This is a genomic window from Streptomyces yatensis (genome assembly GCF_018069625.1).
Classification (GTDB): Bacteria; Actinomycetota; Actinomycetes; order Streptomycetales; family Streptomycetaceae; genus Streptomyces; species Streptomyces yatensis.
Genome location: NZ_CP072941.1, coordinates 1,152,038 through 1,209,708, shown reverse-complemented (window position 1 = coordinate 1,209,708; position 57,671 = coordinate 1,152,038). Strand labels below are relative to the sequence as shown.

The following is a 57,671-nucleotide window of genomic DNA, read 5'->3' as shown; positions in this document are numbered from 1 at the left end:
CTGGTGAACTTGCGGCCCGGCAGCCGCCTCCGGCCGCGCCGCAGCGCGTCCCGCAGCAGCGCGAGCGCCGCCGTGGAGGCGCCGTCGGGGGCGCCCACGGCGCCTCCGGCCACCTCGAAGAAGGCGGCGAGATAGTCGCCGTAACGCGCCTCCGCCCGCTCCTGGAACGCGTCCAGCTCCCGCCGGATGTTGCGCCGCCCCTCCGCCAGACTCGTCATCCGCAGCTGGTGGTCCGAGGCGAGCAGACCGAGGGTCAGCCGCGGGAAGTGGGAGCGGCGGTAGCGCGGCAGCTTGCGCTCCAGCTGGCGGGCGAGCAGCGCCAGCGCGTACCGCGGCAGCAGCGACTGCTCACCGCCGAGATTGAGATACGCGAACGGCGTCTCGGGCCCGAACTTCTCCATCAGCGCGCCATGGGCCTCGCTGGCCCCACTGCCGCGCGGCCCCAGCAGCATGATCACCGGCCGCTCGTCCGTGGGCCCCAGTCTGAGACACTCCCCGACCAGACTGATGATCCCGCTGCGGCCTCTTAAGCCCACACCCATTCCGGATTCCGCCACGTGCCCCCGTCCCCCCGTCGGCCCCCCGTCGGCAACTCGGGGGGTCTTTACCCACGTTCGCCCCTTCTATAGCCGACCATTCCCAACGTACCCCGGGTACGGCCGCTGCGGACATCCCCTTTACCGGCCACGCGCCGCCGCCGGCTCAGCGGCGGAAGATCTCCAGCCGGGTGGGCGCCGGCCGGCCCGGTGCGGGCAGGGTGAGGCCGCGGCTCCCCGGGGTGATCGACCCCAGCACGCTGGCATGGCGGGCGCCGGTGCAGCTCGGTGCCGTACCGGCCAGCCCATGGGCGGTCAGAAAGGCGAGGACGGCGAAGGCGTACGCCTCCTTCGCCGCCGCCGGAAGGCCGAGTTCATCGGAGGTCCGCAGCGCGACGGTGCCCAGCGCCCGGCGCAACGCCCCCATCAGGGTGGGGTTGCGGGTGCCGCCACCCGAGGCGATCACCTCGGTGGCGTGCACCGACCGCACCGCGTCGGCGACGGTACGGGCCGTCAGCTCGGTGACGGTGGCGACCACGTCATCGTCCGGCACCGGGCCCGCGGCGGCCAGCGCCGCCCGCAGATAGGAGCCGTGGAACAGCTCCTTGCCGGTCGTCTTGGGCGCGGGCAGCGCATAGTACGGCTCGGCCAGCAGCCGCTCCAGCAGCGGCTCGTGGACGGTGCCGCGCGCCGCCATCGCGCCGTCCACGTCATGGTCGAGGCGGCCGTCCGTCAGATCGCCGACCGCCGCGTCGATGAGCGCGTTGGCCGGGCCGGTGTCGAAGGCCAGCGGATCGCCGGCGCTCGACACCACCGTGATGTTGGCGATCCCGCCCAGGTTCAGTGCGGCGCACACACCGGGCCGCCCGCGCAGCCACAGGGCGTCCACCAGGCTGACCAGGGGAGCGCCCTGGCCGCCCGCGGCCACATCGCGGGTGCGCAGATCGGAGACGACCGGGCAGCCGGTGGCCTCGGCGATCCAGGCGGGCTGGCCGAGCTGCAGCGTTCCGTGCACCCGTCCGTCCTCGGCCCAGTGGTACACCGTCTGACCGTGGGAGCCGATGAGATCCGCGCGCCCCTCGCACAGCTCCCGGTCGGCGCGGGCCGCGAGCGCGGCGAACGCCTGGCCGATACGGGTGTCGAGGGCGCACACCTCCTTCATGGTGGTGGCCGCCGGGGGCAGCGCGGCGCTCAGCGCCGACCGCAGCGCCTCCGGATACGCCTCGCCGACCATCCCCAGCGGGGCCAGCACCACGGTGTCGCCGTCGAGCACCAGATCGGCTGCCGCGGCGTCGACCGCGTCATGGGACGTGCCCGACATCAGGCCGATCACGCGCATGGTGTCTCCTCCTCGGTCTCGGCGGCCTTCTCCGCCCGCGCCGCCTCGGGCAGCGCGCCGCGGTGGTCCTCCCCGCGCAGGGTGAGCAGTGCGAGCACGCTGATGGCGCAGGTCACCGTCACGTAGTAGGCCGGGATGTCGACCTCGCCGGTGCGCTTGATCACCTCGGTGATGATGAGCCCCGCGCATCCGGAGAACACCGCGTTGGACAGCGCGTACGCCAGTCCGAGGCCCGTGTAGCGGACCCGGGTCGGGAACATCTCGGCGAGCATGGCCGGGCCCGGCCCCGCCATCAGGCCCACCACCACGCCCGCGACGAAGACCGCCGCTCCCTGGACCCATGCCGAACTGTCGGGCTCCTGCAACACGTTGAGCAGCGGGAAGGCCAGCACCGCCACCAGCGCGGCCCCGGTCAGCATCACCGGCCGCCGCCCGATCCGGTCGCTGAGCAGGCCCGCCGGGAGGATGGAGAGCGCGAAGCCCGCGTTGGCCACCACGGTGGCGACCAGCGCCTGCTGGAAGGTGGCGTTCAAGGTGGCCTGGAGATACGACGGCATGACGACCAGGAAGGTGTAACCGGCCGCCGCCCAGCCCATGATGCGCGCGGCTCCGATGACGATGGCCCCGGCCATCTCACGGGGGTCCGCCACCCGCTCCGGTGCGGCGGACGGCGCCCCGGGGCCCGGCGCGGGGCCGGTCTCCCCGTCCGCCGCCGCGCGGAAGAACGGGGTCTCCTCCAGTCTCAGCCGCAGCCACAGGGCGACCAGCCCGATCGGCAGGGTCGCCAGGAACGGCAACCGCCATCCCCAGTCGCCCAGCGACTCCTCGCTCATCACGGTGGCCAGCAGCGCCGCCACACCGGCCCCGGCCAGCAGCCCCAGCGCCACCGTGAACGACTGCCACGCCCCGTACAGCCCGCGGCGGCCCGGTGGCGCGAACTCCGTCATGATCGACACGGCGCCGCCGAACTCCCCGCCCGCGGACAGCCCCTGGAGGATCCGCAACAGGGTGAGCAGCCAGGGCGCGGCCGCACCCACCGTGTCGTAGGTGGGCAGCACTCCGATGAGCGTCGTGGCGCCGGTCATCAGCAGCAGCACCAGGATCAGCGTGGGCCGGCGGCCGATCCGGTCGCCGACCCGGCCGAAGACGGCGGCGCCGACGGGGCGGAAGAAGAACGCGATCCCGAAGGAGGCATAGGTCTTGACCAGGCCCTCGATCTCGGTGCCGCCGTGCGGGGTGAAGAAGTTCGCCGCGATGATCGTCGCGAAGAAGCCGTAGACACCGAATTCGTACCACTCGATGAAGTTGCCGACCGAACCGGCCACCAGCGCACGGCGCGGGGCCCGCCCGGCGGCACGCTCTCTGGGATCCGCTGGGGACGTCGTCACTTTCGGGCCCTTTCGCCGTCACCGCCAAGGGGAACGTGATGTGCGTACCCGTTGGCGGCGGCGGTTACCGGTGCGAGCGCGGCTCCAGTGACGCGCGAGGGCCTGGCGGCACGCCTGCCCCCGTGACGTGCGTCATCGGCACCGCGGCCGCCGACGGCCGGGCACGTCAGCCGCGCAGCACCGCGTTGCACTCCCGCTGCAGCGCGATGTCCTGCCACATCGGGTGCTGCGGCGCCGCGTTGGAGCACACCACCGCGCCCCACGCCCCCACCCGTGCCGACTCCTCGACGGCGCGGCGGCAGAACGCGGCCCCCACCGGGCCCTCCTCGAAGGTCCCGTGCAGCGGGGTGTAGCCGATCCAGCCCTCGCCGAAGACCAGCGGGACCCCGCTCCCGGCCGCCCAGTCCGCGGCCGCCTCGATCCAGGTGACCAGGCGCTGCTCCATCGCCAGACGGTGCATGGCATAGCGGTCGTACAGCCAGGCGTCCCAGCGGTCGGGGTCGCACCAGTCGTGGACGTAGATTTCCCGGGGGCCGACCGTGGTGGCCTCCAGCCGCCACAGATCGCCGGGCGGCGGAGCCCAGTCGGCCAGATCGGGGGCGCCGGGGCGCAGCAGCTCCCGGCGGACCGGCTCCTGGGCGAAGGGGCGGCCGCGGTCGCGGATGGCGAAGGTGGTCAGGAGCTCGTCCAGCACCCCGTAGACATAGGGGTGGAAGACGGCCACATCCACCTCGCGGGGGACCCCGCGCAGCGAACCGACCGGCACCTTGGCGTAGTTGACCGTGACGGGCCGGTTGGGGTGGCGCTCCTTGAAGCGCGCGATGCCCCGCTCCAGCCGTGGCCGCAGGGCGACGACCTTGTCCTGGCCGTCCAGCCCCTCGGTGAGCCGGCTGCCCTGGACCTCGTTGTGCAGCTCGGTGAAGGCGATCCGGTCGTCCAGACCGTGGATCACCAGGAAGTCGATCAGATCGGCCAGCGCGTCCGCGAGCGCCTCGGCGCGCCGCTCGGGATCGACGGCCATCAGCGCGTCGAACCAGGCGCGGTCCTCGCCGAACGACGGGCTCTGCTGGTACTCCCAGCTGGAGAGGATGACGAAGCAGTCGTGGCGCAGGGCCGCCTCGAACAGCTCGCGCAGCCAGGCCCGTCCGTCGATCTCGCCCCCGCCGCCCACGTCGTACCAGCGCATCCGCTGCCCGTAGGCGCCGCCCAGCCCCGACAGCCGCAGCTTGCCGGTGTCGAGCCGGGAGCCGAAGAGCAGGAACGGCATGGCGCAAATGCGTACGGTGTTGTAACCGCGCGCCACGGCCTCCTCGAAGGCGCGGTCGAGGTCGGCGAAGGGCTCGCCCGGGCCGGTGCGGGTGTACCAGCTGAAGTCCCACAGCGAGATGGTCAGTTTGTCCGGCAGATGCGGCGACAGCGTCACAGGGGGCTCCCCGCGGTCGGCGGCTCGGCGATGAGAGACCGGTTCATCGTCCGGGGGCGCCAAACGGACTGTCAAGATGTATTCATAAATAATGGCCAGCGCTGGCGGGGTTGAATGTCCGCACCCTTCCTCCGGCCTTCGCCGAGACCGTCGGCGCCCACCGGACCTCGCCCCCGAGGTCCGTACTACGGTCTGTCGCGTCCGGCTCCTCAGGCGATCCAGCCGTAGCCGGGCCGCGGCCTGCGCGATGCCGGGGGCGCGCCCACGCTCTCCAGGTCCCGCTCGGCGGCGTGGACCAGCTGCTGGCCCAGGTCGCTGAGCGCCCGAGCGGCGGCGAGCTCATCGCCGATCACGGGCACGTCCTCGTCGTCCGGGTTGCACCGGGCCAGCCCCCGGCCGGTGAGCGCCGCGGCCCCGGTGTCCAGCTCGACGCGCGCGGTGGTCCGCCCCTCGTCCTCGGAGAGGTAGAGATGGACCCTCCACTCCACTGTGTGCGACATGGTCTGCTCCTCATCTTCCGGCGGCCGCCTCCGGTGGCTGTGGCTGCTTTCCGGCGGCCGTGCACCCCGCGTCATGGGGCCGGAGCCGCTCAGCGGCGGTTCCTGCCGGACCACGCGGGTTCCACCTCCTTCCACTCTGCCTCCCATCGCGCGTACCGCCTGCGGTCCAGGGCCCGCCGGGCCCGGGACCGCCCCGTGCACGCGACCGCGGCCACCGCCGCGGCGGTGACACAGCCGGTGAACCAGCCCATGGTCCGCGCGGTCGCCGGGGAGGAGGGCGCCTGCGCCAGGGCGCCCTCGCGGTTCACCCAGACCCGTACCTCGCCGCCCGAGCCGCCGCCCGACACCGTGGCGGTGCCCGTATGGCGCTCACCGTCGTCGGCGACCCAGCGCACCCGGGCCTGCCGCGGCTCCCGCACATCGGTGTGGTCCGGCCGGGGCGGGGCCTCGGCGAGCCGTGCGGTGATCTGGTGCCGCGTCGAGGTCTCGGCGGCCACGACGCGCATCTGGGAGGCGTGCGCCGCGTACCCCGCGCTGATCGCGGCGGCCGGCAGCCCGACCGCGAGGATCAGCGCGAACAGCACGGTGCACCAGGTCTGGATCCGGTCCGTGCGGCGGCGCAGCGGATTGGGACCCCTGGCCGGACGCCCGGGCAGGGGCGGACGCGGCCCGAAGACGCGTCGCGGTCCGTGGGTGTTCATGGTCTGGCCTCCAGCGAGTGCTGACGACGGCGCGCTCCCGCACCGGCGTCGGGGTCAGGAGCGCGGGGCGGGCTGATAGGCGCCGGGCACCATCCGTGCGCTGATCGCCGTGCGGTTGTAGGCGTTGATCACGACGGCGGCCCAGATCACCGCCGCCACCTGCGGTTCGTCGAACACCTCGCGGGCCGCCGCGTAGACCTCGTCCGGCACCTGGCCGTCCTGGACCGAGGTCACCGCCTCGGCCAGCGCCAGCGCGGCCCGCTCGCGCTCGGTGAAGAACGGGGTCTCCCGCCAGGCGGTGAGGGTGTGGATCCGCTGCTCGGTCTCGCCCTGGGCGCGGGCGTCCTTGGTGTGCATGTCCAGGCAGAAGGCGCAGCCGTTGAGCTGCGAGGCGCGGATGCGCACCAGCTCCAGCAGCTCGGGCTCGACCCCCGCCGCCCGGGCCGCCCGCACCGCCGCCCGGTGCAGCTCGCCCATCGCGGCGGAGACCTCGGGGGCGAGGCCCTTCAGATCCAGCCGGGCGGTGGTGCGGGCCGGGGTGGTCGTCGTCATCGGTGAACTCCGTTCGTCGAAACCAGGGGATCGGCAGCCCCGTCGAGCCAGGTCTGCCAGGAGGCGGCGCGCAGCGCCGGGCCCGCCCGCAGCGGGCGGCCCAGCCACGCGGTCACCGGACGGATTCCGTGTACCGCGTTGACCAGCCACACCTCACGGCCGTCCAGCTCCTGCACGGTGCGGTTGCGGTACTCGGTGCGGACGCCCAGCTCGGCGGCCCGGTCCTGGATCAGGGCCGAGGTCACGCCAGCCAGCAGCGGAAGCCCCGGGGGCGGCAGGCACAGGACGTCGTCCTCCCACCACAGAACGCTCGCCGTCGTCCCCTCCAGCACCAGCCCGGAGGGGGTGGTGAGCATCAGCTCCTGCGCGCCCCGGGCGGCGGCCCGCTCGCGCAGATGCGCCAGCAGGGGGAGGTCGGGGCCCTTACGGCGGGGATGCGACCGCGGATCGAACTCCTCGGTGAGGCAGACGGTCACATTGACCGTCCGCGGCGGCGCCGGGCGTATCCCCAGGAACAGCCGGGCCGGTTCCGGACCGGCCAGCTCGACCCGTGGGAACCAGCGCTCGGTGCGGGGCAGGGCGGCGATCGCGTCGCGCCAGAAGCTCTCGATCCGGGCGGGGGAGTCGCCGGACGCCTCGACACACGCGGCGACGAACCGGCGGCGGTGGTGGTCGAGCCCGCGCACCCGCCCGTCGTCGACCAGCCAGGAATCGGCGGCCAGCAGGGCGGCTTCCGGCGCCGCCCGGGAGGGCATCAGCCCGCCGTCCTCGCGCCACATCAGCGTCCACTGCTTCTGGTCCGACGCGTCGGCGTGACCGATGTTCTGTGCAGCGACCATGTCCGCTTCCACGTCTCCGTCCCGATGGTGTCCGAAGCTGCTTCCGGTGTTTCCGGTATGTCCGATGTCCGATGCGTGCTGTCCCGTGTCCGTGGCCGGTGGCCGGTGTGCGGATGTCCGGCCGGATTCCTAGCCGCGCTCGCTGGATTGCCGGTCAATAGCCGCGCGCCGGTCCGCCCCGGGGGCCGTAGGGAGCGCGTTCCAGCCACTCCCCGCAGCGGGGGACCACCGGGGCCAGAGTCGCCGCCGCCCGCTGGGCCGCCCGCCTGAGCGGCCGGGGCCGCAGATGGTCCAGGGCCGCCCCGGCGGCCTCGCTGTTGTGCAGGGCCGCGCTCCGGCGGGCGGCGGCGTATCCGGCCACCGCCGCGGGTCCCCGGGACGGCTCGGAGCATGCCGCCGACACCGCCTCGGCAGCGGCGACGGCGTCCGCGATCCCGCTGTTCATCCCGCGGGCGCCGAACGGCGGGAACAGATGCGCGGCCTCACCGGCCAGCAGCACCCGGCCCGACGGATCGGCGAACGACGCGGCCACCTTGCGCAGGAAGTGGTACCGCGACACCCACAGCACCCGGTGGGCGCAGTCCTCGCCCACCAGCCGGGGCAGCCAGCGGCGGACCGCCTTCTCGGTGCCGAAGGACTCCGGCGGATCGTCCGCGCGGCACTGCAGGTCGATCTGGAAGCCCCCGGTGAAAGGCACCCGCAGCACGGTGCGGCCGCCGGTGCCCGGGTGCTCGTAGTGGAATACCCGCTCGACCGGCAGGTCCCCGCCGGCCGGATCCGCCACGTCCACGACCACGTGGTATCCCTCGGACCGGGTGCCCTCCAGCGGGATGTCCAGCGCCTCGCGCACCCCCGAACGGGGCCCGTCGGCGGCGATCACATGACCGGCCGTCCAGCTTCCGCCGTCCTTCGCGGTCACCGTCACCCCGTCGCCGTCCGAACGCACCCCGTGCACCTCGGCGTCGAAGCGGAACTCCACGCCCGCCTCCGTGCACGCCTCGAAGAGGAACCGCTCGGTGTCCACCTGACGCAGGCTGGTGAACGCGGGCAGTGCCGCGGCCGCGTCTCCCAAAACCCCGTCGGCGGAAATCCCGTCTCCGTGGCCCCCGTCTGCGCGGCCTTCGTCTGCGCGGCCCTCGTCTGCGCGGGCCCCGTCTCCGGCGGCCCGCGGAAAGGTGCGCGCGAACACCTCACGGCCGCGGTAGAGGGTCCGCCGGGTGTGCCACGTCGTCCCGTAAGCCGCGATCCGCGCGCCCAGCCCCGGGCGGGCCCGCTCCAGCAGCCGCAGCGACCGCCGGTGGACGAACAGCGCGCGGCTTCCCGGCCGCACCCGGTCCCGCGCCCCGGCCTCCAGCACCGTGACCGGCAGCCCGGCGGCGCGCAGGGCGAGCGCCGCCGTCATCCCGACCGGTCCGGCGCCCACCACCAGAACCGGCCCGCTCTCCTGCCGCGCCGTCATGTCAGCCACCGACCGGGGCGGTGGACAGGGTGGGCAGCTCACCCGCGGCGAGCAGCCGGGCGATCTCCAGCCGCTTGATCTTCCAGGTGCCGGTGCGCGGCAGATCCTCGAAGCGGCACTGCACCGGCTCGGCCAGCGCCGGAAGATCCCCGGTCGCCTCCCGCCAGCGGGCGGGGTCCAGCGGCTGGTCCCCCCGGGTGCACACCACCGGCACCGGCTGCCGCTGCGGACCGTGGACGATGACCACCTCACGGAGGTCGGCGATCCGCGACAGCAGCTCGTCCTCCACCTCCAGATTGCTGTCCACGGCGGAGATCTGGTCCACCTCGCGGTCCAGCAGATACAGCGCGCCCCAGCGGTCGCGGTAGCCCATGTCGCCCATCCGCCACCAGCCCCGGTCCACCTGCCGGGCGTAACTCTCCGGCGCGCCGAGGTAGGTGAGGATCCGGCCGCGAGTACGGGCCTCGATGGCCCCCGTCGCCCCCGGCGGACAGGTGCGGCCCCGCTCGTCCACCACCCGGATCCGGGTGAAGCCGGGGATGCCGGTGCCCACCCGCCGCGCCTGCACCCGGTCCGCGCCCCGCCGGGTGTACCAGCAAAACGCGATGGGCCCGGTCTCGCTCTGCCCGTACAACTGCATCAGCCGGGGGTCGCGGCGCCGGGAGGCGGCGAGCAGCCGCCGCACCGTACGGGGGTGGATGGCGTCGAAGGTGGAGCCGTACGCGCGGACGTTGGCCAGCGGCCCGTCCGGTGCGTCGGCCAGGTCCTCCCACAGCACATAGGTGTTGGGATGCGTTTCGACGATGCCGGGGCGGTGTGCCGCCAGCAGCGGGCCGGCGTGGGCCGGGTCGGGGTCGACGAGCAGCAGCAGCGGGCTGCCGAAGTGCAGCAGCACACCCAGCAGATGGTAGAAGCGGGAGTGGACGAACGACATGTGGAGCGCGGCCGGTTCACGGCGGGTGGCCCGGCCCAGTGCCTGCTGGGGCACCAGCCGGTTCCACATGGTGTGCGGGCAGTGCACGGCCAGCTTCGGGATGCCGGTGGTCCCCGAGCTGTGGGTGATCAGCGAGGGCTCCCCGGGATGGAGCCGGATGGCCGGGCGGCGCGGCACCCCGGCGAGCGCGGCCAGCGCGATGGTGTTCCCGGGCGCCTCGTCCACCGTCAGCACACCCCGGGCCAGGGTGGTGTCCACCGTGCTGAGCGTGGACTCCAGCGTCGCCCGGTCGGTGATCAGCCAGGGCGCGTGCAGCCGGTCCAGCAGCACCGCGGCCACGTGTCCGTCCAGCGAGGGCGACAGCAGCGCCGGGACCGCGCCGATCCGGGAGACCGCACAGGTCAGCAGCACGATGTCGACGTTGTCGCCCTTGAGGATCGCCACATGCTCACTCGGGCGGACCCCCGCCGACCACAGCCGGGCGGCCAGGTCGTCGACCAGATCGGCCAGTTCGGTGTAGCCGAGGTCGGTACCGGCGTCGGGGGCGACGTCCAGTGGCCGGTCCAGGGTCACCCTGACCCTGCCGTGGCGGGCCGCCGCGTCCTGGAACATCAGCCCCAGATAGAACCCGCGCTCGGGGAGCAGCCGCTGCAACATATCGAGGTCCTCATCGTTCGAAGTCGGTCGGGAGGCCGTGCGCCCGGGCGCGGCCGTGGGGTCCGCGGAGCGTCACCAGCGGCCCGTGCGGACGATGTGGCGCCGCAGTTTTCCCGTCGGGGTGCGCGGCAGCGAGGCCACCAGGCGCACGGTGCGCGGCGCCTTGTAGGCCGCGAGCCGCCGCCGGGCCAGCGCGATCAGATCGGCCGTCAGCGTCTCCTCGTCGGCCGCCCGGCCACCCGGGTCGGCCGCCGGTACGACATAGGCGCGCAGCCGGGTCGCGCCCCGCTCGTCGGGGACGGCCGCCACCGCCGCTTCCCGCACCGCCGGGTGCTGCCGCAGCACCTCCTCGACCTCCAGCGGCGACACGGTGATCCCGCCGACCATCTCCAGGTCGTCGACCCGGCCCAGATGGCGATAGGTCCCGTCGCGCTCGCGCCGGGCCCGGTCCCGGGTGGCGAGCCAGCCGCCGTCCCCCGGGCGGCCGGTGGCCACCGTCGGGCCCCGCACCCACAGCTCGCCCTCGGCGGTGCCGTCGGTCCCGTCCGCCACGACGGCGCCCTCGTGGTCCCGTAACTCCAGCTCGAAGCGGGGCACCGGACGTCCGAGGGTGCCGGGCGTGTTGTCCCACACCGTGTTGGCGCAGAAGGCGTGGCCCGCCTCGGTGGAGCCGATCTGCTCCAGCACCGGCGCGCCGAGCAGCTCACCGACCCGCTCGCCGAGGGCGGGCGGCAGCCCCTCGCCCGCGCTGACCGCCGCGCGGACGGAGGCGAAGCAGGCCGTATGGCCGCTGCCGCGCTCGTCCACCAGCGCGGCGTACGAGGACGGCACCGAGTACAGCAGGGTCACCCGGTACCGGGCCACGAGGTCGTCGATGAGGGCCGGTCCGGGGCGGTCCGCGGTCAGCACCGCGGCCGAGCCGGAGAAGAGGGGGAAGGCGAAGGCGTTCCCGAAGCCGTAGGCGTAGAACAGCTTGGACACCGAGAACGACACGTCCGCCGGGCCGATGTCGAGCACCTCCTGCCCGACCAGATCGTGATACGCGGCCACATCGCCATGGCGGTGGGTCACCGCCTTGGGGCGGCCGGTGGTTCCGGAGGTGTACTGGAGGTACAGCGGGGTGGCCGCCGTCACCGGCTCCGCCGCCGGGGCCGGAGCCGCCGTGCCCAGGGTGGCGGGCGGGCCGGTCAGGGCCGACAGCTGGTCGGCGCCGAGCCAGCGGACGCCGTCGAAGTGGTCCTGGAGATCGGGGCCGGAGACGGCCAGCACGGCGCGTGCGTCCTCGGTCATGAAGCGGTGGTCGTCGGCGGTGAGCGCGGGATTGACCAGCACCGCCGTCGCGCCCAGCCGGGCGGCGGCCAGGAACGTGATCACCCACATGATGCCGTCGGGTAACGCGAGCAGCACCCGGTCACCGGCCGCCACGCCCCGGCCCGCCAGCACGGTGGCGGCGCGCTCGGCGCGGTCGTGGACCTCGCCGTGGGTCCAGGCCCGGTGGCCCTCGAAGAAGGCGGCCCGGCCGGACCAGCCGCGGCGGTCCGCGAGCGCCGCGAGATGCGCGGCCACATTGGCGGAGACCGTGGGGCCGGTGGGCAGGGGCGGGGAGGACACCCAAGCGGCGGACACCGAAGCGGGGGACACCGAGAGGGCGGTCACCGGCCGGGCTCCTTCGCCGCGGGGGCCGGTGGCGCCGTGGTGGCGGCCACCAGCAGGTCGTCGATCTCCCCGGCGGACTCCGCGTCGGGCACGGGCTCCACGGCCTCGTAGGCACGCATGGTGGCAGCGGTCTTCAGCAGCATTTCCTCGTACTCCTCGACCGGATCGGAATCGAGCACGATGGCACCGCCCGCGCCGATGTGCATCCGGCCGCCGGTGAACACGGCCGTGCGGATGACGATGTTGAGGTCGGCTGCGCCGTTGCAGCTGAGGTAGCCGAGCGCCCCGGAGTAGACACCGCGGGCCTCGGTCTCCAGCGAGTCGATGATCTCCAGCGTGCGCACCTTGGGGGCGCCGGTCATGGAGCCGCCGGGGAAGCAGGCCCGGACGCAGTCGACGGCGCTCGTCTCCTGGCGCAGCCGGCCGCGCACGGTGGAGACCAGCTGGTGGACGGTGGCATAGGTCTCGGTGTTCATCAGCCGCGGCACATACACGCTGCCCGGTGCGCACACCCGCCCCAGATCGTTGCGGAGCAGGTCCACGATCATCAGGTTCTCGGCGCGGGCCTTGGGGCTGGAGGCGAGGGCGGCGAGCGCCCGCGCGTCCTGCTCCGGGTTCTGGCCACGCGGCGCGGTGCCCTTGATCGGCTTGGCCTCGGCGGTGCCGTCGGGGGTGATGCGCAGAAACCGCTCGGGGGAGGCGCAGGCCACATCGGTGCCGCCGAACCGCAGATAGGCGGCGTACGGCGCCGGGTTGAACCGCCGCAGGGCCCGGTAGAAGGCGTAGCTGTCGCTCGGGGCGGGCAGCCAGGCGGCGTTGGTCAGGCAGATCTCATAGCTCACCCCGGCGCGCAGCTCCCGCAGACACGCCTCGATCGAGGCCAGGTACCGCTCCCGGTCCCGCACCAGCCAGGGCTCCGCTGCGGCCGTGGTGGTGAGGGCGGGCGGCCGCGGGGCGGGGCCGCTGAGCGTCGGCACCCCGCTGAGCACGGTCACGGTGGTGTCCAGCCAGTCCTTCGCCTCCCGGTGGCCGTCGGGGGTGTCCTCGGTGAGGCAGCAGATGTAGGTGACGCCCTCCTGGTGGTCGACCGCGACGAACCGGTCGGCGAAGAGCCAGCAGGCGTCCGGGGTGGCGGACCGGTGGCGGCCCGGGGAGCCGCAGTCGGCCTTGAGCTCGTAGCCGAAGTAGCCCACATAGCCGCCGGTGAAGTCGAAGGGGAGACCGGGGGCGGTCACCCGGCGGCGGGTCAGTTCCCGTTCGAGGTAGTCGAAGACGCTGCCCTCGACCCGGACGGTGGGCCGTCCCGTCCGCTCGACCTCGCAGACGCCCGTATCGGTGTCGTAGCGGACGAACTCGGCGAGCGGACCGGTGCCGTCCCCGAGGAAGGAGAAGCGCGCCTCGCCGGACTCGGCGCGCGAACTGTCGAGCCAGAACGCGTGCGGCGCCTTCGCGTACAGCCGGGTGAAGGCCGCCTCGGTGTCGGTGGCATCGGCCAGCCACCGGGCGTGCAGCCGGTAGGCGGGGCCTTCCGGGGGCGACGGCGCCGGGGCGCTCGCCATGGTGTCGAGCCGCGCCAGTTCCGCCCGGGGGTCCGCCTCGGGTGCCCGCGGGGAGCCCTCCCCGGCGGAAGGCCCCGCGGCCGGTTCGGCGGAGGTGCGGGCGCGGCGCGGCTCCTCGGCGGAGGCGGGGGCCACGGTCGAGGTCACCGACTCGCCATTGGCATGCTCGACGGTCAGATCGCGGAAGTTGCTGAGCATACGGTGGCCGTATCCGGTCAGCACCGACTCCGGGTGGAACTGCACGCCCCACAGCGGACGGGCCCGGTGCCGCACCCCCATCAGCACACCGTCCTCGGACCAGGCGATGCCCTGCAGCCCCAGCGGCAGCGGCTCGGCCACACACAGCGAGTGATAGCGAACGGCCGTGAAGTCCTGTGGCAGACCGCGGAACAGCCCGCGCCCGCCGTGTTTGATCCGGGACAGATGTCCGTGTTTCGGTTCGGGCGCGGGCATCACCCGCGCCTGGGCGCCGAGCGCGATTCCCTGGTACCCCAGGCACACCCCAAGCACCGGAATGGTCGACCGCTCGATCAGCCGGGCGGTGGCGCCGAAGTCCCGCGGATCGGCCGGATGCCCGGGGCCTGGGGAGAGCACGATGTTGTCGAACGCGGCCAGATCGATGTCCGCGCATTCCGGCGCGTCATGGAGAAGCACCTCCGGTTCCTCGCCGTTGACCTCGGTCAGCAGATGAAAGAGGTTGTACGTGTACGAGTCGTGATGATCGACGAGGAGTGTCCTCAGCGATTCCATCCGGATTTGCCTCCTTGCGATGAGAAAACCGGCCGGGGAGCACCCGCCCCGGTCGTCGGGCCGTGCCGCGCCGCCCACCTACCGGCGAGCGCGCGGACCGTCGGCCACCATCCGCCTGTGACGTCCTCGTATCGACTGAAGCGGCGGGTAGAGCCACTTCTTCAGAATCCGCTGCAGCCGTGGCATGACCAGCCAGGTCACCATCGCGGTCACACCGAGACACAGAGCCAGGGTCCGCAGCAGGAAATTGGTGTCCTTGATGAACGGGATCACCAGCACATTGAAGATGAGAACCGGAGGGAAGACGGCGCTCAGATTCACCAGCCACAGCTTCCATTTGGGCGGTGGCGGCAGTGGCCGCACCGGCCCCTTGAACCAGTTCTCCAGTCCCGAGGTGCGCTGTGTTCCCTTTTCCTGGACGAAGGGCCCGGTCCGGGATGCCAAACGCGCACGGTCCAGCGAGGAATCCCATGCCCGTGCCGGGCCTTCCGCCTCGAACCGGTAGAGGACATGCCACTCCGAGGAGGCCGAACCGGATCCCATGACCCCGCCCCCGAGATATCCCGGAAGGCTTGCCGCGGCATTGAGCATCTCGATCGCCCAGGCATAGAACTCGCTTTCGCGGCCGGGGTCCACCCGGTATGCGGCAGTCACCGTGACCGGCTCACCGTCCACTCCAGCCGCAACTCCCTTCCGCACCATGACGTTTGCCTTCTCCACCGTGCCGACCTGTGGGAACTGTCAACTTCCCGTCAGGTCCACCCGGCGAGATGACACGAAGTGTTCCACACCGTGCGATCGGGAACAGTGGAATGCTCAACAACGTACATAAAAACTCGAAAAGCCCGCCGTGACCTGGGCGTTATCTGCGATCCGGAGTTCTCGCGGTACCGCGACAGGGCCGCCGAAAAAGAATCTGCGCGCGGATTGAACATGACGAAGCGCCGGGCCGTATGAAACGTAATGCGGCCCGGCGCTCCTCGTCGCTTTCGGTCAATCGCTCAGCCGAGCACCTTCTCCAGCGCGGCCAGCGCCCCCTCCAGCTCCTCACGGGTGATGGTCAGCGGCGGTGCCAGCCGGATCGTCGAGCCATGGGTGTCCTTGACCAGGATCCCCTCGGCCATCAGCCGCTCGCTCACCTCGCGCCCGGTGCCGAGGGCGGGGTCCACATCGACGCCCGCCCACAGCCCGCGGCAGCGGTAGCCCACGACGCCCTTGCCGGTCAGCGTGGCCAGCCCGGTCCGCAGCACCTCGCCCAACTCGGTGGCGCGGCGCTGGAATTCGCCGGTGCGCAGCAGGTCGACCACGGCCGAGCCGACCGCGGCGGCCAGCGGATTGCCGCCGAAGGTGGAGCCGTGCTCGCCGGGGCCCAGCACGCCGAGCACCGCACGGTCGGCCACGACCGCCGACACCGGCACGATGCCGCCGCCCAGCGCCTTGCCGAGCAGCAGCACATCCGGCATCACCGACTCGTGCTCGACGGCCAGGGTGGTGCCGGTGCGGCCCAGACCGGACTGGATCTCATCGGCGATGAACAGCGTCCCGGTGCGCCGGGTCAGCTCGCGCACCCCCCGCAGATAGCCGTCGTCGGGGATGACGACGCCCGCCTCGCCCTGGATGGGCTCGATGAGGACCGCCGCCGTGGTCTCGTCGACGGCCGCCTCCAGCGCCGCGAGGTCGTTGTACGGCACGACGCGGAAGCCCGGGGCGAACGGGCCGAAGCCGTCGCGGGCGACGGGGTCGCTGGAGAAGCCGACGATCGTCGTCGTACGGCCGTGGAAGTTGTCGGCCGCCACCACGATGGTGGCCTGGTCCGGCGCGACGCCCTTGACCTCGTACGCCCACTTGCGGGCGACCTTGATGCCGCTCTCCACCGCCTCCGCGCCGGTGTTCATCGGCAGCACCATGGAGAGCCCGGTGAGCTCCGCCACCCCCTCGGCGAACCCGGCCAGCCGGTCGTTGTGGAAGGCCCGCGAGGTCAGCGTGAGCTGGTCGAGCTGGCGGTGGGCCGCCTCGATGAGCGCCGGGTGGCGGTGGCCGAAGTTGAGCGCCGAGTAGCCGGCCAGCATGTCGAGATAGCGGCGCCCCTCGACGTCCCAAACCCAGGTGCCCTCGGCGCGGGCGACGACCACGGGCAGCGGATGGTAGTTGTGCGCGAGCGAGGACTCCTCGGCGCGGATCAGCTCCCGCGAGGTGCGGGCGGCGCGGGCACCGTCCGCCGCGGCGGCGGGGGAACCGGAGGCGGTGGGGGTGGTGGCGGTCATCAGCGGATCTCCTGTGTGCAGCACTTGATGCCCCCGCCGGCCTTGTGCAGTTCCGACAGGTCGACGGGGACGGGGACGTAACCGCGGTCGGTGAGCTGGTCGATGAGGCCGGTGGCCTGGGGCGCGACGAAGACATGGCGGCCGTCGGAGACGGAGTTGAGCCCGAAGGCCATGGCGTCGTCGCGGGTGGCGATCAGCGCGTCGGGGTAGAGCCGCTCCAGCACCTCACGGCTGCCGGGGGAGAAGGCCTCCGGGTAGTAGGCGATGTTCCGGTCGTCGAGGACGAACAGCGCGGTGTCCAGGTGGTAGAAGTACGGGTCCACCAGCAGCAGGCTGATGGTCGGCACTCCGAAGAACTCCTGCACCTCCTGGTGGGCCGCCCGGGTGGTGCGAAAGCCGGTGCCCGCCAGGACGAAGGGCCCGGCCGGCACCAAGTCGCCCTCGCCCTCGCACACCGACTCCGGCGGATGGACGTCGAAACCGTTGGCCTTGAACCACCGCTCGTAGGCGAGCTGCTCCGGCCGGCGCTGCGGGGCGTGGAATCGCGAGCCGAAGACCCGGCCCTCCAGGACGAGGGCCGAGTTCGCCGCGAACACCATGTCCGGCAGCCCCGCCACCGGCTCGATGAATTCGACTCGATGGCCGTGGTCGCGGTAGACGCCGATCAGCGTCTCCCATTGCGCCTGGGCGAGGTCGGTATCGACCTCGGTGTCCTCACGCATCCAGGGATTGATGGCATACCGCACATCGAAAAATCTGGGGGCACAGGTCAAGAAGCGCCGGGGGCGCGGCACACGCGTAAGGGACACGGAGGATTCCTCTCGCTTCCGCGGGCGACCGGGGGGATGAATCAACGGTAGAAAACGGAGGAGAGGGGAGACAAGAAAGGAAAACTGCGTGTGGGCGCACCGATGCTGCGTGCTGAGGCCGTCTGGCGGCGGTTCATTGCGTCGCGGTCGCGGGGGGCGCCGAACCGGCCTCCGGACTGCCTGTGAGCAGGTGGGACAGCACCATGTAGCTGATCGTCTGGCGGACGAACGGTTCGGCCCGGATGCGCTCCAGCACCTCCTCGAAGTGCTCCACGTCGGTGGCCATGACATGCAGCAGGGCGTCCGCGCCACCGGTCACCGTCATGGCCGCGATGATCTCCGGATAGTTGCGCACGACCTCCGCGAGGCGCCGGGGTGGTGCGGCGCTGTCGCAGTACACCTCGACATACGCCTCGGTCCGCCAGCCGAGGGCGGCCGGGCGCACGGTGGTGGTGAAGCCGGTGATCACATCGGTCTCCCGCATCCGGTCGACCCGGCGTTTGACCGCCGAGGCGGAGAGCCCGATCGCGGCGCCGATCTCGGTGAAGCTGGTTCTGGCGTTCTCCACCAGTGCCGCGACGATCTTGCGGTCCAGATCGTCGAACAAGGGGGACGGGTGCGTCATCTTTTGTCGTCCTTTACGGTTTTTGCCCCATGAGGTACCCATAAGGCAAAGGGCTCTTCCGCGCTTTCAAACCGCCCGGTACTCATTGAATGCCTGGGGCGCCTTTTCTGTACGCTCTTTCAGAAAGATTCCACAACAGGGGGGCGTGAACCGGGGCGCGAGCCCCTTCTTTCCAAGGGTCGCGCGGCACGGGCTCCGGGGGTACAACGGCGGTGCACCGGAACGGACGAATCCACCTCGGTGATGCGGATACCACCTACCGGCCCATGTCCCCGCGGGCGTAGCGTCATCTATTCCACCCGTCCTTTCCGAAAGATGAGCGACTCCCGAACGGAGACGACTCACCAGCCAACGGGGAAAGGCTTCGAGTACGCCCAACGCCGCGCCGTACGCGCCGAATTCGCCGGTGAACCGATTCCGCTCACCGACGGTGCCACCGCGCTTTCGGCGACGCACCGTACCGGCGGGTCCGTACTCCGGTGTGAGCGAAAGGGACCACCGTCATGACTCTTTCCAGATGCGGCGGGGCGTCGTGAGCCCGCGCGGCCACCCCTCCCGCCCGGCTCCGGGCGGCTCCGGGAGCGCCCGGGACACCGTCGTCACCGGCCTGGGCTTCTGCCTTCCTGGCGGCGCCGAACCCGTCTTCACCGCGGCCCAGGTGTGGGACATCGCCTCCCAGGGCCGCACCGTCCTCGGCCGGGACGGCGTCCACTTCGGCTCGGTCCACCTCAGCGCCGAGCGGTTCGAGGAACGACTTCCCGACATCCCCGAATTCTTCTCCCGCCACTACACCAACGCCCATCGGTACGGCCTGGTCTCCCTGGTCGAGGCGTGCGCCGACGCGGAACTGGAGGTGACCGCCGGTGATCTGAGCCAGGCGGCCGTACTCGTCGGCCGAGGCGGCGTGGACGCCAATGTCGACAGCTATGTCACCCTGCTCGGCGCCGACCCCGACTCCGCCACCCCACTCGACGCCGTGGAGTTGCTCGTCGCGACCGAACAGGCCGTGTCGCCCTCCGATGTCGTCCTCGTCCAGGGCGCCCTGGCCCGGACCGTCGGTCCCTGCTTCACCGTATCCTGCGGCTGCGCCTCCGCCGCCGTGCAGATCGGCAACGCCCGCCGGCTCATCGCGGCCGGCGAGATCGATCTCGCGGTGGTGACCGGCGTCGACGTCTTCAACGTCGGCCTGATCCAGAAGGGCCAGCGGCTGCTGCGTGGCGCCCAGCACGCCCACGACGCGACGAATGCGGTCGGAATGCCCGATCTGCTGCCCTCCTTCGACTCCCTGATGCGTCCCTATGACCGGCGAGCGGACTGCATCAACCACGGCGAGGGATCCGCCACCGTGGTCCTGGAGAGCCGGGAACACGCCGAACGGCGGGGCGCCCACGTCTACGGCCAGGTGCTCGCCACCGCCCTGACCCGCGACGGCCTGGCCAACCCGCTCGCCGCCGACGACTCCGGCGCCCAGCTGATCAGGGCCGTCCGCCTGTGCATGGGCGACCGCTGGCGGATCGAGCAGCTGCCGTACATCAACGGCGCGAGTGACGGCGATCCGGTCGTCACCGCCCTGGAGGCCAACACCGTTCGCGAGCTCTACGGCCCCGACTCCACGGTGCTGATGTCCTCCCAGGAAGGATGTTTCGGCCACCTCGGATCGGCCTCGGGCTGCCTCGACCTCGCCCTGACCCTGATGATGATGGAGTACGGCGAGGTGTGTCCCACCGCCAATTGCGAACAGCCCGACGACGGGCTCCCCTTCGACCCCGTCCCCGGCACCCGCACCCGCCCCCTCGACTTCGACCACGCGCTGAGCTTCAACTACCAGATCGGTGGCGTGAAGCACGCGATGCTGCTGGGCGGTCCGGACGCCACCTGAGTCCGTACCCCCACGGCGATCTCCACCCCACGGCCCCCCACGGCCCCCACCCCGGGCCGGGCACCACCCACGGAGACCCCGATGCGTCAGCACACTCCCGCCCCCGGCCGTTCCCCCGGCCGCATCGCCATCGTCGGCATGGGCTGCCGGCTCCCCGGTGACACCGACTCACCCGCCGCCCTGTGGCGGCTGCTGGCCGACGGACGCGACGCCGTCGGCGAACCGCCCGCCGAGCGCGCCGCGCTCTGGGCGGCCGACCCCGCCACGACCGTCCGGCCCGAGTCCGCACCGCCGGGCCGTGGCGGATATCTGCGTGATGTGTCCGGTTTCGACGCCGACTTCTTCGGCGTCTCCGGACGCGAGGCCGATGTCCTCGACCCCCAGCACCGGCTGCTGCTCGAAGTGTCCTGGGAGGCTCTGGAACACGCCGGAATGCCACCCGACCGGCTCGGCTCCACCGCCACCGGCGTCTTCGCCGGGATCAGCTACAACGACTACATGAACGGGCTCGACCGGCGCCCCCGGGAACGGGAGGTCGAGGGCTCCGTCCTGACCAACGGGCACTGCGTCGCCACCGGCCGGATCTCCTACCTCCTGGGCCTCCACGGCCCGTCGGTGGCCCTGGACACCGCGTGCTCCTCCTCCCTGGTCGCCGTCCACCTGGCCGCCCAGGCGCTGCGCGCCGGGGAATGCGAACTGGCCCTGGCCGGCGGGGTCACCCTGATGTTCGAGCCGCGGACCACCCGTTCGTTCGACCAGATGGGCATGCTCTCGCACACCGGCCACTGCCACGTCTTCGACGCCGCCGCCGACGGTTTCGTCCGCGGCGAGGGGTGCGGCATCGTCGTCCTCAAGCGCCTCACCGACGCCCTGCGCGACGGGGACCGGATCCTGGCCGTGCTGCGCGGCTCGGCCGTCAACCAGGACGGCCGCTCCGACGGCCTCGCCGCGCCCTCGGCCACCGCCCAGCGCGCCCTGTACGAGGAGGCGCTCGGCCGCGCCGGGGTGGACCCCGCCGAAGTCGGCATGGTGGAGGCCCACGGCACCGGCACCCCCGTCGGCGACCCGGTCGAATTCACCAGCCTCGCCCAGGTCTACGGCACCGGCCGCGACCGCTGCGCCCTGGCCTCCGTCAAGGCCAACCTGGGCCATCTGGAGCCCGCCGCCGGGGTCACCGGACTGATCAAGGCCGTGCTGTGCCTGGGCCGTGGACTCATCCCGCCCAATCTGCACTTCACCCGGTGGAACCCCGCCATCGCCGCCGAGGGAACCCGCTTCTTCATCCCCCGCGAGCTCACCCCCTGGCCGGTGCGGACCGGCCCCCGGCTGGCCGCCGTGTCCTCCTTCGGCTTCTCCGGGACCAACGCCCATGTGGTGCTGGAACAACCCCCCACCGCGCCCGCCTCCCGCACCGCACCGCGCCCCCGCACCGCCACCCGCGCCGTTCCGCAGGTGTTCCTCGTCCCCGCCGGCTCACCGGCCGCGCTGCCGTCCGCCGCACGGCGGACGGCGGACTGGCTGGAGGGCGACGGCGCGGACACCCCGCTGCGCGACATCGCCCACACCCTGGCGCTGCGCCGCGCCGCCGGCCGCGGGCGGCTCGGCGTCACCACCGCCTCCCGCGCCGAACTCGTGGCCGCCCTGCGGGCGTTCGCCGACGGTCAGGCCCACCCCGCCGTGGTGAGCGGGGCCGTGGGCGCCTCGGTCTCCCGCCGGCCGATCTGGGTGTTCTCCGGACAGGGCTCCCAGTGGCCCGGTATGGGACGGCGGCTGCTGGAGAGCGAACCGGCCTTCGCCGAGGCGCTCGCCGAGGCCGACGCGCTCATCGCCGCCGAGTCCGGATTCTCGGTGCTCGACATCGTCCGCTCCGGCGCCCCGGTGACCGGCTGCGACCGGGTGCAGCCCGTGCTGTTCGCCCTGCAGACCGCGCTCGCCGCCACCTGGCGCGCCCACGGCGTGGAGCCCGCCGGGGTCATCGGCCACTCCATGGGGGAGGTCGCCGCCGCCGTGGTGGCCGGGGCGCTCTCCCTGGCCGACGGGGCCAAGGTGATCTGCCGCCGCTCCAGGCTGCTCACCCGGGTCGCCGGGAACGGCGCCATGGCCACGGTGGGCCTGGGCGCCGACGAGGTGCAGGCCGAACTCGACACCGGCGCCGCCGCGGCAGCGGTCACCGTCGCCGTCATGGCCGCACCCGGCTCCACCGTGGTGGCCGGGGACACCGCCCAGGTCGAACGGCTCGTGGCCGGCTGGCAGGCCCGCTCCGTGCCCGCCGCGCCGATCGCCGTGGACGTCGCCTCGCACTCACCCCAGGTGGACCCGCTCCTGGCCGATCTGCGCACCGCCCTCGCCGACCTCACCCCCCGCCGCCCCGACGTGCCCTTCTACACCACCGTCCTCGACGATCCGCACACCCCGCCCGCCTTCGACGCCGACTACTGGTGCGCCAATCTGCGCCACCCGGTCCGGTTCGCCGCGGCCGTCGCCGCCGCCGCGGCCGACCGCCACCTGGTGTACGTCGAGATATCCCCCCATCCGGTCATCACCCACCCCGTCCTGCGCGGTCTCGCCGGTCTGGTGGAGGACCCCGTCGTCCTGCCCACGCTCCGCCGCGAGGAGGACGAGCCGGCCACCTTCCGGACCCAGCTGGCCGCGCTGCACTGCGCGGGCGTCCCCGTCGACTGGTCGGTGCTGTACGCGGACGCCGCCCTCGCCGACGTACCGCCCATCACCTTCGACCGCACCCGCCACTGGGCCGACGCCCCACTCCCCGCGCCCTCCGACGACCCGCCCGGCGCGGGCCCGGCCGGTGCGCTGCCCGGCGCGCACCTGGAGGTGCCCGGCGAACCCGTCCGCCACTCCTGGCGCGCCCGCACCGGCACCGCGGCCCTGCCCTGGCTCGACGACCACCGGGTGCACGACGCCCCCGTCCTGCCCGGCGCGGCCTCCTACGCCCTCGCGCTCACCGCCGCCTGCGAGGTGTTCGGCGCCACACCCGAGGAGGTCGAGGTCACCGATCTGCACTTCCGTGAACTGCTGCGGCTCGCCGAGCACACCGACCTCTCCACCACGGTGACCCTCGCCGCCGCCGACCGGGCCGAATGCGAGATCTTCGGACGCGCCGAGGACGGCGCCTGGGTGCGGCAGGCCACTGCCGTGCTCCGCAGACTCGCCGTACCACCGCGCTCCCGCCCCGCCTCCGTCCGGACCCTCGCCCTGCGCCACCCCGTGCCCATGGCGGCCGAAGCGCTGTACGCCGATCTGCGGGCCCGGGGCGTGACACACGGACCGGCGTTCCAGGGCATCACCGAGCTGTCCACCGCCCGCCACGGCAACAGCTTCTGGGCCCGGGTACGGATTCCCGAGGCCGCCCGCGAGCCCGGACACGGGCTGCGCGTCCATCCCGTCCTGGTCGACCTGTGCGCCCAACTCCTCGGCGCCGGGTTGCTCGACGAGGGCGACCGGCGGCTGATGCTGCCCGTGCGGATGCAGAGCGCACGCGTCCTCGGCGACCCCGGTACCGCCGTGTACTGCCACGCCCGCCTCGTCGAGACCACCCCGGGGGCCACCGTCGGGCACGTCCGCCTGCTCGACGCGGACGGCCGCCCGGTCCTCGCCGTCGACGGACTGCGGATCGTCCACAGCGCCGCGGACCGCACGGCCGAGGCCGACCAGTGGTTCCTCGAGGTCGGCTGGCGGCGCGCCACCCGGCCCGCGACCACCCGGCCCCCGGGGCGCTGGCTGATCGTCGGAGAGGCGGACGGCACCGCCCGCCCGGTGGCAGCCGCCCTGCGCAACGCCGGCGCCACCGCCCGGGTGTGGGAGACGCCCCTGGCCGACCAGGGGCTCGACGCCTTCCGCGACGCCCTCACCAGCCGGCTCACCCGCCCCGGAGAACGGCCGCGCGCCGTGGTGCTCCTGTGCGGCCCGCGCCCCGCCGACGGCGGAGCGGAGGACGGGCTGCGCCGCACCCGCCGGCTGCTCGCCGCCGCCCAGGCGCTCACCGCCCGCTTCCCCGAACCGCCCCGCCTCTACGCCGCCACCCGCGGCGCCCGCACCGTCACCCCCGGGGACCTGGCCGACCCCGGACAGAGCCCGCTCCGCGGACTCGTGCGGGTGCTCGCCCTGGAACACCCCGAGCTGCGGGCCACCTTGGTGGACACCGACCCGGCCGCCCCCGACGAGCTCGCGGAAACCCTCGCCGCCGAACTCCTCGCCGACGGCCCCGAGGAGGAGATCGCGCTGCGCGACAGCGCCCGCTACACCGCCGAGCTGGACTACGCGCCCCTCACCGACACCGAGCGCACCACCGCCTGTGCCCGCACCGTGCGCTGCGGCACCGACGGCTTCCGGCTGCGCGCCGGCCGCCTCGGCGACCTCGGCAGCCTGGAGCTCACCACCACCCCCCGCCGCCGGCCCGGGCCCGGAGAGGTGGAGCTGCGGGTGCTCGCCGCGGGCCTGAACTTCCGCGACGTCCTCACCGCCATGGGCCTGCTCCCCGGCGACGAGAACATCCGCTACCGGCTCGGCTTCGAATGCGCGGGCGAGGTGAGCGCGGTGGGGCCCGGTGTCGACCATCTCCGCGCCGGTGACCGGGTGGTGGCGGCCGATGTGCACGGCGGCGCCTTCGGATCGTTCACCGTCGTCCCCGCCGACCGCACCGCACCCCTCCCCGAGGGCCTCGCCCCGGACACCGCCGCCGGGCTGCCGATCGCGTTCCTCACCGCCTGGTACGCGCTGCGCCACATCGGCCAGGTGACCGCGGGGGAGCGGGTGCTGATCCACTCGGCCACCGGCGGCACCGGGCTCGCCGCCATCGCGGTCGCCCGGCTGCTGGGCGCCGAGGTGCTGGCCACGGCGGGCAGCGAGGAGAAGCGGCGCTTCCTGCGGGCCATGGGCATCGCCCAGGTGATGGACTCCCGGTCGCTGGACTTCCGCGACGAGGTCAAGGAGGCCACCGGGGGCGAGGGCGTGGACGTCGTGCTCAACTCCCTCGCCGGCTCGGCCATCCGGGCCGGGCTGGAGTGCCTGCGCCCCTTCGGCCGGTTCGTCGAACTCGGCGTCCGCGACATCCTCTCCGACGCCCCGCTCGGACTCTCCCCGCTGCGCCACAACATCACCTTCTCCACCGTGGACCTGAGGGAGCTGCAGCTGGCCCGCCCGCAGGTGTACGCGGCGATGCTGCGCGAGGTGCTCGCCGCGATCGCCGAGGGCCATCTCAAGCCGCTGCGCTGCACCACCTACCCGCTGGCGGAGGTCACCGACGCGTTCCGGCGGATGGCCGGTGCCCGCCACATCGGCAAACTGGTGCTGACCATCCCGCAGGAGGGCGAGCTCGACGCCGTTCTGCCCGACGGACCGCTGACGGTACGCGAGGGCGGTACGTACATCGTCACCGGCGGCCTGCGCGGTCTCGGGCTCGCCACCGCGTGCTGGCTGGCCCGGCGGGGCGCGGGCCACCTGGTGCTGAACGGGCGTACCGCACCGATCGGCGCCGCCGCGCGGACCCTCGCCGAACTCTCCGCGACCGGGACCAGGATCACCGTCGTCACCGGCGACATCAGCCTCCCGGGCACGGCCGACCGGCTCGTGTCCGCCGCCACCGCGCCCGAAGGGGCGTCGCTGAACGGTGTCGTCCACAGCGCGATGGTCCTCGACGACGCGGCCGTGGCCAACATACGCGAGGACCAGCTGGGCCGCGTCTGGGCGCCGAAGGTCACCGGGGCGTGGCGCCTGCACCAGGCCACCGAGGGACACCGGCTCGACTGGTTCGCGGTGTACTCCTCGATGGCCTCGCTGCTCGGCAACGCCGGACAGGGCGCCTACGCGGCCGCCAACGCCTGGCTGGACGGCTTCGCCGGATGGCGCTCGGCCCGCGGCCTGCCCACCCTCGCGGTCAACTGGGGCCCGTGGGGCGAGACCGGAGTGGCCACCGGCTTCGCCGACCGCGGCTATCAGACGATCCCCACCGAGCAGGGGCTCGGCGCGCTCGGCGCCCTGCTGGCCCACCGGCGGGTGCAGACCGGTGTGATCCCCGGCGAACCGGCCACCTGGATCCCCGCCGCCGCCCGCCGGTCCGCCCTGTTCGCCCCGCTCCTCCCCGGCGACGACACTCCGGTGGCCGCCCGGGAGGGCACCGACGACATCCGCGCCCGGCTGGCCGCACTCCCCGCGGGGCCGGCCCGCCGGGCCGCGCTGGAGTCCTATCTGACCGACCACATCCGTGCCGTGCTGCGGCTCAGCAGCGCCACCCTCGATCCGCAGACCCCCCTGAGGTCACTGGGGTTCGACTCGCTGCTCGCCATGGAGCTGCGGGTGCGCCTGGAGACGGGGCTGAACATCAAGCTCGCGGGCAACTTCGTCTGGCGCCATCCGACCCTGGAGGCCCTGGCCGCCGGGCTCGCCGAGCAACTGGGGCTGGATCCGGCCGACCGGCCGCAGGAGCGGCTGGGCGCCCCGGGCTGACGGGGCCGCGGGACCTACGGCACCACCGGCGCGGGTGACGAACCGGCGTCCGGGCGATCCGCGCCAGGACGATCCGGGGAAGGACGCTCCGGGGCGGGCCCAGGCGCTCACGCCCAGCTTGCCGGTGGTGCCCAGGTCGACGAGGTCGGGCACGGTCTGCACATCCGCTCCGTCGCCGTTCGGCGCGATCCGCAGATAGCGCCCCTCGGCGGCGGGGCGGGTGGTGTCCGTCACCAGATTCCGCCACAGCAGACGCATCACCGCCCGCTCACCGGGCTTCAGCCGCACCGGCCCGGTGGCCGTCTCGAAGCCGTCGACGGTGGCGATGCCCGACGCCCCATGGCCGACCGTGACCTCCAGCGGCTCCAGGTCCGCGTCGAGGACCTGGACGGACGGATGGCCGTTGACCGTATAGACGCGTCCGCCGCAGTTCACCAGCTCGATCTGCTGCTCCCGCAGCCCCATCGCGGCGTTGGCCTCCGCGGCCCGCAGCAGCACCCCCGACTCGGGGCAGACCGCGGGGGCGGCGCTGTCCGGGGAGACGGTGGGGCCCGACGGGCGGGAGGTGGCCTCGTCGGGCACCGCGGCGACTCCCGAGGAGGTCTGCGTACCGCAGGCACTGAGCAGGCCGGCCGCCGCGAGGCAGCCGAGCAGCCGTCTTCGGCGGTGCCGGGTGGCGCTCCGGAAGAGGGGCGCCCGGGGTGTTTCGATCGCATCCGTGTCCATGCGGCTCATCCTGCCCCAACCCCGGGCGGGATGAGCCGCGTTGGACCCGGCGCCCCCGGCTACAGCGTCACGACATCCGCCGTGGCCACCGGCTTTCCGCTGACGAACGACTGGTTGGCCGCGAGCCCGGTGACCAGCGCCAGCGCCCCGTCCTCCTCGGTGGCCCGCCGGCGTGAGGCGTCCGAGGCGTCCCCGGCCGCCGTCCCGGTGGCCGCCGCCGGATCCACCGGGCCGTACAGCACCTCCAGCATCCGCTCGTCGCCGCCGCCGTGTCCCGCGTGGTCGAACTCCGGCAGCCCCACCTCCCGCGGCGGCTCCCACAGCGGCCGCAGCACCAGCCGCGGACCGCCCGCGTTGGCCAGGGCCTGGTCGCCGTGGATGGTGCCGTGGCCCGAGGAGGTGCCCAGCAGCGACGGCTGCCACGCGCTCTCCTCGACCTCCAGCTCCAGCCGGCCCCGGGTGCCGTTGAACATCACCCGGTAGCCCTCCCAGGGGGAGTAGGCGGTCAGGTGGTACGTCATGGTGGCGCCGGTGTCATAGCGGACCAGCAGCGCCATGTCGTCCTCGATGGTGACGCCGTCGCCGAACACGTTGCGGTCGCGGTGGTAGCCGTCCACGCCCTCGGCGTCCAGATACAGCGAGCGCAGCGCGTCGTTCTCGGCGAGCTCCAGCGCGAACGGGTCGTCCTGCGCGGCGGCGGCGCCGTGCGCCCGCTCGTACTCGCGCCGGTAGCCGCTGCGCTCGCCCGCCGCACGGCCGTAGAAGCCGAGCCGGCCGTAGCCGAACACCTCCGCCGGCCGGGCCCCCAGCCACCAGTTGACCAGGTCGAAGTGGTGGCTGGACTTGTGCACCATCAGCCCGCCGCTGTGCTCCTTCTCGCGGTGCCAGCGGCGGAAGTAGTCGGCCCCGTGCCGGGTGTCCAGCAGCCATTCGAAGTGCACCGACAGCACCTCGCCGATGGCGCCGCCGGACAGCTGCCGGTGGACCTCCTCGTGCACCGGGTTGAAGCGGTAGTTGAAGGCGACCGCCAGATGGTTGCCGGTCTCCTCGACCGTCTCCAGGATGCGGCGGCACTTGGCCGCATCGGTGGTCATCGGCTTCTCGGTGACCACCCGGCAGCCGGCTCGCAGCGCGGGCACGATGTACGCGTCGTGCAGTGCGTCCACGCAGGTCACCACCACCTCCTGGATATCGTCCGCGCGCAGCCGCCGCTCGAACTCCTCGGGACTCCAGGCGGCGGCTTCCGGCTCGCCCGCCTCCTTCAGCAGCCGCTGGTGGTGGGCGATGCGCACCGGGTTCGGATCGCACAGCGCGGCGACCCTCAGCTGCGGGCGGCGGGCCAGCGCCTCGGTGAACATCTGGGCCCGGGAGCCGGTGCCCACCACCACGGCCCGGGACGGGGTGCTGCCGATGGTCATGCGTCCTCCAGCGGGAAGCGACGATTCAGTCCGAAGTCGATCAACGCGTGCGCAGGATAGGACGATCGGCGGCCCGCCACCACGGGGTGGGGCACCCGGTGCCGGCGATCGGGCGCGAGCGGGGGTGCGTCGGCGAGCCTTGTGCAAGGATGAAATAGGTGGATGTGATCTCCAGGGTCCCCGGGAGGGCGACGGGCCATGATCGACATCGAGGAGTCACTGCGCGAGATGATGGAGTGCGAGGGCGCGCTGGCGGCCTCGCTCGTGGACTATCTGAGCCGGATCACCCTGGGTGCCGTCCAGACCCCGCGCGGTCCGGACCTGGAGAAGGTGGCCTACGGGGACACGGATGTCATGCGGGCCAAGCTGTCCACGCTGGAGCTGCTCGGCTACGACCCGGATCGTCTCGAGGACATCGTGGTCACCCTGGACACCGAATACCATCTGATCCGTCCGCTCAGCCAGCGCACCCGCCAGGGTGTCTTTCTCTATCTGGTGGCCGACCGGGCGCGGGTGGATCTTGGCGCCGCGAGGGCGACGATGGGGGCTGTGGCCCACCGGCTCGATGTGTGACCGTGGTAGGTGGGCCGATATGGCCCGGCGCTCGACGAGGAGCGCCACGGTGAGCGATGCGTGGCCGAGCCGCCACGTATGGTGCCGATGTGTATCGGAGGCCGGGACGGTCCCCGATCGTGTGCCGCCGGGCTTCACGATCCGAGGGTGACAAATGGTAGGAAGGGTGCGTGGTCGGAGTTTTCGGTCGGTCAGGACCTGCCCCACACCCCCTCTCCCGGAAGCGCTTCCGTTCGTTCTTGAGCATGCGCAGCTTGAGCGTACGCAGCATCGCCGGGCAGGTTTTCGCTGTTCAAGTGCTGCTCGTCGGCCTGCTCATCGTCGCGGCCACGACGGCGCTCATCCTCCAGGCGCGCAACGACAGTGAGCAGGAGGCCGTCCGCCGCGCGACCGCGGTCGCCCAGACCTTCGCCACCTCCCCGGGGATCGCGTCCGCGATGGGCACGGAGAATCCCACCGCCCAGCTGCAGCCGCGGGCCGAGGAGACCCGTAAGCGGGCGCATCTGGACTTCGTGGTCGTGGCGAACACCAAGGGCATCCGCTACACCCACCCCAGGCCGGAGTTCATCGGCAAGGAGCTCGTCGCCGACTGGCGGCCCGTGGTGAAGGGCAAGATCGTCACCGAGTCGGTGCAGGGGCCCCTCGGCCGGGAGGTCCAGGCCACCGTCCCGATCCCCCGGGCCAACGGCACCGTGGCCGGTGTGGTGTGCGCCGGCATGACCGCCGCGGATGTGAGCGGCCGGGTCGAGCGCCAGCTGCCGCTGGTCTTCGGCTCCGCCGCCGGTGCGCTCGCGCTCGCCACCGGCGGGACGGCGCTGGTCGGCGGGCGGCTGCGGCGCCAGACGCGAGGGCTCGGCCCCGCCCAGATGACCCGCATGTACGAGCACCACGACGCCGTCCTGCACTCCGTGCGGGAAGGGGTGCTCATCGTCGACAGCCACGGCCGTCTCGTCCTCGCCAACGACGAGGCCGGCCGGCTGCTCGAGCTGCCCCGGGACGCCGAGGGCCGCCCCATCACCGAGCTCGGCCTCGAGCCGCGCACCGCCGAGCTGCTCGCCTCGGGCCGGGTCGCCACCGACGAGGTGCATCTGGCCGGGGACCGGCTGCTCGCCATCAACCAGCGGCCCACCCGGTGGGACGGCGGGATGTCCGGAAGCGTCGCCACGCTCCGTGACTCCACCGAACTGCGCGCGCTGTCCGGCAAGGCCGAAGTGGCCGAGCGGCGGCTGAGGCTGCTCTTCGAGGCGGGCTCGAAGATCGGCACCACCCTGGACGTCGTGCGGACCGCCGAGGAGCTGACCCAGTTCGGCGTCCCGTGGTTCGCCGACTTCGCCACCGTCGACCTGGTGGACCCCGTGCTGCGCGGCGACGAGCCCACGGGCAACGCCATGCGCCGCACCGCCACCTCCGGCATCCGGGCCGACCATCCGCTGTGGCGGGTCGGCAAGATGATCACCTACGCCGGCGGCGTGCCCCAGGCGCTGGGCTTCGGCGCGGGCCGGCCGGTGCTCGAGGCGGATCTGCGGGCGTATGAGGGATGGCAGGAGCAGGACCCCGAACAGGCGACGAAGGTCGTCACGTACGGCATCCACTCGATGATCACCATCCCGCTGCGGGCCCGGGACGTCACCCTGGGTATCGCCACTTTCTGGCGCTCCGAGCAGTCCGACCCGTTCGACGAGGACGACGTGGCGCTCACCGAGGAGCTGGTCGCCCGCGCCGCGGTCGCCATCGACAACGCCCGCCGCTACACCCGCGAACACGCCATGGCGGCCACCCTCCAGCGCAGCCTGCTGCCCCAGGGCCTGCCCGACCAGGACGCCCTGGACGTGGCCCACCGCTATCTGCCCGCCCAGGCCGGAGTCGGCGGCGACTGGTTCGACGTCATCCCCCTGCCCGGCGGCCGGGTCGCCCTCGCCGTCGGCGATGTCGTCGGCCACGGACTGCACGCCGCCGCCACCATGGGCCGGCTGCGCACCGCCGTGCACAACTTCTCCGCCCTCGACCTGCCGCCCGATGAGCTCATCGCCCATCTCGACGAGCTGGCCAGCCGGTTCGACCAGGACCAGGCCGCATCGGGCACCGACGCCCCGGGGATCAGCGGCGCCAGCTGTCTGTACGCCATCTACGACCCGGTCTCCGGCCACTGCACGATGGCGGGCGCCGGCCACCCGGGCCCGGCGGTGGTCCTGCCGGACTCCACCGTGACCTTCCCCGACATCCCCCTCGCCCCGCCGCTGGGCCTGGGCGGCGAACCCATCGAGACCGTCGAGCTGGACCTGCCCGAGGGCAGCCGGCTGGCCCTGTACACCGACGGCCTGATCCGGGACCGCGGCCGGGACTTCGACGAGGGCCTGGGCGTCCTGCGCCGCACCCTCGCCGGGCTGCCCGAGGGCACACCGGAGGAGACCTGCCAGGCCGTCTTCGACACCATGACCTCCGCCCACCCCGGCGACGACATCGCCCTGCTGGTCGCCCGCACCCATCTGCTGGACCCCGGGCACGTCGCCGAGTGGGAGCTGCCCTCCGACCCCGCCGCGGTCGCCCGCATCCGCAACGAGGCCGCCGAGCAACTCGCCGCATGGGGGCTGGAGGACATCGCCTTCACCACCGAACTCATCCTCAGCGAGCTGATGACCAACGCCATCCGCTACGGCTGCGCCCCCAGCCGCGTCCGGTTGCTGCGCGCCCGCACCCTCATCTGCGAGGTGGCCGACGGCTCCAGCACCTCGCCGCATCTGCGCCGCGCCGCCACCACCGACGAAGGCGGCCGAGGGCTCTTCCTCGTCGCCCAGTACGCGCTGCGCTGGGGGACCCGTTACACCCCCAATGGCAAGATCATCTGGGCCGAGCAGCCGCTGACCGACCCGATGCTCCCGCTGGCCGACACCGAGGGCGAGGACCTCCTCGACCAGTGGGACGACATCCCCGGCTGACCCCGCCGCCCCGGACGGCCGCCGACGAGCCCCGCCGACGGCCCGCCGGACGGGCCCTCCGCTGGTCACCGGCGGCGCCCGATTGGCGCTGAAGCGGGGTCAGACGACACCCTCATGGCGTAAAGCGCCGCTCACCACGGGCCGTTGGGTCCGGCGGCGCGATGGGCTATGGAGGAATGCGGCATGCGCAAGAGGCTGCGGGAGCGGCTGCGGTACTGGTTCGACGGGACGATGGACCGTGGCACCCCGGCGCTGATCGGCTGGCTGGGGCTGGCCTCCTTGGCGTTGATCACCCTGGTCTCCGCGGTGGTGGTCGCCTTCGCCCACAAGGACACCGAGGACAACGGTGGCTGGCTGGGCGTCGTCTGGATGAGCCTGCTGCGGACCCTCGATCCGGGCACGATGGGCGGGGACACGGGCCGGCCGCTGTTCCTGGTCCTCATGCTCACCGTGACCATCGGCGGAATCTTCATCGTCAGCGCGCTGATCGGTGTGATGACCACCGGCCTGGAGGCCCGGATCCAGCAGCTGCGCAAGGGCACCTCACGGCTGATCGAGCACGGCCACACCATCGTGCTGGGCTGGTCGGAGCAGGTCTTCACGGTGATAGCGGAGCTGGCGGAGGCCAACCAGAGCGAGCGGCGCTCCTGTGTGGTGATCCTCGCCGACCGGGACAAGGTCGACATGGAGGACGAGATCCGGCGCCGCATCCCGGACACCGGGAAGACCCGGGTGATCTGCCGCTCCGGCAATCCGCTCCAGCGCGGCGACCTGGAGCTGGTGAGCCCGGACAGCGCCAAGGCCATCATGGTGCTCTCACCCGTCGGGGACGACAGCGACATCGACGTCATCAAGACGCTGCTGCTGCTCAACGGCCGCACCTGGTCCGGGACGCGGCCCAATGTGGTGGCCGCCGTGCAGAGTTCGGCGAACCTGGCGGCCGCCCGGCTGGCCGCGGGGGACACCGCGCTGGTCATCGACGCCGATGACATCGCGGTCGGGCTGATCGTGCAGTCCCACCGCCAGTCCGGTCTGTCCACCGTCTTCAATGAACTGCTCAGCTTCATCGGCAACGAGATCTACCCCTGGGACGCGCCCGCACTGGCCGGCGCCACCTATGGGGAGTCGCTGAACGCCTTCGAGCTCGGAGTGCCCATCGGTGTACAGCGCGCGGACGGCGAGGCGCTGGTCAACCCCGCCATGGACACCGTGATCGAACGCGGGGACCGGCTGCTGATGGTCGCCGAGGACGATCTGCTCATCAAGGTGGCGGCCACCCGGCCCCGGATCGTGCGCTCGGCGATGGCCACGGCCGCTTTCCGGCCGCCGGTACCGGACCGGACCCTGCTGATCGGCTGGAACTCCCGTGCCGAGAAGATCATCGCGCAGCTCGACCTCCTGGTGAAACCCGGCTCGGTGGTGGACGTCGCCGCCCCGCGCCCGCCCCGGGAGGAGGCGAACCGGGAGCTGAAGAACCTCACGGTCGGCTTCAAGCACTGCGAACCCACCCGCCGCCCGTCGCTGGAGGCACTCGGGCTGGACGACTACCGCCATATCGTGGTGCTCACCGACGACGGGATCGACCCCGGACGGTCCGACGACCGCACCCTGGTCACCCTGCTCCACCTGCGCGACATCGAGATCCAGCTGGGCGATCCGTACTCGATCGTCACCGAGATGCACGACGACGCCAACCGCGAGGTCGCGCAGGTCACCAAGGCCGACGACTTCATCGTCTCCACCAAGGTGATCAGCCTTCTGCTGACCCAGCTCACCGAGAACCGCCATCTGTACGCGGTCTTCGCCGACCTCTTCGACCCGGAGGGCTCCGAGATCTACCTCAAACCCGCGCCCAGCTATCTGATACCCGGCGCGGAGGCCAACTTCGCCACCGTCATCGAGGCGGCCCGCCAGCGCGGTGAGACGGCCATCGGCTACCGGCTGGCCCGGCAGAGCGATGAGCCACCGCTCTACGGCGTCCACCTCAACCCGTCCAAGACGGCGCCGCTGACCCTGGGGGAGGGCGATACGGTCGTGGTGCTGGCCGAGGACTGAACGGGGGCCGGACGTCAGAGCGTGCGGTGGGCGCCGGGGGTGTGGCCGAAGGCCCGGCGGAAGACATCGATGAAGGCGCTGCTGGACGCCCAGCCGCACCGATGGGCGACCGCCGTGACCGGGACGCCCTCGGCCAGCATCCGCAGGGCGTGGTGCAACCGCAGCTGGGTGCGCCACTGCGGGAAGGTCATGCCCAGCTCCGCCGCGCACAGCCGGGTCAGGGTGCGCTCGCCGACCCCGACCGCGGCCCCCAGCTGCCGCAGCGTCCGGTTGTCCGCCGGGTCGTCGTGGAGGAGGCCGCACACCGCGGCCAGCCGCGGGTCCCCGGCGGCGGGCACATGCACGGGCTGCTCGGCACAGTGCCGGAGCTGATCGAGCAGTACGGCCCGCAACCGGCGGCGTTCGGCGCCGGTGTCCGCCGGCCGCGCGGTGTATTCGATGATCAGCTCGCGCAGCAGCGGGCCGACGCCGAGGACCGCGGGCTGCTCCAGCCCCAGCGGATTGTCCGCCACCGCCAGCCCCACCAGATGGAGGTCGGTGGCGCCGTACGCGCGGTGCTCATGGACGGTCCCGGCCGGAATCCACAGCGCCCGGTTGGCGGGCGCGATCCAGCTGCCCGCGTCGGTGGTGACGGCCAGCACTCCTCGCCCGGCGTAGACGATCTGGTGCTCGTCATGCCGATGAGCGTCGATGCCGCCACCGGCGGGCAGCGGACGCAGGCCCGTCGTCGCCTGGGGAGTGTGGCGGATTCTCGGCATCAAAGGCCATTTTATCGGCTGCCGGACTCTGCCCGGGCCGTCAGCGGACGGTCAGTCCGCCGTCCACGTTCATGATGGTGCCGGTGGTCCAGCCGGCCTGCGGGGAGGCGAGGAAGGCGGCCGCGGCGGCCACCTCGTGGGGTTCCCCGACGCGGCCCAGGGGATAGGCGTCCCGGGTGCGGCGGTCGTGGCCGTCGCGCTCCTCGGCACTCATCGGGCCGAGATGGTCCCGTTCGTAGGTGGGGGTGCGTACGGCCCCGGGGGCGATGCCGTTGACCCGGACGCCGGAGGGGCCCAGCTCATTGGCGAGGGCCCGGGTCATCGCGTTGATGGCGCCACGCGTGGCGGAGTAGGCCGCCGACGGACGGTCGGCGACCATCTTGTGTGCCCAGTAGCTGCTGATGTTGATGATGCTGCCGCGGCCCGCGACGAGCGCGGGCAGCAGCGCCTGGGCGAGGAGGAAGGGCACCCGGACATTGAGGTGGAGCATGGCGTCGAAGGAGTCGGCGGAGGTCTGGGCGAGCGGGCTGAAGTGTGCCGTGCCCGCGTTGTTGACCAGGGTGTCCACCCGTTCGGTGAGCGCGAGCACCTGACGCGCGGCGGTGGTCACGGCGCCGGGGTCGGCCAGGTCGACGGAGAGGGTGCGTACGGTGGTGCCGTGTCCGGCCAGGGTGTGCCGGGCCCGGTCGAGCTTCTCCCGGTCGCGGGCGAGCAGCACCAGGTCGGCGCCCTCGGTGGCGAACGCGTCGGCGATGGCGTAGCCGAGGCCCTCGCTGCCCCCGGTGATCACCGCGGTGGTGCCGTCGAGATGGCTCATGGCCGTGGCTCCTGTTCGGTCGTGCGCTGTTCGGTCGTGCGGCGGGGACGTGTGGCGAGCGGCCGATGGGGTACGTGGCCGTGGTGCCGCCGGCTAAATGGACAGATCTTGTCCGCTTAGAGTTCAGCGTACGGAGGTGGACAGTTTCTGTCCACTTCTGACTAGGCTGGGGACATGACGGGCATGCCCTCCGCTCAGCGGCCCCCCAGACCGCCGCGCGCGGACGCGCGGCGCAACGCCGCCCGCGTCCTGGCCGCCGCACGCCAGGCGGTGGCCGCCCATGGCTTCGACGTCAGCTACCACGAGATCGCGCGGCTGGCCGGGGTCGGCGTCGGCACGGTCTACCGTCGCTTCCCCGAGCGGGCCCAACTGCTGGAAGCCGTCCTCCTCGATGTGCTCGGCGAACTCGCCGACAGCGCCGAACAGGCCCTGGGCGAGGACGAGTCCTGGCCGGCCTTCACCCGGTTCTTCACCGCCCTCGCCCTGCGCACCGGGGAGAACGCGGGGCTCTCGGACTCCCTCGACGATCGCGGCGGACCCCAGGTGGCCGCCGCCCGCCGCACCCTGCTCGATCGCGTACGGCGGCTGACCGAACGCGCCCAGCGGGACGGCGTGCTGCGCGCCGATCTGTCCTGGCGGGACATTCCGTTCCTGGCCAGGGCGGCCGCCGCCGGAGCCTGTGTACTGGACCTCCCCGCCGACCGGCTCCAGGCCGAACGGTGTGTCACGGTCGTCCTCGACGGAATGCGCGCACCGGCGAGCACCCCCCTGCCCGGCCGGGTCTGATCACACCTCCGTACCGCACACTGGGGTGTCATGGAGCTGCAGATCACCGCCACCTCGCCCGAGCATCCGGCGTCGCTGCTCGATCTGCCGTGGAACATCCCGCTGGCGGACTGGCCGGAGGAGCACCTGGTCGCGCTGCCCCGGGGCATCTCCCGCCATGTCGTCCGCTTCGCCCAGGCGGGCGGCGAGATCGTCGCCGTCAAGGAGGTCGGCGAGTGGGCGGCCGTACGGGAGTACGGGCTGCTGCGCGACCTGGACCGGCTCGCGGTCCCCGCGGTGGACGCGCTCGCGGTGGTGACCGGGCGCGCCGACGAGCACGGCGAACCGCTGGAACCGGCGCTGATCACCCGCCATCTGGTGGGCTCGCAGCCCTATCGCTCGATGTTCCAGACGACCATGCGGCCGAGCACCATCCGGCGGCTGCTCGACGCGCTCGCGGTGCTGCTGGTGCGGTTGCATCTGGCCGGGTTCGCCTGGGGCGACTGCTCGCTGTCCAACACCCTCTTCCGGCGTGACGCGGGCGCGTACGCCGCCTATCTGGTCGACGCCGAGACCGGGCAGATCCAGCCCAAGCTCACCAGCGGACAGCGGGATTACGACGTCGAGGTGGCGCGGGTGAACATCGCGGGCGAGCTGATGGACCTGGAGGCGAGCGGTTCCCTGCACCCCTCGGTCGACCCGGTGCTCTTCGGCGAGGCCATCGCCGAGCGCTACTGCGACCTGTGGCATGAGCTGACCCGCCAGTCGGTCTATCCGCTCGCCCAGCGCCACGCCATCGACCAGCGCGTCCGGCGCCTGAACGACCTCGGGTTCGACGTGGCGGAGATGCAGATCGAGCGCTCACCCGACGGCGACGCCGTCACCTTCGTGCCCAAGGTCGTCGACGCGGGCCACCACCAGCGGCAGTTGCTGCGGCTGACCGGACTGGACGCCGAGGAGAACCAGGCCCGCAGCCTCCTGAACGACCTGGAGACCTGGATGGCCACACAGGACGACTACGCGCCCGGTGATCCGCTCGGCGCGCGCCCGGAGGTGCTCGCCCACCGGTGGGTCCGCGATGTCTTCCGGCCCACCGTGCGGGCCGTTCCCAAGGATCTGCGCGGTGTCACCGACACCGCGCAGATCTACTACGAACTGCTCGAACACCGCTGGCTGTTGTCCGAGCGGGCCGGGCGTGACGTGGGCCTGGACGCCACCGTCGAGGACTACATACGCACCGTCCTGGCGGACCGGCCGCACGGCTGAGCACCCCGCGGCTCCGGCTCGGCCACCTCGGACCGGCCGGGCCACCGTGGGTCCCGCGGCGCCGCCCGCACACCTCTGCCGGGCCCCGTCCGCCGGAGATCCGCCGGACCGGGCCCACCGCGGTCCTTGCGCGCACCCGCCGGCTCGTCGCCGCGGCCTGGTCGAGTGGTCCGCCCACCGTGGCCGCCCGGGCCGGGGCGGGCTATCCCGTGGCGGTCGGCCGCGGCGGGAGCTCGAAGCGCAGTAGAGCCCCGGTCAGCTGGGTGCGCAGCTCGGTCTCCGGCTCGATATGGCGGATCTCGCCCCCGTCGTCAATGACGGTTTCGACCAGCGCATCGATGATGTCGGGGACCTCGCGCAGCGGATCGCCGCACAGCGGACAGCTCTTGCCCGAGCGGGCGAGGAGCCCGTCCCGGTCGCAGACGACCCCGGGGGCGGCCGCCTCCTCGTCCGCCGCCAGTGTGCCGACCGCGGCCAGCGACGCCGCCCACAGCGTCTCGTCCAGCCCCACGGCACTCGGCGGCCGCCCGGCTGCCTTGGCCTCCAGGATGTCGCCCACGAGCCGCCGTTGTTCCTGGTGGGCGTGGTCGGAGACGATCTTCTGCACCCGGTTTCTGATGTCCGCGGGGGTCGCGTTCTCACGGTCGACGGTGAAATCGCCGATCAGCCGGTCCCGCAGGTCACGGGGGAGGAACTGAAGGAAGTTCGGCACTTCGTAGGAGTGCCCGCCGACCACGAGCACATCGAAGGCCCGCCTTCCGAACAGCTGCTTGAGCTCGCCGATCAGCTTCCGGAAGTGGCGTTTGCTCAGCTCATCGGCCTTGTTGCGGACCTTGTCCTCGGCCAGCCCCGCAGCGTAGTCGGGCTTGCGCAGCGTACGGTCGCGGATCGCCTCCAGCTCCCGGGCCTGGTCGAGGTAGTGCTCCCAGATCTGGCCGGTCCCCCGGTCCACGATGACGGCGCAGGCACGGTCGTACTCATCCAGCACGGCCAGCATGGGGCGGACGTACGGATCGGAGTCCACCACGATGCGCTCGCGGGTGGGGCGTGGCAGCCACACCTCCTCGTACACATCCTTGCCGCTGCAGGCGAAGACGGCGACGGCGCCGGGCTGGTGCGGCTCGAAGGCCAGCGACTTCTCCAGCTTCACGATGTCCTCGCGGAGCGAGAGCCGCGCGGCATGATCGAGCGAGCTGTCCGATGAGAGCGGCCGGATGCCGTCCAGCAGACTGGCCACCCGGGTCATGAATGTGCTGCGGCCGGGCTGCTCGGGCAGCACGGGGACGTAGAGGGACACACACGGAAGACCGTTCCCGCTCAACCGCAGGACCCGGTCGACCTGCTCTTGCGTGATCATGGCCGCTCCTCGCCGCGACGGTGAGCCTCACTGCGCCTCTTTCCAGGTAACGCGGTGGTCGCGGGAGAGGCAAACGCAACCCGGAGATCGACTCATCATCGAGTTCAGGCTGGGATTACTCTCAGCGGAACACTGGACACGGTGTGACCGTGATCCGTGCTGGTCGGCTTCCCTCCAAAGTGAACCGAACTCACGTCGGCCTCTGGCCGGGGACACCTCGGCGGCCTGGAAGAGCCCGGCCAGGAGGGGCACTCCGCCGCGGCACCTACGAGCGCGGGTTCCGCGAACCGCCTACGGCGATATCGCCCCGTGCATCGTCGGGGCGGCCACCCCGTGATCCCGGCCGGGCGGGCGCTCAGGACTGCTCGGTCAGCACCTTCCGGATCGACGCGATGACGCGCGGGGCCTCGTCGTTGAGGTAGAAGTGGCCGCCGGAGTAGACCTGGAGGTCGAAGCCACCGGTGGTGTGCTCGCCCCAGGCGCGGGCCTCCTCGACACTCGCCTTGGGGTCGTCGTCCCCCACGTGCGCGTGGATCGGCGTCGCCAGCTGCGGGCCGGGGGTGTAGCGGTAGGTCTCGGCCGCCTTGTAGTCGCTGCGGATGGCGGGCAGCACCATCCGGAGGATCTCGTCGTCGCCCAGGAGCTGGGTGTCGGTCCCGGCGAGCGCCTTCACCTCGGCGATCAGCCCGTCGTCGTCGCGGAGGTGGACGGACTCGTCACGGTGGCAGGAGGGGGCGCGCCGCCCCGAGGCGAACAGCGCCACCGGCACCACGCCCTTCTGCTCCAGGCGCAGGGCGACCTCGAAGGCGAGGGTGGCGCCCATGCTGTGGCCGAAAAGCGCCACCGGCTTGTCCGTATAGGGCAGCAGCTCCGGCACCAGCGCGTCGGCCAGGTCGGCAATGGTGTCTATGCACTTCTCGTTGCGCCGGTCCTGGCGCCCCGGGTACTGCACGGCGAGCACATCGACCGTGGGCGAGAGCGCCTTGGAGACGGGGAAGTAGTAGGAGGCGGACCCGCCGGCGTGGGGCAGGCAGATGAGTCGCGTCGCCGCGGCCGGCGCGGGGTGGAACTGCCTGATCCACAGGCTTGTGCCGGTGGGGTGTGCGGTCACGTGATGTCCTTTCGCGCCGCTCGTTTCGCGGCGGCTGTCGTATGGCTGTCGCGCGCGTGCCTCGGGTCGCGCGGAGACCAGTAGACCACCCTGCCGCTCCGGTCCGGCCTGCGACCACCCCTATTTAGGACGGGAGTCCCCTAGTATTTCCCTCGTGTCGGTCATGGGCGGGGCGCGGTGAGTCCGCCCCGTTCGGCGGTCCGCAGGGCCAGGGCCGCCAGCGCCTCGGGGGCGCCGGCCTGACCGCGGATCCCCGGAAAGGCGTTGATGTCCACGATCAGCGGGGCGCCGCGGCCCGCGTCGATCAGATCCACGCCGTAGACCTCCAGCGAGAACACCGAACCGACGTGGCGCACCGGATCCAGCCAGCCCGGGGGCAGTGCGTCCAGGGCGAGCGGCAGGCTCGGACCGCGGCCGCCGGCCGCCAGTTCCGACCGGCGCAGCGCGGCGAACACCCGGCCCGCGATCACCCACAGCTTGTGGTCCCAGCCGTCGTTCGGGGTGAAGTCCTGCACCACGACGGGCTCATCCGCCCAGTCGGCGCCCAGGACGCGCAGCCGTGCGGCGTCGTCGACGCGGGCCACCAGGTCGTGGCGGCGGCTGTGGCGGCTCTTGACGACGACGGGGCGAGGCAGCCGCTCCGCCATCAGCCCGGCGAGCGAGGCCACGGTACGGGTGGGGGCGAACGGCAGACCGGCGCGGAGCGCCACGTCGGCCATCGCCGTCCGGTCCTGGCACAGGGCGGTGGCCGCGGCGGAGTTCACCACCGGGGCGCCGCGCCGCTCCAGGGACCGGGCGAGCGCCAGCGCATGCGGCGTCCGGGCCTTCAGCAGATAGACATCGGCGAGTTCCCCGGGGCCGGCCGCGTCTTCCGAGGGGGCGGCCGCGTGTGCCCCGGGGTCGGCCGGGGCCCGCGCCCCGGCCTCGTGGCCGCCCGGATCGATCGCCACCACCTCATGGTGGGGCGACAGCAACTGCGCCGTGTCGGCGAGGAGTTGATGACCGGGGTCGGCGGTGATCAGACCGATCCTCATCGGCCGCCGCTCACCGTCGCGGCCCTATCCGGCCCGTGGCCGCGGCCCGCGTTCATAGCCGGCCCGTGGCCACGGCCGGGACCGGCTCCGGAGCCAGCACCGGCTCGGTGAGGGCGCCGACGAACGCCGCCCCGGACCGGGCGCCGCCCCTGCGCGCCAACTCCAGTACCGCACGCCCCACCCGGGCCGCCGCGTCCGGCACCTCCTTGAAGCTGGGGAAGTCGTTCACATCGACGACCACCGGCCCGTCCGGGCCCAGCAGCACATCCACCCCGTACAGATCGAGGCCGTAGACCGCGCCCACCTCGGCGGCGATGGCCGCCACTTCGGCGGACAGCCGTACCCGACGGCCGCGGGCGCCCCCGTCGGGGCTGAGCGGTGAGCTCCGCTCGGTCGCGTGCAACTCCCCGTCCACGCAGTACACCTTGAGGTCGATGCCCGAATTCGGCACATAGGGCTGGGCGATGAGCATGCCCTCCACGGCCAGTTCGGCACGCAGCGCCCGCAGCCGGTCCGGCGTCGGCACCAGCCGTACGGCCCGCCCGGAGCTGCCGTCCGCGGGCTTGACCACCAGCGGGAACTCGGCCTCCGGTATCTCCTCCAGCGCCTCGGGCCGGGCCGCCGCGTAGGTGGGCGGCAACGGCAGCCCCCGGCTGCGCCCGATGGCGGCCGCCAGCGCCTTGTCCCGTACGCCGCGGATGGCGCGCGCGTCGTTGACGGTGGTCAGCCCGACCGCCGACGCGGCCTCCAGCAGCGTCAGCCCGGGGCCTCCGGACACCGTCTTGAGCACCCAGGCGTCATGGCTGCCCGCCCGCACCGCATCGGACATCCGCAGCAGGGAACGGCCGGGCCGGACCACGTCCACCTGGTGGCCCCAGGCGGAGAGCTGACGGATCACCTCACGGGGCATCCCGTCATGGCGATAGCGCTCCTCCACCAGAAAGCAGAGTCTCATCGGCCTTCTTCCTCGTCACCGGACAGGTTCCCGGGCTGCTGCCGAGAGTGTCCGGCGCGCCATGGCTTCCCAGGATGTCATCCGCCGTTCTTTTACGATCTCCTGGGCCAACCCATGGGTGTCAGTGGCCTGTTTATCGGGCTAAGGGTCCTTTACTCTGCTGAGCATGATGCTGACGCGCAGGGAACGGGAGATTCTCGCGCTGCTGCGACGGGACCCCCTGGCCGGGGCCCAGTCCATCGCCGATGCCCTCGGGACCACCCGGGCCGCGGTCAACGTCCATCTCTCCAACCTGGGCAAGAAGGGCGCCATCCTGGGGCGCGGTTACATCCTGCGCCGGGAACACGCGGTGGTGGTCATCGGCGGCGCCAATGTGGACATCAAGGTGCGCAGCCTGGCACCCGTCGCGTATCGCACCAGCAATCCGGGCCGGTCCCACACCAGCCCCGGCGGGGTCGGCCGCAATATCGCCGAGAACCTCGCCCGGCTGGGCACCCCCACCCATCTCATCGCCGCCGTGGGTCAGGACGCGGCGGGGGAGCGGCTGCTGAGCGAGACCCGGGCCGCCGGGGTGAGCGTCGACCATGTGCACCGCGGCCCGCATCCCACCGGCACCTATACGGCGGTGCTGGACGCCGACGGCGATCTGGTCGTGGCCATCGCCGACATGGCCGCCACCGACGCGCTGAGCCCCGAGCATCTGCACACCGCGCGTGAGCTGATCGGCCACGCCGGTCTGCTGGTGCTGGACGGGAACCTCTCCCCACGGGTGCTCTCGTACGTCCTGGACATCGCCGCCACCACCGGCGTCCAGACGCTGATCGACCCGGTGAGCGTCCCCAAGGCGGCCCTTCTGGCCCCGCTGTTCGCCACCGGGCGGCCGGTCTTCGCCGTCACACCGAACGTGGCGGAGCTGGGCGCGCTGGCCGGCCGGGACCTCGACGGGGACGCCGCCGCGGACGACCCGGAGCTGCTCGGGGCCGTGGCCCTCCTCCATGAGCACGGCGTGCGGCATGTGTGGGTGCGGCTCGGTGCGCGCGGCTCCCTGCTGAGCACCCTCGACGAGGGCCGGGTGCCACTGGAGGCGCCACCGGCCGAGGTACACGACGTCACCGGGGCCGGCGACGCGATGCTCGGCGCGTTCGCGCACGCCCTGCTCGGTGGCGCCGACCCGGTCGACGCCGCCCGCTACGGCCACGCCGCCGCCGCGCTGACCGTGGCCACCCCCGCCACCGTACGAGCCGACCTGACCCCGCGTCTGATCGAGGACGCGCTCGACGCACCGCTGCGGAGGACCACATGACCACCCCTCACCCCCGGCTGAGCCTCACCGAGGAGGTCGCGGAGGCCCTGCGCGACGGCCGGCCCGTGGTCGCGCTGGAGTCCACGATCATCAGCCACGGCATGCCGTATCCGCAGAACGTCGAGATGGCCACCGAGGTCGAGGAGATCATTCGCGCCGAGGGAGCGGTCCCCGCCACCATCGCCGTCCTCCACGGCACGCCACGCGCCGGTCTGGACCGGGCCGACCTCGAACTGCTCGCCACCAGCCCGGACGTCGGCAAGGTCAGCGTGCGCGACCTCGCCCATGTCATCGCGCGCGGTGGCCACGGCGCCACCACCGTGGCGTCCACCATGCGGCTCGCCGCGCTCGCCGGGATCCGGGTCTTCGTCACCGGTGGCATCGGCGGAGTGCACCGGGGAGCGGAGCACTCCTTCGACATCAGCGCGGATCTCACCGAGCTCGCCACCACCCCGGTGGCCGTCATCAGCGCCGGGGTCAAGAGCATCCTCGACATCGGACTGACCCTGGAGAAGCTGGAGACCCTGGGCGTTCCGGTGCTCACCTACGGCACCGACGACTTCCCCGCCTTCTACTCGCGGGTGAGCGGCTTCCGCTCCCCGCTGCGCGTCGACTCGCCCGAGGAGATCGCCGCCACCATGCGCGCCCAGTGGGAGCTGGGCATGACGGCGGGGCTGAGCATCGCCAATCCGGTGCCCGAGGCCGCGGAGATCCCCGCCGAGCGGATCGACGGCATCATCGAGCAGGCCCTCGCCGAGATGGCGGAGGCGGGAATCGGCGGCAAGGACGCGACCCCGTATCTGCTGGGCCGGATCGTCGAGTTGACCGGGGGCGAGAGCCTGCGGACCAATATCGCCCTGGTCAAGAACAACGCGCGGCTCGGGGCGCGGATCGCGATCCACTACGCCCGTACGCGCTGACCGCGACCGCCCGGACCACCGCCGGGGCTCGGGGCGGCCGACCGGCTACAGCGAGCGGACCTCGGCGAGCTCGACCCGGCCACCGATCTCGATGGAGCCGTCCGGCTGGGGACCGGTGAGGATCTGCGACCCCACGCCCTGGGTGATGTTGAGGGCGCGGCCCAGCTCGCCCGAGAGAATCAGGGCGGCGGCGCCGGTGGCCTCGTCCTCGACGATCCCGTCCCCGCGGCGGGGAAAGGCGCGCGCCCGCACCCGGCCCGCGGCCTCGTCCTGCCACGCCCAGGCGTACAGCCAGCCTTCGCCCTCGGGAGGGGTGGGCAGCGCCTCGACCTCCTCCGGGGAGGCGTACTGCCGGGTGCGCCGCCCGGCCGCCCAGGCGGGCCGGCCGGTGATCCAGGTGAACTCGCCGTCCTGGCGCGCGGAGACCTCACCGGCGGGCGGCAGCAGCTCGGGCAGGTCCAGCAGCCAGGCGGTGCCCACCAGCGGATGGCCCGCGAAGGGCAGCCGGACGCTCGGGGTGTAGATGTCGACGACGCCGCGCTCCGGATCGTCCACGAACACGGTCTCGCTGAACCCCAGCCGGGCGGCGACCCGCTGCCGCTCCGCCTCGCCGGCCACCGCGGCGCCGTCCCGCACCACGCCGAGTTCATTGCCACCGCGGCCATAGGGCCCGCAGAACACCTTGAGCACGTCCAGATCCGTCACCTGGGCATTCAAGCACGGGCGCGCCTGTCGATGGGGTGTTCTACGGTCGGGCCATGACCACCTCCGACGATGTCCGCGCCGTCGCCCTGTCGCTGCCGGAGACCACAGAGAAGATCGCCTGGTCGATGCCCACCTTCCGGGTCGCCGGGAAGATGTTCGCCACCTTGCCCGAGGACGAGACCTCGATGGCCGTCAGATGTCCGAAGGAGGAGCGGAAGGAGTTGGTGCTGGCGGAGCCGGAGAAGTTCTGGGTCGCCGCCCATGAGGCGAGTTCGGCCTGGGTGCGGGTGCGGCTCGCCGCGCTGGAGGACCTCGATGAGCTGCGGGACATCCTGCTGGACTCCTGGCGGCAGGCCGCACCGGCCACGCTGCTCGAATGAACACACCACGGCGACCGGCAACTCCTCGAAATGTGACGATATGTGCGTTCGAGGAGATAACCGACACGGGTGAAAGTATGGACTTTTCCCGGTAATCGGAGTGCCATCTTCCGCTGTGCCGGGTTCCCTTGAGGGGGATCAGCGAGGGAGGCCGCATGGTGCACGGCCGCGACACGAACCGCCCCGCGGTGTGCGGCGGCCCGTGCGCGGCCGCCGTCCTCCTGCTGCTGGCGGTCACGTTGCTGCATGCCGTGCTGGCCCTGGGGGTCGTCCGCGACTCGCCGTCCACCGGGCCCGACCAGTGCGTGGCCGGGCCTCCGAACCCGGCTCCGGCCCCGGCCCCGGCCCCGGCCGCGTCCCTGCCCGGTGACGCCGGTGCTCCCGCCCCGGCCCGGGGCCTCGCCGCGTCCGCCCCCGCGGGTGCTCCCGTCGTCCCGGCGCCTGTTCCGTCGGCGCCGGAGACCGAGGACGAACGCTCCCCCTCTTCGGCGTCGGCCAAGCTCCTCGCCCGGGACGGTGCCGGGCATCCGGCGCGGCATGCCGGGCGGGTGGTCCACGGCGCCTCGTTCGGCGCCCATCGCTCCCTCACGACGTCCCTCGGCCCCCTCGTGCTCGTCGCGGTCCGCGGTCGCCCCGCCGACCCCGCGACGGGCGGCGGCGCGTTCGCCGCCGGGGGCGACACCCCGGCCGGTCTGCTCTCCTCACGGTCCGTCGTCCTGCGCTGCTGACCGGGCCCGGGCACCTCCACCATCCCGTTTCCGCGGCTGCCCCGCGGATTCCGGATGCGGTGTGCCCTGCCCGCTCAGCCATCGGACGTCCGAGACCGCAGGAGTATCCGCATGCCCATCGATGTCTATGCCGCCATGCGCGCGATGATGCGCGCAGAAGCCACCCGGCGCCCCGTCACCCCGCAGGCCAGGACCACCGATCCGTCGCCGCCCCCGGCCGATCCGGCCGCTCCCGAGCCGGTGGACACCACCGTTCAGGACGTGGCCGAGGCCGTAGCGGCGTCCGCACCGGCCCCATCGCCCGCACCGCGCCCGGTCCGCCGCTCCCGCCCGGCCCGGTATCTCTCGCGCTGCCGTGCCGTGCTGCGCGCCGTACGCCACGCCGTGTCGGCCTGCGTCACCCGGCGCGTGTCACGACAGGGCCGGTGAGCGGCCGCGGAGGGAGAGGAGCCGGAAGCACGGGTGCCGGGAGGTCACCCCGGTCCGTCGTTCCGCCCGCCCTCCGGTGAATCCCCGCCGAGAAGCAAACGCTCGCGCTGCGCCACGGCCCAGGCGTAGCCGGGATTCAGCGCCACCGCACGGTCCAGATCCGCCAGCGCCTCCGCGCGTCTGCCCAGGGCCTCGTTGGCCATCGCGCGGCTCCCCAGGGCCCAGGCGTAGCCCGGGTCGAGGGCCAGCGCCCGGTCGTACTCCGCGATGGCCTCCTCGTAGCGCCCCGCGAAGCGGTGGATATCGCCGCGCTCGCCCAGCGTTCCGGCGATGGCCGGCTCCAGCGCCTCCGCCCGGTCCAGGTCGTCCAGCGCTCCCGCCGCGTCCCCCAGGGTGCTGCGTACGCGGGCCCGCCGGACCAGCGCCCAGGTGTAGTCGCCGTTCAACTCGATGGCCCGGTCGAAGTCGGCCAGGGCCTCCTGGATCCGGCCGAGCGCCATCATGGTCTGGCCGCGGCTGCCCAGGGCCACATGGTCCGCCGGATCGGCCGCCACCACCGGGTCGAGGAGGGCCAGGGCCTCCTCGTACCGGCCCGCCCGGCGGCAGGTCTCGCCGCGCTCCCGCTGAACCCAGGTCGAGCCCGGCTCCAGCGCCGCCACGCCGTCCAGCGCGTCCATCGCCGCGGTGAAGTCCCCGGTCGCCCGGTGGACCACGGCCCGCCCGAAGTGCGCGCGTACATGCCCGGGGTCCAGTTCGAGCGCCCGGCGGAAGTCCTCCAGCGCCCCGTCGAACTCCTCGACCGACCGGCGGTGCCACCCCCGTACGACGAGTGCCGCGACCCGGGCGGGGGCGTCCAGCCCGGCCCGCGCCAGCAGCAACCCCATCGCCTCGATACCGCGCCGCCGTTCGTCCGCCAGCGCCTCCACCAGACGCCACCCCCAGGTGCGCACCGCGTCCGAGTCGGCGTCCTCGCCCGCCTCGACCAGCGTGGACGCCCAGCGCCTGGCCACCGCGGGGCCCGCGTCGCAGGCGCCGATCCCGTCCCGCAGCGCCCCGGGCAGCGCCGCCGACGGCCGTGCGCACAGCAGGTGGTACCACTCCTCCAGACGCGGTCCGCTCCAGGCGGCCAGCCGCCACCCGTCGCGCGGGTCGAGCCCCCCGGCGGCCGCCTCCCGCCACCCGGCGAAGGTCTCCGCCAGCCGGGTGTGCGCCGCGATCCACCGCTGTGGTGAGGTGGTCCGCCGAAGCCGCAGCATCGGGGCGCGGACCACATCGTGGTAGCGGGCCGCCCCGTTGCGGTCGCCGATGAACGGCAGCGACCGCAGCCAGCCGAACAGCTCGGCTCCGTCCTCGTCCACCGCCGCCCTGAAGATGTCCTCGTTCAGCCGCCGGGGCAGCGCGCCCGCCAGGGCGGCGGAGCGGCGCACCGGATCGCGCTCCCACTTCAGGAACCGGTCGACGGCGGTGGCACTGGGGTCGTCCAGATCGCCGCCGGTTCCGGGGTTCTCGGCGAGGGTGGACACCAGCACCGGCAGCCGGCCGGAGAGCCGCAGCACCTCCCGCACCACCGGCTCGTCGGTGATCCCCTTGGCGCTGAGCAGCTGCCGGGCCTCCGCGTCGGTGAACGGCTCCAGCGGCAGCTCCGCGACCACATCGGCCAGATCGCCCCAGCAGCCGGGGTCCGGGCGGGTCTGCCCGGCCAGCACCAGCACGGTGTTGGCGGGGAGGGTGCCCAGGCGTTCGCTGGTGAGCAGGGTGCGCAGCCAGGGGTCGAGCAGCGGGCCGAGGCGCTCGTAGGTGTCGAAGAACAGCACCAGCCACGGCACCGCCGCTGCCGTCTCCGATAACTCCCTGACCAGCAGCGGGGTCAGCGTCTCCACCGGGTCCAGCACCAGCTGGACGTCCTTGTGGTCGCGGAACCGCGAGCTGAGCGCCGCCCGCAGCCGGTCGGTGCCCTCGGCGAGCGGCACCGGATCGACGGCGCCCGCCAGCGCCCCGACACCGGGCACCAGGCCGAGGCCGGTGAGCCCGGCGCGCGCGGCGACCATGCTGCCGGTGCTGGGCCCGGTGCGCTCGCCCTCGGCCGGTACCGACTCCGCCTCGTGGCGGCGCTGCCGATAGGTGGCGAGCCGCCGGTCCAGGGCCGTGAACTCCCTTCCCTGGCGGGCGAATTGCTCGCTGATCGCGGCCATCGCCTCGGGGACGGAGCCCGCCGCCTCGTCGACGCGGGCGGTGAGCGCGCCGTACTCCCGGCGGGCGGTCTCTTCCAGCCGGCGCATCAGCCAGGTCTTGCCCACACCCGCGTGGCCGTGCACATGGAAGACAAAGCGATGCCGCCCGTCCTCCGGCGGCAGCCCGAAGTTGTCCCGGAACGCGTGCAGTTCCCTTTGCCGCCCCACGAATCCGGCGTTCCTGCGCCGCTGGATCAGCTCCTGCATCGACGGCCGTCCCCGCCCCATCGGCCCCCTCCTCCGGTCTGCGACCAGTCTGCCAGTACGATCGGCGCGCAGGCTTATTGCGTACGATGCGCAGGTGCCCAGCTACCGCATCAGAACCGCGACCCCCGATGACCTCGACGCCGTCCGCAGCGTGATGCTCGACACCGTCTACCGCGACTTCAAAACCGGCTATGTGCCGCGCTGGCACGCCGACATCATCGATCCCGCCGCCGCGTATCTGGACGGCGCGCGCCACACCCTGCTGGTGGCGGTGGACGAGAGCGACGGGGCGGTCGTGGCGACCGCCGCGCTCGACTCCCGGGGCCCGGCCCATCCGCCCAACCCGGCGTGGCTGGCCGCCCGGTACCCCTCGGGGGAGACCGCCCAGCTCCGCCGGGTCTATGTGCGGGCCGAGCACCGGCGCAACGGGCTGGCCCGGCGGCTGGTGCGCGCGCTGCTGGACTTCGCCGTGGCGGACGGTGGCTATCGCGCGGTCTATCTGCACACCGATCCGGCGGTGGTGGGCGCCGAGCCGTTCTGGCGGTCGCTGGGGAAGGTCGTCTGCGATGAGCGGGAGGCACCCGGGGGCGGTCAGGGGATCATCCACTTCGAGGTCCCGATGGGGCCCGGGGTGCCATGACCGTTATGGAAATGATTATCATCTAGCGATCGTGTTTCGCCGTCCCCGCGCCGCCCCTGGAGAACCACGCCCATGCACTCTGTCCGCCGCCGGTGGGCCGCCGCGCTGCCGCTCGTCCCGCTGCTCGCCGGCTGTTTCGCGGCCCGCGACGGTTCGCCGTACGACGCCGGGGCCGGTGCGGGTGGCGGACGCCTGCGCGTCGCGATGGCCTTCCCGCCCGCCGAGCGCTTCTCCCCGTACGGTGCCGACGCCACCTTGCTCAGCCGGCTCGGGGTCACCGAGGGGCTGACCCGGCTGGACGGCAACGGCGGCGCGGTGCCCGCCCTCGCCGAGTCCTGGACCCGGGAGAGCGGCGGCGGCTGGGTGTTCACCCTGCGCGAGGCGCGGTTCCAGGACGGCACCGAGGTCACCCCGGCGGCGGTGGCGGGCGCCCTCACCCATGCCACCCACGCCGATCCCGCGCCCGCCGCGCTCACCGGGGTCCGGCTCACCGCCGAGGCGGTGGGGGAGCGGCGGGTCCGGGTGAGCACCGCCACCGCCGACTCCGCCCTGCCCCTGCGACTGTCCAGCCCGGGTCTGGCCATCCTCGCGCCCAAGGCGTACCGCACGAAGGCCGGTACGGCTACGTCCGGCACGGCTACGTCCGGCACGGATACGTCCGGTGCGGCGGAGGCGCGTTCGGACACGGCGGACGGGAAAGCGGCGGTCGATCCGGCCGGCACCGCCACCGGTCCCTTCACCCTGGCCAGGGCGAGCGGCGCCACCCGCGCCACCCTCCACCGCTTCGACGACTACTGGGGCGGCCTCGCCCACGCCTCCGGCCTCGACGTCCGCTTCATCGCCGACGGCACGGCCCGCACCAACGCACTGCGCAGCGGCGAGGTGGACATAGCCGAGGCCGTCCCGGTCTCCCAGGCGGCCACCCTCGATCGGCCGACCGTCCGCGAGGTGCCCACCGCCCGCACCACCGCCCTCTTCCTCAACACCCGCTCCGGCCCGTTCGCCGACCCCGCCGTCCGCGCCGCCGCCCGCGAGGCCGTCGACGCCTCCGCCCTCGCCGAGGACGTCTACGAGGGTCATGCGGACACCGGCCGCGGCCTGTTCGGCCCGGCCCTCACCTGGGCCGCGGGCGAGCGCCCCCGGCCGTCCGGCCGCCCCGCCGCCGAGCGCGCCCGGAACACCGCGCTCACCCTCGCCACCTACGACAACCGGCCCGAGCTGCCCGAGGTCGCCCAGGTGCTGCAACAGCAGCTGCGCAAGGCCGGGTTCGGCGTAAAGCTGGAGGTGCGGGAGTACTCCCGGCTCGAAGGCGACGCCCTGGCCGGGAAGTTCGACGCCGTGGTGGCCGCCCGTAACACCATGCTCGACACCGGCGACCCGGTCTCCTATCTCGCCGACGACTTCACCTGCGACGGTGGCTACAACCTGGCCCGGGTGTGCGACAAGGCGGTGGACCGCGCGGTCGCCGAGGCCGGGTCCCGCGCCGACGACGCGGCGCGCCATCGCGCCGCCCTGGCCGCACAGACCGCGGTGCTGCGCACGGACGGGGTCGTCCCGCTGGTCCATCAGCGGATCATCCACGGCGTCGGCGCCTCGGTGCGGGGTGTGATCCTCGATCCGTACGAGCGCACGCTCGTCGGCACCGGTACGCGGCGTTGAGCGGCGCGCGGACCGGGGCTCGGTCCACCGAGCCGAGCACGGGCGGGCAGTCGACCGGGCGGAGTGCGGGCGGGCGGTCGACCGGACCGAGCGCGGGCGGGCGGTCCACCCGGGCGGGCGCCGGGCGGAACAACGGGCCGAGCGCGGTGCGGTTCACCCGTCTGAGCGCCGGTCGGTCCACCGGCCTGAGCGGGGCGCGGTCCACCGGCCTGAGCGCGCTGTGGCGCCTCGCGCTCGCGGGGGCGCTGCTGTGCGGCATCGGGCTGCTGCCCTGGCTGTCCCGCACCGACCCCGCCCGTACCGTGCTCAAGGCGCGCGAGGCCGACCGCGAGCCCAGCCCCGAGCTCCTGGAGTCAGTGCGCTCCCAACTCGGGCTCGACACCGGGCCGTTGACGCTGCTCGGCCGGTGGCTCGGCGGACTGCCCCACGGCGACGCGGGCCGGTCCTGGATCTCGGGGACGGCCGTGACCCCCTCGGTCGCCGAGGCGCTCGGCGTCTCGCTGCTGCTCATGGGCGGGGCGCTGGTGGTCGCGGCGGTCACCGCGGGCGCGGTGTGCGGGCGCACGCTGTGGCTCGGGCCGCGGCGGCGGGCCGCCCGGCGCGGGGCCGGTGCGGGAAGCGGGGGCGCGCTGATCGCGGCGCTGCCGGAGTTCCTGCTGGCGTCCGTGCTGGCCGCCGTGGTCGGGGTGCGGTTCGGCTGGCTGCCCGCGGTCGGCTGGTACGGGCCGCGGTGGATGGTGCTGCCCTCGCTCGCCCTCGGCCTGCCCGCGGGTGCCCTGCTGGGCCGGGTCCTGGATGACGCCCTGCCCGGCGCGTTCGCGGAGCCCTGGGCCCGGGCCGCCGCCGCACGCGGGCTGCCCGCCCGGCGGATCGCCCGCCACGCGCTGCGGCGTGCCGTGCCCGGAGTGCTGCCGAACATCGGGCTGTTCGTGGTCGGGCTCACCGGCGGGGCGGTCGCCGTCGAGCAGGTCTTCGACATCCCCGGGCTCGGCCGGCTCACCCTGCAGGCGGCCATCGCCCAGGACCTGCCGATGCTTCAGGCGGGCACCCTCGTCCTCGTCCTGCTCGCGGCCGCCGCCGGAGGTCTCGCCCATCTCATGGCCCGGCTGCTGCTCGGGCCCGCGCTGCGCGACGGCGCGCTGCCCTCGTTCCACCGGCCTTCCGCGCCGTCCGCCCGATCCTTTCCGCTGCTCTACGGCGCGCTCCTGCTCGCCGTGGTGGTGCTCGGCGCCCTCCGGGACCCGCTGGCCGTGGACACCGCCGCCCGGCTCACCTCCCCGTCCTGGGCGCATCCGTTCGGCACCGACGCGCTGGGCCGTGATCTGCTGGCCCGGGTGGGGCACGGCGCGCTGTCCACGCTCGCGCTCGCGGTGGCGGTGAGCGCCGCCGCGCTGGTGGCGGGGGTGCTGCTCGGCCTGGTGCCCCGGCTGTCCGGCGGACTCGTCGAGACCGTGAACGCGATGCCGCCCGTGCTCGCCGGGCTCCTGGTGGCCGGAGCGGCCGGCCGCGGCCCGTACACCCCCGCGCTCGCCGTGGCCGCCGTCGCCTGGGCGCCGCTGGCCGCGCACACCTCCGCCCTGCTGCGGCAGCAGCGCGCCGCCACACATCTCGCCGCCACCCGCGCACTGGGCGCCTCCCGCCGCCATCTGCTGCGCCGCCACATCCTGCCCGCGGTCCTGCCTCCGGTCGTCCGGCACGCCCTGCTGCGCCTGCCGGCCGCGGCGCTCGCCCTGGCCGCACTGGGCTTCCTCGGCCTGGGCGCGCAGCCACCGTCCCCGGAGTGGGGACGGCTGCTGGCCGAGAACCACCCCTACGCCGAGCGCGCCCCGTGGACGGTCCTCGCCCCCGCCGCCGCACTGGCCCTCCTGGGCGTCCTGGCGGTGACGGCGTCCGGTGGGGTGCGGTGGCCCCGTCGGCGTCTGCGCATTGACGACGGCCCGGGGCGCGGCGGAGACTGACGTTCCCGCCATGGTGAACTGAAGTTCATTCCGCGAACACGCCCTTGGGGCGAGGGACCGCAAAGGACACTCGATATGACCCTTCACCGCGACCTGTTGATCGACGGCAAGGACACCCCGGCCGCCTCGGGGCGCACCGCCGAGGACCTCAACCCCTACACCGGTGAGGTGTTCGCCACCGTCGCGGCCGCCGGGGCCGAGGATGTGGCGCATGCGGTGGCCGCCGCCGACGCCGCCTTCCCGGCCTGGGCGGAGCTGGCCCCGTTCGAGCGCCGTAGGATCTTCCTGACCGCGGCGGACCTGCTGGAGTCGCGCGCCGACCGGGCCGCCGAGATCCTGGCCCAGGAGGCCGGAGGCACCGCGCCCTGGGCGCACTTCAACGTGGGTCTGGCCGCGAACATCCTCCGCGAGGCCGCCGCCGCGATCACCGCCCCGCGCGGTGAGGTGCTCAGCGCCCAGGAGGCGGGCGCGCTCGGTCTCGCCGTCCGCGAACCGGCCGGTGTGGTCGCGGCCTTCGCCCCCTGGAACGCGCCGGTCATCCTCGGGGTCCGCTCCGTCGCGGCGCCCCTGGCGGCAGGCAATACGGTGGTGATGAAGCCCAGCGAGGACGCGCCGCTCGCCTGCGGGCTCTTCGTCGCCGATGTGCTGCGCGACGCCGGGCTGCCCGACGGGGTGCTCAATGTGGTCACCAACGCCCGTGAGGACGCCGCCGAGGTGGCCGAGGCCCTCATCGCCGATCCGCGCGTACGCATCGTCAACTTCACCGGCTCCACCTCAGTCGGCAGGACCATCGGCTCACTGGCCGCGCAGCACCTCAAGCCCGCCGTGCTGGAGCTCGGTGGCAAGAACGCCATCATCGTCCTGGACGACGCCGATGTGGACCACGCGGTGAACGCCGCCACCTTCGGCGTGTTCATGAACTCCGGTCAGATCTGCATGTCGGGCGACCGGATACTCGTCCACGAGAGCCTCGCCGAGGAGTTCACCGCGAAGTTCACCGCCAAGGTGGCCGCCCTGCCGTGCGGCGACCCGGCCGACCCGTCCACCGTGGTCGGCCCGCTGGTCGCGGCCGCCTCGGCGCGCCGGGTGGCGGCCCTGGTGAAGGACGCGGTGGACAAGGGCGCCACGGTGCTGACCGGCGGTGGCGAACCGGTGGGCGCGGTCCACCCGGCGACGGTGCTGACCGGTGTCACTCCGGACATGGACATCCACCGCACCGAGGCGTTCGGGCCCGTGTGCGTGGTCGACACCTTCGCCGACGACGATCGGGCCGTGGCCCTGGCCAACGCCACCGACCACGGCCTGACCTGCGGCATCATCACCGAGAACGGGACCCATGGGCTCAAGGTCGCCCGCCGTATCCGGACCGGCATCGTGCACATCAACGACCAGTCGGTGGCGGACGAGCCACAGGCCCCGTTCGGTGGCATCAAGCACTCGGGGTACGGGCGGTTCGGTGGCCGTTGGGGCATCGAGGCGTTCAGCGACACCCGGTGGATCACCCTCGCCACCCAGCACGCGCACTACCCCTTCTAGCGGCGGTGCGGCTCCTCGGCCCGTCCCGGGGACTCAGCCCGTCCCCGGGACGCGGCTCATCCCGGGGACTCAGCTCATCCCGGGGATGAGGGGCACGGCCCCCGGGCGGCACGCCGCCATCCGCAGCATGCTGACCGTGGAGCGCACGACCCGTTCCTTGGTGCGTGCGGCCAGGCCGCCGCGCAGCACCCGCTCGCGCGGGGAGTCGTCCGCCCGCACCAACTGGATCAGCCCGTCCCGGCGGCCCAGGCTCACGCACTGCACCACGAAGCGGAAGCGCAGCGGCTCCGGCTGCCGTCCCCGCGTCTCGGCGATGATCGAGGAGGCGGCGTGCGAACCGGCCGGGAGCGCGGTGGCACAGGCCATGCGCAGGTGACCGGCGGCCGGGGTGGTCATGGCCGCGGCGTCGCCCACCGCGTAGATCTCCGGATGGGACACCGAGCGCAGGGTGCCGTCGACGCTGATGCCGCCGCTGGGATCGAGGGTGATCCCGGCGGCCTCGGCCAGGGCGGTGTTCGCGGTCATCGCGGTGGCCCACACCACCGCGTCGGTGTCGATGTCCTCGGGGCCCGCCACCCGGCGGCCCTCCTCGATCCGGACACCGAGCCCGGTGAGCGTGGAACGGACATGGGCGCGGCCCTTCGCCGACAGCCCCGTGCCGACCTCGTCGCCCGTGATCAGCCGGACCTTCCAGGCGTGCTGGGACTCGGCGATCTCGGCCGCGAGCTCGATGCCGGTGAGTCCCCCGCCGACCACCGTCAGCTCGCCCGGGCCGTCCAGCAGCCGCTTGTGCAGTTCGGCCGCCGTCTCCGGGGTGTAGGCGCGCTCACCGGGGTCGGGGGTGCGGCTGCCGAGCGCGTACACCAGCCGGTCGTACGGCAGCTCCCGGCCGTCGTCGGTGGTGACCTGCCGGGCGGCCGGGTCGATCCGGGTGGCGCGGGCGGCCACGTGGGCGATGCCGGCCCGCCGTGTCAGCGCGTCGAGCGGATGCGTGATGTCGGGCCGTCCGGCGGCCCGCTCGTGCAGCCGGACGCGTTCGGTGAAAGCGGGGCTCGGATCGACCAGGGTGACGCGGGTGTGCGGGGCCAGCCGCAGGGCGGCCATCAGCCCCGCATAGCCCGCGCCGACTACCAGGACCTGCTGCTTCTCCATACCGGCGGCCTCCTCCTCGGGTGGTGTTCACGAGGAGGACGACATGGCGGCCCGAGATGTGACGGTGATGCCGGTCACAGGTTCGGCAGGTCGAGGTGGCGGAGCTTGTCGGGGTTGACGACCACGTCGATCTCGGTGATCAGACCCTGGTGCACGGAGAAGGCGAAGACCACGGCCTGGTCGCCGGTGCGGTCGGCGATGACCAGGCCCGGAGCGTCGTTGACCGCGCAACGGTGCACCACCATCGTGGCCGGGTCGAAGCCCCGGGCGAGCCCCTGGGCGAAGCGGGCCACCTTCTCGTTGCCCACCACCGGGACCCGGGCCGCCGCCACCTTGCCGCCACCGTCCGAACGCCAGACGACCTCCGGATCCAGGATCTCCAGCAGCCCCTCCATGCCACCGCCCAGGACCGCCTGGAGAAACGCGTCCACGGCCCGCCGGTGCTCCGCGCGGTCCACCGAGCGCCGCGGCGCCTCCTCCCGAACCCGCTTGCGCGCCCGCGAGGCCAGCTGCCGTACGGAATCCGGACTACGGCCCACGACCTCGGCGATCTCGGGGAACGGCACCGAGAAGACATCGTGCAGGATGAAGGCGGTCCGCTCCGCCGGGGTCAGCCGCTCCAGTACGGTCAGCAGCGCCAGCCCCACCGATTCGTCGAGCGTCACCCGGTCCTCCGGACCGCCGGCCGCCACCACCGGCTCGGGCAGCCAGGGACCGACGTACGCCTCGCGCCGCACCCGCGCGGAACCCAGCAGGTCGTAGCAGATCCGGCTGATGACGGTGGTGAGATACGCGCGCGGGTCGGCGACCTCGTCCGCGGGCAGCGCCTGCCAGCGCAGCCAGGTCTCCTGCACCGCGTCATCGGCGTCGGCGACCGAGCCGGTGATGCGATAGGCGACGGCCCACAGCCGGTCGCGCTGCTGTTCGAAGTCGGTCAGCTCTGCCATGTCCTGATCCTCTCGTCGGCCCAGGAGGGAGGACGAGACGGCGGCCGGAAGTGTGACAGCCGCCTCCCGGGCCGGGCGGGGCTGGCGCGGGGGCAAGGGCAGGCGTAAGCAGTAGATGTGCATATGTGGCAGGGTCATTCGGATCTGCGCCGGCCGAGGTGGCGTACCCGCGTCTTGGTCGTGATCCCCCTGCTGGTCATCGGGCTGATCACGCTCGGCGATGTGCTGGCCCCGGCGAACGTGAGGCTCAGCCCGCTGCTGATCGCGGCCCCCGCCATGACCGCCTCCTTCGCCGGCCCCCTGCTCACCGCGTGTGTCGGGCTCCTGGCCGTCGGCGCCCAGGTCGTGGCGAACGCCTATGAGGGCTTCCTCGGCCACCCCGGCCGCCTGACCGAGGTGATCACCCTGGCCCTGGTCTCGGCGATGATCGTGCTGTTCCGCGCGGTCCTCGACCGGCACATGCGCGAGCTGAACCGGGTGCGGGCGGTGGCCGATGTGGCGCAGCGGGTCCTGCTGCGCCCGCTTCCCGTCCGGGTCGGCCCGCTGCTGATCGCCTCGGTCTACCTCGCGGCCGAGCCGGGGGCGGAGATCGGCGGCGATCTGTACGCGGCGGCGCGCACCTCGAACACCACCCGCCTGATCATCGGCGATGTCCGGGGCAGCGGGCTGACCGCCGTCGCGGACGCCTCCCTGGTGCTCGGCGCCTTCCGTGCGATGGCCCACTGGCCCGTACCCCTGACCGATCTGGCGGCCCACTTGGACACCGCCCTGTC

44 protein-coding genes and 1 pseudogene (2 of these 45 running past the window's edge) are annotated in these 57,671 nt (G+C 73.2%); 17 read left to right on the top strand and 28 right to left on the bottom strand.

The annotated features are described in order from the left end of the window. From J8403_RS04340 to J8403_RS04265, 16 genes are all read right to left on the bottom strand, one after another. A protein-coding gene (locus J8403_RS04340) for a hypothetical protein (RefSeq protein ID WP_246586299.1) crosses the window boundary here: on the bottom strand, positions 1-452 show its 5' portion. 1,426 nt of this gene lie to the left of the window's left edge; only the first 452 of its 1,878 coding nucleotides appear in the window; its start codon is at positions 450-452; its stop codon lies beyond the left edge, outside the window. 250 nt (positions 453-702) lie between these two features. After that, a complete protein-coding gene (locus tag J8403_RS04335) occupies positions 703-1,875 on the bottom strand; it encodes an anhydro-N-acetylmuramic acid kinase (protein ID WP_211121948.1) in 1,173 nt (390 codons plus the stop codon). Beyond that, positions 1,866-3,263 (bottom strand): MFS transporter, encoded by a 1,398-nt coding sequence (locus J8403_RS04330; RefSeq protein ID WP_211121947.1) that lies wholly within the window; start codon positions 3,261-3,263, stop codon positions 1,866-1,868. Before J8403_RS04330 ends, J8403_RS04335 begins: the two co-directional genes overlap by 10 nt. A 166-nt stretch (positions 3,264-3,429) precedes the next feature. Next, positions 3,430-4,686, bottom strand: coding sequence for a cellulase-like family protein (locus J8403_RS04325; protein ID WP_211121946.1), 1,257 nt, complete (start codon positions 4,684-4,686; stop codon positions 3,430-3,432). Positions 4,687-4,895: 209 nt separating this feature from the next. Further along, on the bottom strand, positions 4,896-5,186 hold the full coding sequence (locus tag J8403_RS04320) for a DUF1876 domain-containing protein (protein WP_059144632.1): 291 nt from the start codon (positions 5,184-5,186) through the stop codon (positions 4,896-4,898). Positions 5,187-5,275: 89 nt separating this feature from the next. After that, positions 5,276-5,887 (bottom strand): Rv1733c family protein, encoded by a 612-nt coding sequence (locus J8403_RS04315; RefSeq protein ID WP_211121945.1) that lies wholly within the window; start codon positions 5,885-5,887, stop codon positions 5,276-5,278. 54 nt (positions 5,888-5,941) lie between these two features. Continuing rightward, entirely contained in the window at positions 5,942-6,439 is a 498-nt protein-coding gene (locus tag J8403_RS04310; protein WP_211121944.1) for a carboxymuconolactone decarboxylase family protein, read from the bottom strand. Then, positions 6,436-7,278: an aminotransferase class IV gene (locus tag J8403_RS04305; RefSeq protein WP_211121943.1), complete on the bottom strand. Its 843-nt coding sequence runs from the start codon at positions 7,276-7,278 to the stop codon at positions 6,436-6,438. The genes J8403_RS04310 and J8403_RS04305 overlap by 4 nt, the downstream gene beginning before the upstream one ends. Before the next feature lie 154 nt (positions 7,279-7,432). After that, positions 7,433-8,737 (bottom strand): FAD-dependent oxidoreductase, encoded by a 1,305-nt coding sequence (locus J8403_RS04300; RefSeq protein WP_211121942.1) that lies wholly within the window; start codon positions 8,735-8,737, stop codon positions 7,433-7,435. A gap of 1 nt (position 8,738) precedes the next feature. Continuing rightward, a complete protein-coding gene (locus J8403_RS04295; RefSeq protein WP_211121941.1) occupies positions 8,739-10,328 on the bottom strand; it encodes a class I adenylate-forming enzyme family protein in 1,590 nt (529 codons plus the stop codon). Between the two features lie 72 nt (positions 10,329-10,400). Further along, the gene (locus J8403_RS04290; RefSeq protein ID WP_211128070.1) at positions 10,401-11,939 is read right to left on the bottom strand and encodes an AMP-binding protein; all 1,539 of its coding nucleotides are present in this window, start codon (positions 11,937-11,939) and stop codon (positions 10,401-10,403) included. Between the two features lie 41 nt (positions 11,940-11,980). Next, a complete protein-coding gene (pabB, locus tag J8403_RS04285) occupies positions 11,981-14,293 on the bottom strand; it encodes an aminodeoxychorismate synthase component I (RefSeq protein WP_211121940.1) in 2,313 nt (770 codons plus the stop codon). A 78-nt stretch (positions 14,294-14,371) separates the two neighbouring features. Continuing rightward, positions 14,372-14,968: a putative antibiotic biosynthesis monooxygenase gene (locus J8403_RS04280; protein WP_211121939.1), complete on the bottom strand. Its 597-nt coding sequence runs from the start codon at positions 14,966-14,968 to the stop codon at positions 14,372-14,374. 326 nt (positions 14,969-15,294) lie between these two features. After that, positions 15,295-16,557 carry an ornithine--oxo-acid transaminase gene (gene rocD, locus J8403_RS04275; RefSeq protein ID WP_246585684.1) on the bottom strand — a complete coding sequence of 421 codons (1,263 nt, stop codon included), beginning with the start codon at positions 16,555-16,557 and terminating at the stop codon, positions 15,295-15,297. Next, the gene (gene ddaH, locus J8403_RS04270; RefSeq protein WP_211121938.1) at positions 16,557-17,366 is read right to left on the bottom strand and encodes a dimethylargininase; all 810 of its coding nucleotides are present in this window, start codon (positions 17,364-17,366) and stop codon (positions 16,557-16,559) included. Before ddaH ends, rocD begins: the two co-directional genes overlap by 1 nt. Positions 17,367-17,499: 133 nt before the next feature. Then, on the bottom strand, positions 17,500-17,991 hold the full coding sequence (locus J8403_RS04265; RefSeq protein ID WP_059144637.1) for an Lrp/AsnC family transcriptional regulator: 492 nt from the start codon (positions 17,989-17,991) through the stop codon (positions 17,500-17,502). 517 nt (positions 17,992-18,508) lie between these two features. Between J8403_RS04265 and J8403_RS04260 the strand changes: the two genes are divergently transcribed. Together J8403_RS04260 and J8403_RS04255 are read left to right on the top strand one after the other, a co-directional pair. Next, positions 18,509-19,870: a beta-ketoacyl-[acyl-carrier-protein] synthase family protein gene (locus J8403_RS04260; RefSeq protein WP_211121937.1), complete on the top strand. Its 1,362-nt coding sequence runs from the start codon at positions 18,509-18,511 to the stop codon at positions 19,868-19,870. An 81-nt stretch (positions 19,871-19,951) separates the two neighbouring features. Then, positions 19,952-26,332 carry a type I polyketide synthase gene (locus tag J8403_RS04255; protein WP_211121936.1) on the top strand — a complete coding sequence of 2,127 codons (6,381 nt, stop codon included), beginning with the start codon at positions 19,952-19,954 and terminating at the stop codon, positions 26,330-26,332. Between the two features lie 111 nt (positions 26,333-26,443). Here the strand turns inward: J8403_RS04255 and J8403_RS44275 are convergent. Together J8403_RS44275 and J8403_RS04250 are read right to left on the bottom strand one after the other, a co-directional pair. After that, positions 26,444-27,058 (bottom strand): annotated as a pseudogene (locus J8403_RS44275) (DUF4232 domain-containing protein); the annotation flags it as partial. Positions 27,059-27,117: 59 nt separating this feature from the next. Next, on the bottom strand, positions 27,118-28,476 hold the full coding sequence (locus tag J8403_RS04250) for a Gfo/Idh/MocA family protein (RefSeq protein WP_211121935.1): 1,359 nt from the start codon (positions 28,474-28,476) through the stop codon (positions 27,118-27,120). 198 nt (positions 28,477-28,674) lie between these two features. On the opposite strand from J8403_RS04250, the gene J8403_RS04245 reads away from it, so the two are divergent. The 3 genes from J8403_RS04245 (at position 28,675) to J8403_RS04235 (ending at position 34,040) form a co-directional block, all read left to right on the top strand. Continuing rightward, entirely contained in the window at positions 28,675-29,049 is a 375-nt protein-coding gene (locus J8403_RS04245) for a hypothetical protein (protein ID WP_211121934.1), read from the top strand. A gap of 245 nt (positions 29,050-29,294) precedes the next feature. Then, positions 29,295-31,985 (top strand): SpoIIE family protein phosphatase, encoded by a 2,691-nt coding sequence (locus J8403_RS04240; protein WP_211121933.1) that lies wholly within the window; start codon positions 29,295-29,297, stop codon positions 31,983-31,985. 183 nt (positions 31,986-32,168) lie between these two features. Continuing rightward, positions 32,169-34,040, top strand: coding sequence for a CASTOR/POLLUX-related putative ion channel (locus tag J8403_RS04235; protein WP_211121932.1), 1,872 nt, complete (start codon positions 32,169-32,171; stop codon positions 34,038-34,040). Between the two features lie 14 nt (positions 34,041-34,054). Here the strand turns inward: J8403_RS04235 and J8403_RS04230 are convergent, their stop codons facing one another. Together J8403_RS04230 and J8403_RS04225 are read right to left on the bottom strand one after the other, a co-directional pair. Next, on the bottom strand, positions 34,055-34,798 hold the full coding sequence (locus tag J8403_RS04230) for an AraC family transcriptional regulator (protein WP_211121931.1): 744 nt from the start codon (positions 34,796-34,798) through the stop codon (positions 34,055-34,057). A 40-nt stretch (positions 34,799-34,838) separates the two neighbouring features. Then, on the bottom strand, positions 34,839-35,615 hold the full coding sequence (locus J8403_RS04225; protein WP_211121930.1) for an SDR family NAD(P)-dependent oxidoreductase: 777 nt from the start codon (positions 35,613-35,615) through the stop codon (positions 34,839-34,841). A 174-nt stretch (positions 35,616-35,789) separates the two neighbouring features. Here J8403_RS04225 and J8403_RS04220 point away from each other — a divergent pair, with 174 nt between their 5' ends. Together J8403_RS04220 and J8403_RS04215 are read left to right on the top strand one after the other, a co-directional pair. Then, complete coding sequence (locus J8403_RS04220) at positions 35,790-36,401, top strand: TetR/AcrR family transcriptional regulator (RefSeq protein ID WP_211121929.1); 612 nt, start codon at positions 35,790-35,792, stop codon at positions 36,399-36,401. A 30-nt stretch (positions 36,402-36,431) separates the two neighbouring features. Then, positions 36,432-37,646: a DUF4032 domain-containing protein gene (locus tag J8403_RS04215; RefSeq protein WP_211121928.1), complete on the top strand. Its 1,215-nt coding sequence runs from the start codon at positions 36,432-36,434 to the stop codon at positions 37,644-37,646. Positions 37,647-37,848: 202 nt separating this feature from the next. On the opposite strand, the gene J8403_RS04210 is transcribed toward J8403_RS04215, so the two are convergent. The 4 genes from J8403_RS04210 to J8403_RS04195 all read right to left on the bottom strand — a co-directional run bounded on the left by J8403_RS04210 (position 37,849) and on the right by J8403_RS04195 (position 42,103). Beyond that, on the bottom strand, positions 37,849-39,003 hold the full coding sequence (locus J8403_RS04210; protein WP_211121927.1) for a baeRF10 domain-containing protein: 1,155 nt from the start codon (positions 39,001-39,003) through the stop codon (positions 37,849-37,851). A 355-nt stretch (positions 39,004-39,358) separates the two neighbouring features. Next, complete coding sequence (locus tag J8403_RS04205) at positions 39,359-40,114, bottom strand: thioesterase II family protein (protein ID WP_211121926.1); 756 nt, start codon at positions 40,112-40,114, stop codon at positions 39,359-39,361. A 161-nt stretch (positions 40,115-40,275) separates the two neighbouring features. Continuing rightward, on the bottom strand, positions 40,276-41,148 hold the full coding sequence (locus J8403_RS04200) for an ATP-grasp domain-containing protein (protein WP_211121925.1): 873 nt from the start codon (positions 41,146-41,148) through the stop codon (positions 40,276-40,278). Between the two features lie 52 nt (positions 41,149-41,200). Beyond that, entirely contained in the window at positions 41,201-42,103 is a 903-nt protein-coding gene (locus tag J8403_RS04195) for an ATP-grasp domain-containing protein (RefSeq protein WP_211121924.1), read from the bottom strand. Between the two features lie 166 nt (positions 42,104-42,269). Here J8403_RS04195 and J8403_RS04190 point away from each other — a divergent pair, with 166 nt between their 5' ends. Next, positions 42,270-43,406 (top strand): PfkB family carbohydrate kinase, encoded by a 1,137-nt coding sequence (locus tag J8403_RS04190; protein WP_211121923.1) that lies wholly within the window; start codon positions 42,270-42,272, stop codon positions 43,404-43,406. Further along, a complete protein-coding gene (locus J8403_RS04185; RefSeq protein WP_211121922.1) occupies positions 43,403-44,326 on the top strand; it encodes a pseudouridine-5'-phosphate glycosidase in 924 nt (307 codons plus the stop codon). Before J8403_RS04190 ends, J8403_RS04185 begins: the two co-directional genes overlap by 4 nt. A 45-nt stretch (positions 44,327-44,371) precedes the next feature. Here J8403_RS04185 and J8403_RS04180 read toward each other — a convergent pair whose 3' ends face one another. Next, positions 44,372-45,031: a PhzF family phenazine biosynthesis protein gene (locus J8403_RS04180; protein ID WP_211121921.1), complete on the bottom strand. Its 660-nt coding sequence runs from the start codon at positions 45,029-45,031 to the stop codon at positions 44,372-44,374. Between the two features lie 53 nt (positions 45,032-45,084). Here J8403_RS04180 and J8403_RS04175 point away from each other — a divergent pair, with 53 nt between their 5' ends. From J8403_RS04175 to J8403_RS04165, 3 genes are all read left to right on the top strand, one after another. After that, positions 45,085-45,411 carry an MmcQ/YjbR family DNA-binding protein gene (locus J8403_RS04175; protein ID WP_211121920.1) on the top strand — a complete coding sequence of 109 codons (327 nt, stop codon included), beginning with the start codon at positions 45,085-45,087 and terminating at the stop codon, positions 45,409-45,411. A 155-nt stretch (positions 45,412-45,566) separates the two neighbouring features. Further along, the gene (locus J8403_RS04170) at positions 45,567-46,139 is read left to right on the top strand and encodes a hypothetical protein (protein WP_211121919.1); all 573 of its coding nucleotides are present in this window, start codon (positions 45,567-45,569) and stop codon (positions 46,137-46,139) included. A gap of 111 nt (positions 46,140-46,250) precedes the next feature. After that, entirely contained in the window at positions 46,251-46,568 is a 318-nt protein-coding gene (locus J8403_RS04165) for a hypothetical protein (protein WP_211121918.1), read from the top strand. Positions 46,569-46,612: 44 nt separating this feature from the next. On the opposite strand, the gene J8403_RS04160 is transcribed toward J8403_RS04165, so the two are convergent. Continuing rightward, on the bottom strand, positions 46,613-49,027 hold the full coding sequence (locus J8403_RS04160) for a tetratricopeptide repeat protein (protein WP_246585683.1): 2,415 nt from the start codon (positions 49,025-49,027) through the stop codon (positions 46,613-46,615). Positions 49,028-49,160: 133 nt separating this feature from the next. Between J8403_RS04160 and J8403_RS04155 the strand changes: the two genes are divergently transcribed. From J8403_RS04155 to J8403_RS04140, 4 genes are all read left to right on the top strand, one after another. Further along, positions 49,161-49,646 (top strand): GNAT family N-acetyltransferase, encoded by a 486-nt coding sequence (locus J8403_RS04155; protein ID WP_425519881.1) that lies wholly within the window; start codon positions 49,161-49,163, stop codon positions 49,644-49,646. A 72-nt stretch (positions 49,647-49,718) separates the two neighbouring features. Further along, positions 49,719-51,305, top strand: coding sequence for an ABC transporter substrate-binding protein (locus J8403_RS04150; protein ID WP_211121916.1), 1,587 nt, complete (start codon positions 49,719-49,721; stop codon positions 51,303-51,305). A gap of 185 nt (positions 51,306-51,490) precedes the next feature. Beyond that, on the top strand, positions 51,491-53,263 hold the full coding sequence (locus tag J8403_RS04145) for an ABC transporter permease subunit (protein ID WP_211128067.1): 1,773 nt from the start codon (positions 51,491-51,493) through the stop codon (positions 53,261-53,263). Positions 53,264-53,338: 75 nt separating this feature from the next. Then, positions 53,339-54,799 (top strand): aldehyde dehydrogenase family protein, encoded by a 1,461-nt coding sequence (locus J8403_RS04140; protein WP_211121915.1) that lies wholly within the window; start codon positions 53,339-53,341, stop codon positions 54,797-54,799. A 69-nt stretch (positions 54,800-54,868) separates the two neighbouring features. On the opposite strand, the gene J8403_RS04135 is transcribed toward J8403_RS04140, so the two are convergent. Next, complete coding sequence (locus tag J8403_RS04135) at positions 54,869-55,951, bottom strand: NAD(P)/FAD-dependent oxidoreductase (RefSeq protein WP_211121914.1); 1,083 nt, start codon at positions 55,949-55,951, stop codon at positions 54,869-54,871. 74 nt (positions 55,952-56,025) lie between these two features. Continuing rightward, complete coding sequence (sigJ, locus tag J8403_RS04130; protein ID WP_211121913.1) at positions 56,026-56,898, bottom strand: RNA polymerase sigma factor SigJ; 873 nt, start codon at positions 56,896-56,898, stop codon at positions 56,026-56,028. A 123-nt stretch (positions 56,899-57,021) separates the two neighbouring features. On the opposite strand from sigJ, the gene J8403_RS04125 reads away from it, so the two are divergent. Then, positions 57,022-57,671 carry the 5' portion of a PP2C family protein-serine/threonine phosphatase gene (locus J8403_RS04125; RefSeq protein WP_211128066.1) on the top strand. The gene runs 460 nt beyond the window's last position, so only the first 650 of its 1,110 coding nucleotides appear in the window; the start codon lies at positions 57,022-57,024; its stop codon lies off the right edge, out of view.

Bases quoted from the DNA above. Each gene is read 5' to 3' on its own strand.
- J8403_RS04335 (WP_211121948.1), bottom strand. From the start codon at position 1,875: ATGCGCGTGATCGGCCTGATGTCGGGCACGTCCCATGACGCGGTCGAC.
- J8403_RS04320 (WP_059144632.1), bottom strand. From the start codon at position 5,186: ATGTCGCACACAGTGGAGTGGAGGGTCCATCTCTACCTCTCCGAGGAC.
- J8403_RS04315 (WP_211121945.1), bottom strand. From the start codon at position 5,887: ATGAACACCCACGGACCGCGACGCGTCTTCGGGCCGCGTCCGCCCCTG.
- J8403_RS04310 (WP_211121944.1), bottom strand. From the start codon at position 6,439: ATGACGACGACCACCCCGGCCCGCACCACCGCCCGGCTGGATCTGAAG.
- J8403_RS04305 (WP_211121943.1), bottom strand. From the start codon at position 7,278: ATGGTCGCTGCACAGAACATCGGTCACGCCGACGCGTCGGACCAGAAG.
- J8403_RS04300 (WP_211121942.1), bottom strand. From the start codon at position 8,737: ATGACGGCGCGGCAGGAGAGCGGGCCGGTTCTGGTGGTGGGCGCCGGA.
- J8403_RS04295 (WP_211121941.1), bottom strand. From the start codon at position 10,328: ATGTTGCAGCGGCTGCTCCCCGAGCGCGGGTTCTATCTGGGGCTGATG.
- pabB (WP_211121940.1), bottom strand. From the start codon at position 14,293: ATGGAATCGCTGAGGACACTCCTCGTCGATCATCACGACTCGTACACG.
- rocD (WP_246585684.1), bottom strand. From the start codon at position 16,557: ATGACCGCCACCACCCCCACCGCCTCCGGTTCCCCCGCCGCCGCGGCG.
- J8403_RS04265 (WP_059144637.1), bottom strand. From the start codon at position 17,991: ATGACGCACCCGTCCCCCTTGTTCGACGATCTGGACCGCAAGATCGTC.
- J8403_RS04260 (WP_211121937.1), top strand. From the start codon at position 18,509: ATGCGGCGGGGCGTCGTGAGCCCGCGCGGCCACCCCTCCCGCCCGGCT.
- J8403_RS04255 (WP_211121936.1), top strand. From the start codon at position 19,952: ATGCGTCAGCACACTCCCGCCCCCGGCCGTTCCCCCGGCCGCATCGCC.
- J8403_RS04250 (WP_211121935.1), bottom strand. From the start codon at position 28,476: ATGACCATCGGCAGCACCCCGTCCCGGGCCGTGGTGGTGGGCACCGGC.
- J8403_RS04245 (WP_211121934.1), top strand. From the start codon at position 28,675: ATGATCGACATCGAGGAGTCACTGCGCGAGATGATGGAGTGCGAGGGC.
- J8403_RS04240 (WP_211121933.1), top strand. From the start codon at position 29,295: ATGCGCAGCTTGAGCGTACGCAGCATCGCCGGGCAGGTTTTCGCTGTT.
- J8403_RS04235 (WP_211121932.1), top strand. From the start codon at position 32,169: ATGCGCAAGAGGCTGCGGGAGCGGCTGCGGTACTGGTTCGACGGGACG.
- J8403_RS04230 (WP_211121931.1), bottom strand. From the start codon at position 34,798: ATGCCGAGAATCCGCCACACTCCCCAGGCGACGACGGGCCTGCGTCCG.
- J8403_RS04225 (WP_211121930.1), bottom strand. From the start codon at position 35,615: ATGAGCCATCTCGACGGCACCACCGCGGTGATCACCGGGGGCAGCGAG.
- J8403_RS04220 (WP_211121929.1), top strand. From the start codon at position 35,790: ATGACGGGCATGCCCTCCGCTCAGCGGCCCCCCAGACCGCCGCGCGCG.
- J8403_RS04215 (WP_211121928.1), top strand. From the start codon at position 36,432: ATGGAGCTGCAGATCACCGCCACCTCGCCCGAGCATCCGGCGTCGCTG.
- J8403_RS04210 (WP_211121927.1), bottom strand. From the start codon at position 39,003: ATGATCACGCAAGAGCAGGTCGACCGGGTCCTGCGGTTGAGCGGGAAC.
- J8403_RS04200 (WP_211121925.1), bottom strand. From the start codon at position 41,148: ATGAGGATCGGTCTGATCACCGCCGACCCCGGTCATCAACTCCTCGCC.
- J8403_RS04195 (WP_211121924.1), bottom strand. From the start codon at position 42,103: ATGAGACTCTGCTTTCTGGTGGAGGAGCGCTATCGCCATGACGGGATG.
- J8403_RS04190 (WP_211121923.1), top strand. From the start codon at position 42,270: ATGATGCTGACGCGCAGGGAACGGGAGATTCTCGCGCTGCTGCGACGG.
- J8403_RS04185 (WP_211121922.1), top strand. From the start codon at position 43,403: ATGACCACCCCTCACCCCCGGCTGAGCCTCACCGAGGAGGTCGCGGAG.
- J8403_RS04175 (WP_211121920.1), top strand. From the start codon at position 45,085: ATGACCACCTCCGACGATGTCCGCGCCGTCGCCCTGTCGCTGCCGGAG.
- J8403_RS04170 (WP_211121919.1), top strand. From the start codon at position 45,567: ATGGTGCACGGCCGCGACACGAACCGCCCCGCGGTGTGCGGCGGCCCG.
- J8403_RS04165 (WP_211121918.1), top strand. From the start codon at position 46,251: ATGCCCATCGATGTCTATGCCGCCATGCGCGCGATGATGCGCGCAGAA.
- J8403_RS04160 (WP_246585683.1), bottom strand. From the start codon at position 49,027: ATGGGGCGGGGACGGCCGTCGATGCAGGAGCTGATCCAGCGGCGCAGG.
- J8403_RS04155 (WP_425519881.1), top strand. From the start codon at position 49,161: ATGCTCGACACCGTCTACCGCGACTTCAAAACCGGCTATGTGCCGCGC.
- J8403_RS04150 (WP_211121916.1), top strand. From the start codon at position 49,719: ATGCACTCTGTCCGCCGCCGGTGGGCCGCCGCGCTGCCGCTCGTCCCG.
- J8403_RS04140 (WP_211121915.1), top strand. From the start codon at position 53,339: ATGACCCTTCACCGCGACCTGTTGATCGACGGCAAGGACACCCCGGCC.
- J8403_RS04135 (WP_211121914.1), bottom strand. From the start codon at position 55,951: ATGGAGAAGCAGCAGGTCCTGGTAGTCGGCGCGGGCTATGCGGGGCTG.
- sigJ (WP_211121913.1), bottom strand. From the start codon at position 56,898: ATGGCAGAGCTGACCGACTTCGAACAGCAGCGCGACCGGCTGTGGGCC.